Raw genomic sequence first — 47,218 nt, forward strand, 5'->3', positions numbered from 1 at the left:
GGCCGATGGGACAGCAGGATTCCGGTAGGTGATGATGTCATCGACGGGTGCGTCCTTCTCGGGATCGTGTTGCTTCGCAACTTCATGATCACCGACGGGCCGCACCCGTCCTACATGGACCCCTCGCCCGCCCAGAATCCCAGCTCAAGCACCCCTCAGGCGACTACGCAATGGCCCTGAGCTGCGGGCCGATCAGGCCGCCGAGCTGCTCACCCAGCGGTGATTTCGCGGTTTGGTGTCCCGAGCGCATGCGCTGCAGCGGGTTCGGCCAGCGCCGCGGCCACGGCTTGCGAGACCCTGCCACTGAACCCCGACGACGTGAACAGCTCCTGCAAGGCGGGGCGGAAAGTATCCTCGACGGAGTCGGTCACCTTGCGGCCCCTCATCGCCGCAGCGGCGTAGCCATCGAACGGACAATGCGGATTCTGCCGGGTCGGTACCCGCTCGGGTAGGGGCACCACGGAACTCAGGCGACGCCAGAAGGCAGACCCCTGGGCATCGCTGATCGACGGTGACAGCCCCACCCGCCAGTCGAACCGGCGCCGGACCCACCGCCGACGGCGATGGGTCGCCGCGAACTGAGGGCTGTGGGCGAGCGCGTACACACGACGCAACACGGCGACGATCTCGTCCAAGGACAGCTCAAAGCCGGGTTGACCGTCCGGGAGCGGCGTGGCCCGCAGCACCCACTGGAGCATGACCAAACCGCTGGGAAAGATCCGCAACGTATGCGCGTCGCCCCACGAACTGTTCTCGGTGGGAGCACCTTGCACCAGGCGCACCTCGACGTTGCCGGAGTAATCGGCATGGAAGGGCGCGTCCTCGAAGAAGACCGCGGCCAGCTCGTTGGCCGCGTCGACGAACGCGGGCGAATCGAGGGTCTCGGGCAAGTGGTTGGGGGCGACGGCGACGTTCAACCAGAACCGAGTACCGCCGTGACCGTACAGGTTTCCGGTTCCCGTGATGGGTTGGTGGTCGGCAACCAGCGCCGCTTCGGCCCGCTGCGTCAGCTGCGGCAGGAAGCGGGCAGCGCCGACGAGGGCCTTGCGCAGAGCGGCGTCCAGCACAGTAATCGTCCGGCGTCTTCGGTCTCGGAATGCGGCGTGCGGGATAAACCTGCCCCGTGCGCCCGGAGCTTGACCGTACACCTGACGTACACGAATCCCACCTCCGCCACGGGCGACTGATCACCCAACGTGTCGACACCCCGAGGAGCTGGCGTCGGAAGGAGGACCAATGAAAGTCGGGGCAGCTTGGAAACCACCTTACGGCGACTGTCGCCGCATTGCCGGGGCCGCACGGAGCCATCATTTTGTCACTGTGTGCGCTACGCGCGCCAGGTAGGTCACGCGCGTTGTCCGCGGCAGAAGAGTGCGCCGGAACGTCGTGAAACGAACCTTCGCACTGCTGCACCAGGTCCGCCGCCTCGCCGTGCGATGGGGACGTCGCCCCCGACCACCCTGCCTGCGCCGGACCATATGGCTCAAAGCGATCAACTAGGCCAACCCAAGATCGCGTTAAAGGCAGTCAGCCCGACATTCCTTGCACACAGTGAAGTTTATTCGCAATAGCGATCAGAGTCGCTACTTTACCAGTCACCCAGTGTGTGAAATAGTGAACTCCTGGCGGTCTTGCGACTAAACAAAATAGGAAACGCAATATGGTGCAAAGCGGTAAATCTGGTGAGATAGATCGAGACGAGATGCCGGACGAGGAAAGAGGGGTGCCGGAGAGGGTGTCCACCTCTCCTACTGCCACCCCCCTCAAGCCGCGCCCTCAGTGGGTGGGCTATGTGGTGGGCTGTCTGGTTGCCCTTGATGTAGTAGCTGCTGTGGTGCAGATCTACGCCTCCGGCCCGCGAGCTATTTGGTGGGTCGTTGCAGTTTTAGGTGCTGTCATTGTCACCCTAGCTGGCCGTTGGCTCGTGGAAAGACGTGGATCGAGACGCCTAGGAGCCTGGGCCGCGCTCGCTGTAGGCGTGCTCGCGTTTCTGCTGGGTTCGTTGGCTGGTTTTGAGGTTATTCTCCGATCACCTAAACCGTCCGTGACCATCACATCCCCTCAATCGGGGAGCACTGTTGGCGCATGTGAGCAATTCATTGGCACCTCTACCGGTATCCCTAAAGACCATACTCTTGTGCTCGCCGTGCGGGACCGCACGAGCGGAAAACCCGAAACTTATCTTTGGAACATTGCCGGCTGGGACACCGGAGACTCGCCGGACAATTGGTCGGGAACAGTCTGGTTCAACACGCCAGATGATGAATACGAGATTCGCGCTTTTATGGTCCGGATCAACGAGGTAAAAAATGAACGCGCCGATGAGCGGAACGGTGTGACCTGGAGCAAGCCCGCGATCCCTGATCACTGGGGAAGTAATTTGGCAGGGATTTCGGTAGTGGGTCGCCCTGGTCCTGGAACAGCCAACTGCAAGATCCAATAAAGCTTCTCGTGCACTCAGCTACAGGCCACCTTTGAGTAGTCATGTAATACACTCCCGTTCCGGAATTCCTGCCTTCGATGGTCGAAATACTTCACGCACTCTTCTCGGCAGATCCGTAAGCGTCGTCGCGCGATATCGGTGGGCTGATTGCAGAACATTTCACGCGGTTGACGCGGTCCGCCACCAGCCTTCGGGTACTGGCTCAGTGGCGGGGTGCTTAGCGGGATCGTGCTTGGCGGCGCGGCGATCGTCGGGCTGGCGGCAGGAGCGGAAAGGGCCGTCGGGGCTGAGCAGGATGGGTAGGTGGTAGTCGAGGTCGAGCCACCAGCCGGGTTTGGCGGCGGGGTCCCAGCGGGCGGTTTCCCAGGTGTTCCAGAGGAGTGTGAGGCGGGCGATGGCTTCGGCGTGGTCCCACCATCGTGGGCACCAGCGGGTTCGGGTGCTGTCGGTGGTGCGGTGCAGGAACATGGGGGCGAAGTAGCCGTCGACCCAGCCTTCGACGTCGGTGTAGAGCGGGGTACCTGGTTCCGTCTCCGCTGCCGGCAGGCTGGTGGTTGGCTCGGTTTCGCTCATCGCGTCGGCCTGACGTTTCCGCCGAGGCCGTTGGTCAGCCCGCTTACGTTCGCCGGCCGGAGCCGTGCGACGTGTCCGGGTAGGACGCCGGTGTTCTGGGTTCCTTGCGGGTACCACTGCTGGCTCATCTGCGGCGGCGTAGGCGCGGTCGTCGTGCCTTCTCCCTGTCCGGCGGAGTTCGGTTTACGAGTGGCCTGCGCGGTGGCCTGATGCGCGTCGAGCATCTGGCGGAGGTGGTCGGCTGCGGCGCGGCCTGCCGCGCCGAGGCGGTGGAGGTCGCGGTAGACCTCGTCGGTCAGCCCTGCGGCGAGTCGTGCCCGTTCGTTTCTGATCGCCGCGTCGAGTTCGTCGGGGGTGACGGTGACACCGCTTCCGGGGCTGATGGCGGCAGAGCGGCGTCCGCCGTGCGCGCGCATGACAGGCGTGCGGGCCATCTCCTCCACAGCAGCGCGCATCGCCTGGGGCCTGGGCATTCCGTCGGCCACCGCTTCGTCATACCCGCGCATCGGTCGAGGGTAGAACTCCCGGAGCCGGTCCTCAACCAGCGAGGCGACACCTCGGGCTTCTTCGAACTGGGGTTCGCGGAGTCGGGCGGTGCGCCACGTGATGGCGAGGTCGTACAGGTCGGCGGCGGCCAGCCACTGCGCGTCGAGCGCGCGGGCGATCAGCCGCCGGTCGCGGCGTGCGGCATTCCGCGCTTCCGTCTCCGGCGAGGTGGGGCTCGGCCGCGGGGTGCCTTCGCCAGCCGGCTGCTGACCGTGTCGTTCGCGGCGCCGGTCGTCCTGGGCCTCGCGCCACTGCCGGCGGCGGATTTCGACTGCGGCGAGGCGGGCGGCGGCTTCGCCGAGGGTGGCGAGGACCGCGAGGCTCTGGCCGAGGCGTTGGCCGGTGTCGGCGAGGTAGTCCGGGTGTTGGTCGGTGCCGATCCGGTCCACGGTTGCCTCCTGTTGCTGGCCTCTGGTCAGGTGCCGCGTGCGCGCGGGTCTGCGGCCGGCGGCTGGTCGCGACGGTCCCGGCGAGGGGTTAGCGGCCGCGTTCCCGGATGCGGACTCCGTGCGGCGGCGCGCAGCAGTCGGGCTGCTTCCCGGGCATCACGGGCGTCGTGCAGCTGGCGGTGGGCATCGTGGAGGTCGGCGAGCGCGCTGGCGAGTCGGGCGATCGCGGCCAGCAGTTGCAGGACCGCGACGGTGTTGCGGTCGTCGGCGAGCTGCCCGGTCAGATACAGCATCCGGACCAAACCCTGAAGATCTGCATGGGTACGGGCGGGCTGTGTGCGCCGTGGCCGGGCGGCCCGGTCGAGTGCGTCAGCGGCGCGCAGCAGGATCCGGCGGCGTCCTGGGCCGGGCACCTGGCGGGCCGCGACGAACAGCAGGTCGCACATCCCGATCTCCGTGGTCCCTGCGGCCGTGACCATGCGGGTGACCTGCGCGATGAGGTCGCGTCCGTCGTCCGGGAGCGGTGGTGGTGCCAGCTGCCAGCGGGCCCGGAGGCTGGGCAGGGTGAGGTCGCTGGCGAGCCGGCCGCCGCCGTACCAAATCGGATCTGGTCTGTTGATCGCGATGCTGTACCCGGTGACCTCTCCGGGCCGGGTGCTGCTCATCCGTGGTCGCACGAGAAGTCCCGTGTCGCGCAGGAGCGCGAAGAATTCCTCGGCCGGGCCCGCGGCCGCGGCGGCAAACCGGGCTTCACGGCGCAGCACGTCACGATCGCTCTCCGGCCGGGAGAGCCGGCGGGCCTTGTTGACCTCTGCGGCCGTGGGTCGGCGGCGGGCGGTCGCGGCGGCGCCGACCTGGTGGAGGCCGTAGCGTTCTTCGAGGTCGCGGCAGGCGGCCTGGGCGCGCCAGCGGTCGTTGCGGGCCCAGGCGGTGCGGCGGTCCTGCCGGACCAGTGTGGCCACGATGTGGATGTGGTCGGCGCCGTGCCGGACCGCGACCCACCGCACCGCCCCGGCGTCTCCGTGCGGGGCGAGCCCGACCTGCGCCATCACCTCGCCGACGATCCGTGCCCATTGGGCGTCGCTGAGCGGCCGGTCGGACGGGTCCGTGCGCAGCGAGCAGTGCCAGACCGGCTTCGCGGGCGGGTTCCGTCCGCTGCGGACCGGCTGCTCCAGCACCTCGGTGAGGGCGCGGAAGTCCCGCCGGCCTTCGCGACCGGCAGGCGGTTCGAGGGCGCCGAGCGGGCCGGCGCCGTCCCAGGCGGCGACCAGGCGCGGGTTGACGTGCTCTTCCCTGCGGCCGGGTCCGTAGAGGTAGCGGAGCAGGCCGCCGACACGCCGGCCACGGACGATGTTCGGGATCACCGCAGCCGGCGGTCGATCAACGCGATCACCGCGTCGATGCGCTCCATCCGCCGCTCGCACAACACCACGGCAGTCACCAACCACTCCGGCGCTTGGCCGGTCGCATTGAGCGCTGCGGCCGCCTGGTTGAGGTTCGTGCCGATCCGGCCCACCGCGGTCCGCGTCGCATACAACTCGGCCTGGAAGTCGGCCAGGATCTCCCGCACCGGATCCAGAGACATCGCCTCCACCCGCCCGGCCTGCACGAGCGCCGCGTCGGCGCAGAAGCCGGTGGCCGTCATCCCGACCCGCGCGGCTGCTTGCTGGATCGCTGCCAGTTCCTCGGTGCTGAATCGGGGCGTCAGCCGATGTGCGCGGCCCGGCCGCTGGTGCCGGCGATCCCGGCCGCGGTCGTCGTCAGCAGGATGCGGGATGGCGTTCGGCATGCGCGCAGCCTCGATGCCACCCGTTGCGGAAGGCGTTAGCGCGACCGTCCGGGCCTCGCCCGCGAAGTTCGCGGAAGCACCGGATCCCGACCGCGCTCGGTCGGGATCCGGCAGCCGGATGCATAGCTTGCTCCCGCACCTGGGCCGTCCGGTTTGGTTGCGATCTTGATCAATGCGATGGAGGGCGCGTCACCCGTCGGTACGCGACCTCCAAGGTGCTTCTGGCGTCCTCGTCGGATCGTTGCTCGACCGGCTTGAACGTCGACCAGATGCCTCCGCTTGGCGAACGAGGCCACGGGGCTTCTGGTGCGCCCCGTTCAGCGACCTGACACCCGTGCGAGCGAAGAGTTCAGCTCTTCCTTGATCGCCTGTGGTCCCCAGCGGAGGACGGGCCACATGCTGGTGATTCGGTCGGCGTGCTCCCAGATGGGGCCGTCCGGGCGCCTGAACGGCAGCACGGTGATGGAGGCTTCCTGGAATGGTGTGGGATCGAGGTATCGCATGCCGCCGGTGCCGCACAGGTAGGTTGTCGCGCCGACCTCCGCGGTGAGGTCGGCGAGTCGCTGGGATCGGCCGCTGCGGGCGTGAAGCCGGCTGCTGCGGATCACGGTGCCGTTCCATCCGAGCAGGCGCAGCATGGCGAGGGTGGAGGCCTCGGTGATCTCGGAGAGCATGTCGGTGCTGTCGAACAGCGGGTCGAGGACGTTGATGAAGTGCCGCATGACGTCCCACGCTGGGCTCGTCCGGTAGTAGTCGTGCGTCATCTGCCGGAGCCTGCGCCGGCAGTGTCCGGGGTCGGCCAGCCGTGCGTGGCGGATGAGGGTGGCGCGGCCGGTCGGCAGGGTGGTGGCGAGTGTCAGCCACTGCTGGCGGCCGGGGTCGTGGAGTCGGGCGAGTCGGGTGCGGTGCTGGTAGTCGCGGCGGTTGAATTGCACGTCGTCGAGCACGATCCAGCAGTCAGCGGTGTAGATCTTGGCGAGTGTGGTCAGGCGCGGCAGCAGGTTGGGCTGGTGGATCGCGCAGATCCCGGGCGGCTCGGCTGGTTCAGGGGGTGAGGAGGCGGGTGGTGAAGCCGGCGTGGACGAGGCGTTGGTAGGCGGCGTGGGCATCGTCGGGGACCTCCTGCGGTGCGGCGTAGCCGTGCCCGGGGTAGACGATGATGCGTTGCAAATCGCCGACGAGCATGTCGGTGACCATGCGCTCGTCGCCGATCTCGGTGACGTAGTCGGCGAACGCGAGCGGCTGGGAGGCGCAAATGATGTCGACCTCGGGCCAGAGCTTGCGGCAGGTGGCGTAGGCGCGTCGCTGCATGTAGGGCATCGCGACGAGCATCACCGACCGCACGCTGACGCCGTGTTCCTGGAGCAGCTGACGGGCGAAGGTGATGTTCTGGCCGGTGTTCGTGGCGTGCGGCTCGACCAGGATCACTCGTTCGGGGACGCCGAGGGAGATCGCGTGTTCTTGGAAGTGGACGGCTTCGCCGCGGGGGAACTGGTCGGCGCGGATCGGGTTGACGGCGCCGGTGAACAGCATGCGGGGGAACCAGCCCTCGTGCCAGAGTTTGGCGGTGTAGGCGGGAACGCCGAGGTCGTGGCTGCCCAGGCCGATCGCGATGTCGCAGTGGCGCAGCGGGTGTCCGAGTTGGTGGTAGTGCCAGATGGTGAGGGCGTCGGCGCGCTGGGCGTCGGTGAGTCGGGTTGCCCTGTCCGTCACTGTGGATCTCCCGGGTCGGTCGCCTGCTGAAGGCGGGCGATGCTGCGCAGCTGGTGGCTCATACCGTACGCAGCGGCGACCTTCTCGGCGCGGGCGAGCAGCCGGTGTCCCTCGTCGGCGGTGGCGGGGTCGGTGAGCAGGATGTGGCTGTGCGCGGTGTCGAGCCGGACGCGCTGTAGCGGCGCGGCCAGGTTCGCGGTGTCCCGGGCGATGCTGAGGTGGCGCAGCGCGGCGGTCAGATCCCCGGCTCCTCGTGCGGCGAGAGCGAGTTTCTGCTGTGTCACGGACCAGTCGTCGGCCTCACCGAGCCGGTCGAACTCGCGCGCCGCGGCGCCCATGATCTGCATGGCGTTAGCATGATCGCCGTTCTTGCTCAGCGACGTGCCGACCCACAGCAGCGCGCGGGCACGGTCGCGATTGGTGAGCCGTTCATCGCCGGAGAGGTGCTCGTAGCGGCGGGCGGCGGTGTCGAGCAGCCCGCTCATCTCCGTGGTCACGGTGAGCGCGAGATCGAGTTGGGCGACCCGGCGGGCAAGACCGAGCTGCGCGTAGACGGATCTGGCGATCGTGTAGGTATGTGCCGCTGACAACGGGCCGCTGACCAGGCCCTGATCACGGCGGAGGTCACCGAGCAACGTCGTGCTGCGCGCGTACAGGTAGAGGCCACGCTCGTCGAGGTGGTGAGGATCCGGCCCGGCCGTCCAGCGTTGGAGCAGCGCGGCGGCGAACGCGAAGTTTTGTCCACCGAGCGCCGTGGCCGCACGCTCGATGTCGTCAACCCAATCCTCATGATCCAGATCCCCGGAGGGTACGGGTATCAGCGGTGCACCCGTGCGCGCGGCGACAGCGACGGCGAACCTCGCGCGCGTGTCGTCATCACAGCGGGCGAGCGCCACATCGAGGACCTCCTGCGAGACGCCCCGCGGATGGGTGCTCGCACCGAACCGCTCCCACTTCGAGACGGTCCGCACGGCGACGCCGAGATAGGCGGCATAGGCGCGCACGCTCATCCGCAGTGCGAATCGCAGCGCCTGCGCGTGGGCGCCGGTCCAGCGGTCCACCGCGACCATCGTTGCCCCCTTCGCCGGACCACCCCTATCGGATCACGCATCGACGGGCGTGGCATCGAAGGTGCCACGAAGGTGCTACATCGGTCCGTTCCCGCCCGGGGCCGGCCGCCGGATGCTGAGAGCAACCGAATCGGAAACCGGAGGACACCGTGACACCGACGACCGCACCCAACGACCACCGCACCAACCCGTCCGCCACCGTGGGCGCCGACTGCTGGCCGGAGGAGACACCCAACCCGGCCGCGCGCACCGGCAGCAGTCTGATCGACCTGGCCCTGTTCACCACGCTCACGACGCGTATCGCCGCGGACCATCCCGACCTCAGCGACGACATGCCGGCCCGGATCCTCGACCAGGCCCTCGCGTTCCTCGGCGCCTGCGCCGTGACGACCACGCCGATCGGCCCGTCCGACCTCGTCGACATCGGCTGGCACACCCTGATCCTCCACACCGAGATCTACACCGACCTCTGCCACCGCATCGCCGGCCGCTTCATCCATCACATCCCCGACGACCCGGCCGACACCGGCACCAGCGCGCCGCTCACCACGACGACCGCCGCGATCACCGCCGCCGGGTACCGCATCGACCTGCCGCTGTGGACCAGCAGCGGCACCGCCAAGTGCACCCAATGCCACGCTGGATGCACCGACAGCCCCACCCGCTGACCGAGCGCCGGAAAGGCAAGCCCGTAGCAGGCCTCACCGACGTCTACGCTCGGCGAGACCCGTCACGCCGGAAGCAGGAGAACGAAGGATGCCCCGCCGCCAGTGGTCCGACCTCACCCCTCACACCCGCGCGGCCGTGGCGCGCGAGACCGGGGACATCATCGAGGCGGAAGATCTTGCGGCGGGCTCCGTCACCGACATCGCCACGGTCCTGACCACCGCCCGCGGACAGATCTTCGTCAAAGGCGTCGACACACGAACCGCTTCGCCACGCGCTGTCCGTGGCCATCACCGGGAAGCCACGCTCAACGCGGTGCTCCCCGCCGACAGAGTCCCGCGGCTGTACTGGACGATCGAATCAGACGGCTGGCTGCTGCACGGATACGAATGCGTACCCGGCCGGCACGCCGACCTCGGCCCTGGCTCACCCGGCATCACCTCGGTCCTCGTGGCCCTCGACGAACTCACCCACGCCCTGACGCCCGCTCCCACCGAGGCGCTGGCATTCTCACGTCGATGGGCCGACCGCATCGCACCAGAAGCGGTCGCCGGCGACACACTGATCCACACCGACCTCACCCCACGCAACCTCCTCGTCCACCACCAGCACACCTGGGTCGTCGACTGGACCGAACCCTGCACCGGCGCCGCCTGGATCCCCTACGCGTTCCTCACCATCAGACTCATCCGCGCAGGCCACACCCCACAAGCGGCAGAGCACGCCGTCAACCGAGCCGAAGCCTGGCAACGCGCTTCACCGCCAGCGCTAACCCTCTTCGCGGCGGCTGCAGCCGACCTCTGGCATGGCTGGCACCGCACCATCGGAGCCAGCCATCACCTCCCGCTCGCCCAGGCCGCCGACTCGTGGTCGAAGTACCGAACCGACTCCGGCTGACGGCTCCGCCACGCTCTACAGGTCGATCCAGGATTCATCGTCATTGCAGGCGAGCAGCACCGCTGCCGAACTGGAAACGCACCGAGCGCTTCGGCGTCCTTTGCGCCGGCCACCGACCCGACCCGGCTCCTCCCCACCGAAGCGACCGTGCCAGGAGCAGACCTCAGACCCGCGGGGCCCTCACCGACGACTGACCCTCTCGTTACGGGCCGACCGGAGCCGACCTGCTAACCCGGCTGCGCGAGCGTGACCGCACCACAGGGTTCGGTGCCTCACGGAGTCGGAGATCGGTCGATGGCTGCACGCACGCGGATCAATGGCCCAGCGGACGGAAGCGCTCCCCCGCCCGATACCCGGACTCTGCGGCAGGTGTCGCGGGCCGAGCAACAGCGGATCACCGCCGACGCGAACGTGGACCGGCGGGCCCGGGAGTCCCGACTGGCGCTCGAACTCCGGCAGGAGCGGCGGGCCGCCGCACGACGCGAGCGCCTGGAGCGCGTGACGGAGCGCCGGGCGGGGGCCGAGCAGCGGCGGATGCGCCGGCGGGCGGTGTTGCGGCGGATGCCGCGGCTGGCGGAACGTGCCTTGTTCGTGCTGCCGATCTTGTTTCCGATGGCGGTGGCCTGGGTGGGGCAGATCCAGTTTGCGATGCAGGTGATGGGCTGGCCGCTCGCCGGTGCGGTGGTGTTCGCGGCCGGGTTCGAGCTGTCGACGGCCTACGTCGCCCGGCTGGACTGGCGGTCACGCGCCGCCGGCGACAGCGGGATGCTGTTCCGGGCGGCGACGTGGGCATTCGCCGCGGGCGCGGCGATGATGAACTACTGGCACGCAGCCGGACCGAACCTCGCACCGACCGGCGAGGCCGTGTCGTACGGGCTGATGTCGGTGACCGGGGTGACGCTGTGGGAATTGTGGTCGATATACCGTCACCGCACGGCGATGCGCGCGGAGGGCCGGCTCCCGGCGACCCGGCCACGGTTCGGGGCGGCACGGTGGATGTGGTTCGGTGGTATGACGTACCTGTCGTGGCTGATCGCGTTGCGGGACGGGCATACGACGACCGAAGCCGCGTGGCGTGCCGCATTCGGGGCCGTGCAGCGCTTCGGGTCGGTGCGCGCGGCGCGGAAGGCCGTGCGCAAGGGCGCCGACGTCACCGGCCAGCCGGACGGGCTTCGGATCGCGCCTGCACCATCCGCGTCGCAGCCTGCAGCAGCCTCGTCTCCCGACAAGGCCATTGCGGCGCCGGCTTCCCCGGCACCGGTGGAGCAGTTAGCGCTGGATTGGAGCCCACCTCCGCCAGTCGCGCAGGTCCCTCCCGCCGTCGGGCGGCCGGTGGCGCCGTCCAGCCCGGCGAGCACGGTGGCACTCGCAACCCAGATGGAGACTTTCGCCCGCAGGCAGCTCGCCGCGGGCGAAAAGGTCACCGGCGCGGCGTTGGACCGACACTTCGGCACCAACGACTACGGCAGGAAAGTGCTGAGGCGCATCACTGCGGAAGCACCTGCAGCTCCGGGGCGGGCGGCTTCGCGGCGACGTCGTTGAGGAACGGCCCGCACCAGGAGGAGGGCTGTGCGACAGGCACGGGCCGTTCAGCGTTCCTGCACGGCGATCTGCGCCAGTGACCCGACCGTGCCGCTCAATCCGACGATCGCGAAACTCGCTGCATTTCACCGGCCGTGCGGCCCGCGCCGATCAACCTAGTCGATTAAGAGTGCTGTTGTAGCCCTCATCGCCCGAACGGATGACATGTCCCGGGCCACAATTCGGCCGAAAGTCGACGGCATCAGCGGACTTCGACTCGAAAGTTGATCTTGCCTTCGAGTTCGTGGAAGCCGAGCGACCGGTAGAAGGTGCGGGCTTCGCTGTCGTGTTCGGTCTGCCACTCGATCCTGCTGCAGCCGGGGCGTTCCTCGGCGATCTTCTGGAGGTGGGTCATGAGTGCGGTTCCGGCGCCGAGGCGTCGTGCGCTGGCCCGGACGAAGAGTTCTTTGAGGAACAGGGAGTGGGTGGAGCCGGCGGCCGGCCACAGGAACGAATATGCGGCGAACCCGACGAGGTCGTCACCGTCTTCGGCGAGCAGGCCGTACGCGAGCGGTGGTGTGCCGAAAAGGGCGAGCTCGACTTGCTGTGAGCGTTCGTCGAAGGGTTGGATCGTCGTCGCGGCGTAGTGTCGTTCGACTTCTTCGATGAGCGTGGCGACGGTGGTGAGGTCGCGGGGTTCGGCGTGGCGGACGACGAGTGCGGACAACGCGTTCTCCGTTCAGGCGGGCAGGGTGGTGTGGATGTGCCGGATCAGGTGGGTGAGGTCGTGGCAGTAGACGGACGGGTTGTCGTATCCGCGGGCGATGCTCTGCCGGTGGGGCAGGTGGCCGCCGCCGCAGATGGACACCAGTGGACACCGCCGGCACGCGGCGGCGAGGGATGCCGCGCCGTGCCGGCGGGTGCGGATCACCGGATGGTGTGCCGCGTCGTCGAGCGTGTGGTCGAAAACGTTCAGGCCGAGCTGGGATGCGGTCGGGCTGCTGGCCTTGAGGGTGTCGGTGTCCTCGATGGCGCCGTCGGATTCGATCACGGCGATTCCTGAGGGTACGAGTCCGAGTGATTCGACGGCGCTGGTGCCGCCGAGGCTCAGCGCGATGATGTCTTCGAGGATCCGGACCGAGGTGCCGGCCTCCGAGGTGTTGGTGATCCATCGGTCGTAGACGCGGCTGAGCCACTGCCCGTATTCGGGCTGGCCGGTGTCGGTGCGATACGGCGGCTGGTCGTGGGTGGCGTGCGGCAGGTTGAAGTCGATGACCGGCGGGCCGAGCCCGGTCAGGTAGTCGAAGACGGCGATCGGGTCGTTGCGGAGGTCGACGACGGCCAGGATCCCGGCGAAGCGCGTGGGCCGGGTGCGCAGGAGCCGGATGCCGCGGGTGGCGGCGTCGGCGCTGCTGTGCCCGCGGTGGGTGAGCCGGTGCCGGTCGTTGGCGGCGGGCGGGCCGTCGAGGCTGACGCCGACGCGGACCTCGTACCGGTCGAAGAGGTCGAGCCATCGGTCGTTGATCAGGGTGCCGTTGGTCTGCAGGCTGATCTGCGCCACAGGGCCGAGGTGCTCGTCGATCGCATGGAGAAGCTCTTCGAGGTGGCGTGGGCCGGCAAGGAGCGGTTCGCCGCCGTGGAGTGCGATGTCGACGCGGTCGAGCTGGTGGGCGTTGGCGTGCTCGGCGATGCGTCGTGCGGTGGCGCGGGCGACGTCGATGCTCATGCGGGCCGGGAGGTGCCGCCAGTCCTGGTCGGCGCCGTGGAAGACGTAGCAGTAGTCGCAGTCGATGTTGCACCGGTTGACCACCTTCAGCACGAGGGTGGTCAACGGCGTGCATTCTGCCCGCATGGGCGTGACCGGTCGGTCAGGTTCGTGCGGCGAGGGACGCGGTGTGGGCCGGGTGCGATGTCTGCTCTCGGCGTTCGTTGGCGACGCGTGCCTGCACGCGGCGGAGGATGGCGGCGAGCGCCGGCGTGGCGGCGGACCGGCGAGGTGTATCCATCGATGTTCCTCCCCTTGGTTGTCTTGCAGGATATCGCCGGGCGGCATGGTCATGTGGCCCGTTGTCAGGCGCCGGGTCGTGGGCCGATGATCCTCTGCCGGATGGCGCGGGCCTGCGCGGCCAGGTCGGAGGCCTCTTCGTTCATGCCGGTCGACCGGTGGTAGTCGGCGAGCCCTTCCAACGCGCGGGCTTCCTCCAGCGGCAGGCCGATGCGGCGAGCTGCGGCGAGTGCCGCCTCGTGGTGACCGTAAGCGGTCTGTGGGTCGGTGGCGGCCGCGATGACGCCGAGGTGGTTCTGGACCTCGGCCGTGCCGGCCTGGTCGCCGAGCTGGGCGTACCAGGATGCGGCCTGTTCGAGGGCGGCGATTGCGGCTCGATGATCGCCTTTCTGCCAGTGTAGGAGGGCCTGTTCGGCGGTGGCGGCCGCGAGTCCGCCGCGGCTGTCCAGCTCGCGGTAGAGGGCTGCTGCTTCGGCTTGCGCGGCGGCGGCCGCGGGCAGGTTCTGGTGCAGTCGGTGGAGGATGCCGAGGTGGTGGTGCGTGTTTGCCTGTCCGAAGCGGTCGCCGTGTTCGGTGTAGAGGTTCAGCGCTTCGGTGTGGGCGGTGGCGGCGGCGTCGAGGTCGCCGTGCAGGCGGTGGGCGACGCCGAGTTCGTCGAGGGCGTACGCGCGGTGCACCTGGTCGCCGAGGTCGGTGTAGAGCGTGAGCGCCTGCCGGGCGTGTTGCTGGGCCGCTGGGTAGTCGCCGGTGAGGGCGCGGACCCGGCCGAGGTCCCGGAGGGCGTTCGCTTCGCCGTACCGGTCGCCGATCTGGCGGTAGATGTCCAGCGCTTCCTCCGAGGCGGTGGCGGAGGCGGTCAGGTCGCCGGTCATACGGCGGACCATGCCGAGGTCGGCGAGCGCGTTCGCCTGTCCGAGCGAGTCGTCGAGCGCGCGGCAGAGAGACAGAGATTCGGTCTGCGCCTGGGCGGAGCTCTCGTACGCGGCGGTCAGGTAGTGCACGATGCCGAGCTGGTTGAGGACGAACGCCCGCCCGCGGGAGGGTGCGTCACCGAAGCGGTGCAGGGAGTCCGCGAACGCGTCCTGGGCGTCGCGGTAGCGGGCCATCAGCCGGGAGGCCATGCCGGCGTTCACCAGTGCGAGCGCTTCCGCTTCCCGGTCGCCGTCGTGCCGGGCTGCGGTGGTGGCGGCGCGGTGGAGGTGCACGGCCTGATCCCACGGGCCGGCGTGCCGCAGGTACGGGGCGAGTGCCGCGGCGAACTTGACGACCAGCGCATGCCGGTTCTGGCGGATGCATTCGTCGACGCAGGCGACGATGTTGCCGCGCTCGGCGTCCAGCCACGCGGTCGCTACGGCTCGGGAGCCGAACTCCGGGGCCTCGATGACCGAGCCGCGGTCGATGTAGGTGTTAGCGGCATCGATGAGGTGCAGGTAGTGGTGCGCAAGGCGTTCGATCGACATTGTTCCGTCCTGACCGGCGTCCTCTCCCAGGCTGCGTCCATAGTCTCTGACCAGGTCGTGAAAGCGGTAGCGGCCACGCGCGCTCTCGTCCAGTAGATGTTCTTGGAAGAGTTCGTCGAGCAGCGTACCGGCGCGGGTGGTGGGTATGTCTCCCACTGCTGCGGCGGTGGGCTCGTCGATGTCGAGGCCGGGGAACCAGGACAGCCGGCGGAAGAACTGCTGCTGTTCCGGCGAGAGGTCCTGGTATGACAGGTCGAATGCTGCGCTGAGGTTTTGGCCGCCGGCGCGTAGTTCCGTCGAGACGTGGGTCGCGTTCAGCAAGCGCTGCCGGAGATCGTCCGCAGTCCAGGCCGGATGCTGGCGGAGGCGGGCGGCCAGCAGCGAGACCGCCAACGGCAGCGATCCGCACAACGCGACGAGTTCCGCGGCGGCGTCGCCGTCGATATCGGCGCGGCCGGCGAGCTGGGTCAGCAGCGTAACCGCGTGCGCCTTCGGGAGTGCCCTGATCGGCACCTCCTGCGCGTCGGGAGCGGCAAGCCTACGGCGGCTCGTAACGAGGACGAGACTGCCGGGAGAGCCCGGCAGCAGCGGCTCGACCTGCGCGAACCCGGACGCGTCATCCAGAATCAGCAGGATTCGCCGGTTCGCGACCTGGCTGCGCCACATCGCGGCGCGCGCCTCGGTGACCAGACCCAGGTCATCGCCGTTCGGTATGCGCTGGGGCGCGATTCCGTCCGCGAGCAGCAGCGTGGCCAGCGCATCCGCGGGACCTGCCGGTGCCCGTCCGGCGGTATGGGCGCCGAGGCTGACGAACAGCTGGCCGTCCGGGAACCGGGACGCCAGCCGATGCCCGACATGGATCGCGAAAGCGGTCTTGCCGACGCCGGCCATCCCATCGACGGTACGCACCATCGCCACTGCACGCCCGGCCGTGGCTTCGGCCACGATCCGGGCGACCTCCTCGCGCCGGTCGGTGAACCGGGCGGTGTCCCGCGGCAGGCTTCGCAGGATGGTCGCCGCAGCCACTGGCTCGCCGGCAGAGGCGTTAGCGGGCGGGGCCTCGACGGACACCGCCGATAGCAGCGCGGCGAGCACGATCGCGGCGACGGCGAACAGTGCGAGCGCCTGCCATGGATAGCGCTGGACGACGGAGAGCCAGCCGGGCCAGCTTTGCTGCTCCGAGGCTGCGTTGGTGATCAAGCCGAGGATGAGGGTTACCGCCGCCACACCCGCAGCCGTCAGTGCCACCAAAGTCACCCGCCGTAACCGCACGATCGACACAGTACGGGACATCGACAACGACCACCACGGCTATGGATCTCCGGAACCGGTGCCGCGCGGACTCAGCAGCGGCGCCGCTAACACATAAGCGACAAGGTCGTTTGCGTTATCCACAGGCGGTTCTCGTCATCCACAGGCCGCGTGGAGGTAGGGGCGGAGGGACGTATGACTACGGCTACGGCAGGTGCAGATGGTGCGGCGCGGGCTCGCGACAGGGTGTGGACGATCGATGCGGTACGGGGTCTGGGTGCGACCACGGATGTGGAGACGGCCGGGCGATTCTCGGGGTCGGGCGGTCGAAGTCCTACCAGCTGGCGAAGTCGGGTGAGTTCCCGGTGCCGCTGCTGAGGATCGGGCGCCGGTACCGGGTGCCGATCCCGTCGATTCTTGAGCTGCTCGGCGCGGAGTGATCCGGGCCGGAGCTCACCGGACTGTAGGAGGTTGTCATGTCGGACATGGACCAGGTCGTCTTCGACGAGTTCCCGGACGCGATCGGCCGGGTGCGGGCGGCGCTGCTGGAGCGGGAGTTGATGGCCGAGGCGGCGCCGCTGGCGCTGCAGCTGCTGGAGCACGGTTGGAAGAGCGGCCCGCTGGAGACGCCGATCGGGCTGGCCTGGGACCGGCTCGGCCTCGAAGCCGGCATGAGCGTCGAGCTGCTGTTCCCGGAGGCCTGCGATTTCGTTCTGCTGGTCACCCCGCGCGTGGACGACGAGGCGCTGCTCAAGGAAGGCCGCGACCTGGCCCTGGCCGCGGCCGATGCGCTGGACATCATGGGCATGGACGCCGGCCAGCCGGACACGCGGCGGCGCGCCCTGGCAGACGCGGCCGCGGCGCTGCGGGTCGCCGCGCGGTGGCCGGGATGAGCTACGGGCAGTGGCTCGATCGGGCCGCCGAGACGCTGGATGCGGCAGCTGCGACAGCGCGCGGCGACAGCGCGGCCGACCATGCCGGTGCGGTGGCGGCATTGACCGCGCGCCGGCGGGTGTGGGCAAGCCTGGATAGAGTTCGAGCCCTGGTCGCGACGACGGCCGGCCAGGGCCCGATCGCACACCCCGCCGAAGATGATCTCCGGTCGTTGATGCAGGCCGGCGTGACCTTGCCGACGGAGATCGATCGATTTCTACGGGCGGTGGCGGCGTTCGCGGGCGGGGATCGGTCGTCGCCCTGGCCGCCACCCCGGCTGGAAGGCAAGGTCGCCAGGCAGCTCGGCGCAGCCGCCGTAGCGCTGGGCGCGGCCGGCGACATCCTGGCCAGCCATATCAATCCGACCGGTAAGACTCGCAGCCAGCAGGGAGCGCATCTGTCCTCGGCCGGCGGCCGGGCGGGTGTGATCGGTGACCTGGCCGCGTTAGCCAGGACGGCATACGCCACGGACGAGCAGCTGCGATCGTGGCTGGACCGCGGCATGCGGCGCAGCCCAGGTCTGCGGGAGATGCACGAACAAGAGATCACTGCGATCGGTGCCCCGTTGGGTGAGGAGATCCGGGTGCAGTTGGACGGTCTGCGGTACAGGTCGTCGGTAGCGACACGGCAGCTGCAGGTTGCGCCCGCGGTGGCTCCGGCGCTGTGGCGGATCACGCGGAACGCCGATGTGATCGCTGTGGTGCAGGCCGTCGCCGCCGACATGTACCGCAACCCGGAGGCCGCCACCATGCTCAGCATCTCCGACGCGTCCCGGCTCGGCATCCGCACGGCAGAACGCGCAGCCCACCTCAGCGGCTGGCGACGGGGCAAGACCAGGGTGAAAAGCCACCCCGTCGTCGCCTTGTGGCGCACGGCAGGGTGCCTCATCGGAGAGTACGGGCCACAGCCGAAGGTCGAGTACCCGATGCGGGCCACGGTCGCCGAAGCCGTCCGTTACCTGACGCAGCCACCACCACTCGACAGCCGGAACCTGCCCGGCAAGACATACGGCTTCAACGAGGCGCTCGCCGAACTTGCCGGAGGAACCCTGCGAGCCCTCGAACACGCGCTCGCGCAAGGACGGCTCATCACGGAAACGTATGTGCTGGGCGCGTCGAGCAACGCCCTGATCCGCCGCGCCGAGAAACGTTGGGAGGCGATGACCTCCGCCGACGAACGCATCACCAACCTGACCGACATCCTCGCCGATCTCGCCACCCGCCGGCCCACCCCATCACACAGCGCCGCCGACGTCGCCGGGCAACTCGACTCCGCGGCACCCGGAGCTGCCTCCTCCCGCACGGAGGGCCTGCACAGGCCGCCACCGTTGACCGGTTGGCCGGTTCCCGATCGCACCCGCTGAGCGGACGTGCCGGCTGATGCCGGCGAGGCCTCCGCCGACGGCACATCAACTGGCGACATGGGGGCGCTCGATCGAGTGGCCCGAATACCAGAACAGCACCTTAGTCGATTAGGTTGTGATTCGCGCGGGCCGCACGGCTTGCGAAGAGACGCAGGCGGGCGCGCTCGCTGATCCGAGCGCAGCTGGAGCGCCGTACCCGGGAATCCTGTGTCTTTGCCGTGCTGGAACGCCGGCCGGTCCGCACCTGATCCGCCACCAGGTACGGACCGGCCCACGCGCGCAGCTTCAGCCCGGGGTTCCCGGTGCTTCAGGCCGGGGTCGGACGGTCCGCCTTCGAAGCCAAGCCGGATCATCCCGAGGCGGGCCCGGCACGCATGCGCGCCTGCCTGGCCGCTGCGACGCCGGCTCGCTCCGCCTGCCGTGCCCGGCCGATCGCCGCCGTCCTGATCAGGGTGTTCGGTCGAGGCCGGACCGGTGAGCCGTCAGCTGCGAGGACCACGCCCACGACCTCAATCCACACTCCGTCGTCCAGGTGGTGTTCCTGGCCCACGATCCCGATCTGCAACCGCAGCGGGTCGATCGTGCCGAACTTGTAGTCCTGACAGGCGAGCTGGAGGATCTCCCCACGCTCCAGCGGGCGTTCGATTGCGCTCATTCCTGTCTCACCGCCTTCTCCTCGTCGTTACGGCCGGATCGCAGACGCCCTCGGGGTAGGAGTCGCGAGGCGGGGTCGGATGGCGGGGCTGTTCCGCTCCTCTGGGTTTGACCTGTCAAGTCCGGGAAGTCCGGCCGTTCAGGTCCATTCTTTGGCGTGCTCGCCATGCAGGCTGCCGAGGTCGCGGCGGGGATCCTCGGCCGTGGCCTCCAGCGCTGACCAGATGTTCAGGTAGGGCTCGACCGCTTCGTCGGTGTCGAGGAGGACGGGCTTGTCCACGTCCGGCCGGTACACGACTGTGGGTGCCGGGACGCCGGGCGCGATGTCGGGGAGGTCGAAGATGGTGAAACCGCCCGTGGCGGACGCGGGGTGCAGCCCGGCCGCGGTCGGCAGAGTCCTCACCGAACACCCGGTGCCGTGCAACCCGGACAGCAACTGGTCCAGTGGCTGGGTGTGCGCGAGACCGGGGACCGTCAGCCGGTGCAGGACCGTCTCGTCGACCACCACCTCGAATCGGGCCGGCCTGGCGCGGCCCAGGGTCCGCCGGTCGCGATGCAACCTGACAAGGCGTGTCACCTGATCGACGGTCACCCCCGGACGCCAGGCGTAGAGGTCGGCGGCGTACACGTCGGTCTGCAACACCGCGGGCAGGACGACTGGGTCGTAGTAGCGGATGCGAATGGCTTCGGACTCCATGCTCAGGTAAAGATGCTCTCCCGGCGACAGCACCGACCGGTTCGCGAACCACCACGGCGGAGCCATCCCACCCTTGGCCACGAGACCCGCGACAGCAGCCCGCAACGACGCGGCTCCCTTGTACACCTCCAGCAGGCCCTCGGCCGTGTCGAGCCTCGGCAACAACGTGCCGGCCTCGATCTTGTACACCTCGGATGCCGTAAGCCCCACCCGCCGGCCCGCCACAGCAGCCGTGACGGCCCCATCCCAGCGCGCCTGTTTCAGCACCCTGGACAGCTTCCACAGCACCAGGTCCCGCGGATACGACATCGCCTACGCCCTTCCCCTTCAACTCCAGCCTGCCCCGGACAGCTCACCCATCGGCGGACGCAACTATCACGCCACCGGCCCGGCCTTCTCTCCATCACCACCGCACCGCGCGGTGCTAAAACAGCGGCCCCATGGACCACCCGCACCCGTATTACCGTCTCGGGCCGATCAGCCCGGCGACGAGCGGTTCCACCCCGGGCTCGGCCTGCCGGAACCCGCGAAGCCGCAGTGCCGCGGTGGCGGCCATGAGGATCTGCGGGTCGTCCGGGACCGTCTCCCCAAGGCGGGTTCTGACCCATGCCGCGATGTCGTCCCAGAGGAAGATCACCCCGGACCCGTCGCTGCGCATCTCGCACGGCGACGGCAGGTCGGGCTCAGACAGCTCGCCTTCCCACCAGGCGGTGATTTCCTGCACCGGCCGGCCGAGGCGGGCCGCCGCTTCCCCGACGGTGACGAGCTCACGCGGTTCCACCCGCACGGGCCGCAACCCGACCCGCTCCAGTTCAAGCGTGGCCGCCACGATCGCATCAGCCAACGACGGCGCCGTCCGGGCGAACCAGACGTACCCGATGTTCTCCTCCGGGGCGAACTCGACTACCGACTCGTCGTCAAGGTCGAGGATCGCCTGCACCATCCCGTCGTCGGGCATCGGATCGGTCACCATCCGGAACTGAAACAGCCCAACCATCACGCACCCCGCTTCCGGCGAGGGCGGTGCTCGTGGTGACCGTCCAGGAACACCCGCAGCGCGGCGCAGTGCCGCCCCACGTCCGACGGATACGACCGCACCGTCAGGCTCCGCGCCCCCGTGGGACAGCGCACCCAGCCCCACAGCCGGCCCTGCGGCGCCGCGTCCACGCGCAGTCCCGCAGCCCGGCACTCGGCCAACGCCCTCTCGATCTCGGTGACCGGGTGGGCCTCGGCTGTGTCGGAAAGCGAAGCACGATCCGCGCCGACGTCCGCCCTCCTGCTCCTTGGACGGGCACGTACGGTGTCGTTCTCTCTGGTCCGATGTGGATTCCTCGTCATGCCAGGCATCAGAAACCTCGATCTCGGGATGGACGAAACAGCAGAAATGAGGGGTGTGCCGCCGCCTCCTTTGTCGGGAAGGCTGTGGCGGCGGCACACCGTGAGCACGCCGGCCTCGGACGCTTCCTTGGTTGCGAGCCAGGAAGCGGCGCGGCGCGCCCGTCCCGCTCGCGGCGCTGGCGAGCGGAAGCACAAGGGCTTCAGCCGTAGACGGCGACGGCGTGTTCGGCGACAGCGTCCTCGACACACCCGGCGATAAACGGGATCGCACGGGCCGGCGCGCCAGGTCGGGAACGGACGGTGATCGCGCGGGTGTTGAGGTTGAGCAGGCTACGGATCTGCGCGTCACCCAGGCCGAGATACAGCGGCGGATACAGGTGCACGGCGTTGACGAGTGCGGCGAGCGCGTCGGTGCCTGCCCTTGGGGTGAGAGGCTTGCGTTCCGCGGTGGCCAGGACGATGTTGCGGACGACCGCCCTCGGGATGCCGGTAGCGCGCGGGTCGTTGAGCCGGTGAGCCGGGCGGCGGAAGCGGCGCCGGTACTGGCGGATGGTCCCGCCGGCGATGAGGGCGGCCTGGGTGCGGAGGTACATGGTCGGGCTGATCTCGTACAGCACGTCCCGGACCGCCCGCGGGGTCGTACGCGTGATCAGGTGCAGCAGGGTCCGTTCGCCGATGATGTCGCCGGGCAGACCGGTCCTGCTGGTGAGCCGGATCGTGCCGTCATCCACCTGGATCCAGCCATTGAGGAGCAGGTCGATAAGGGTCGCGCCGGCGAGCGCGAAGTCGAGCAGGCCGGGGCGGATGAGTGGAGCGAGGTCATGGTCTTCGTCGTGGGCGAGCAGAAACAGCCGGTCTCGTACCGCCGCAGAGGTCATGGTGTGCTCCTGAGAGTCTCGGCGAGATCGCGCAGCCGCTGGTGTGCGCCCCCCATAGGCCAGCGGAAACGCCTTCACCATCTGCGCGTACGACACTGCGGTGAACCCCATCGCCACCGCACCGACCACGTTCGCCAGCACGACCATGCCGTGCGAAGCGGCGAACACGGTCCCGAAGATCGCCATCGGAGCGATCGGCACCAGAAACAACAGGCCGCAAGCCAGAAGATCAACAAAAGTCAGATGTCGCCGCAGCCCAACCGTGGTTGCGGAAATGTCGTCCATGAATCCTCCTCCTCAGAATCGAGGACCTTGGTCGACGCCTGACCCAGGCCTGGTAACGGCTCCGAACTCATGCAATCGGCCGCATCTAGGAGCCTTGCGCTCACCTGCCCATCCTGCAATGGTTCATTTTGAAACTTCCAATGTGAATTGATGTCGCGGCGCAGTCGTTCGTGGAGGATGGTTTCACCGTGAACCAGAAACTGATCTTGGGATCTAGAGCGAACGGTTTCGCCGTGAAATACTCCGGAGGTGGACATGCCAGCCATGGGCTCGACGGTCAGTAGGCGTCAGCTGGGAAGACGCCTGCGCCGCCTTCGCGAACAGGCAGGTAAGAGCGACCGAGATGTCGAAGCGGCCGGACTCGTCTCCAAGACAACCCTCTGGCGCATCGAGAACGGGAAGACCCGCATCAAGGTCGCAGACGCTCGCGCGCTGTGCTGGCTCTATGGTGCTGACCAAGCGCTAACTGACGCGATCGCCGCGCTGGCCTTGAAGACCGCCGAGCAAGGCCTCCTCGAAGACTTCGGCGGCGACCTGCCGGAATGGTTCGGCATGTACGTCGAACTGGAGTCCACCGCGACCGAACTTCGCATCTACGATCCTGAAGTCGTTCACGGGTTGTTCCAGACGCCGGACTACGTCCAAGCGCTCTACGACGGCAGCGGTCGTCCACACGAACAGTCGGAGATCAACCGGCAGATTGCACTCCGGCAAAACCGCCAGGCGCTCATTACGCACCGCACGCCGCCCCTTCGCGCTTCGGTGATCTTCGGCGAGGGCGTTCTCGCCCGGCAGGTCGGCGGCACCGCGGTCATGGCCCAGCAGAAGCAGCGACTGGCCGAACTCGCCGCGTTGCCGCACATCGACATCTGGGTCCTCACCTGGCGGGTCGGCGCTCACGCCGCGATGCACACGGGAGCCTTCACAGTCCTCGACTTCGCGAGCACGGACGATCCGGCTGTGGCCTACATCGAGTCACACACCGGAGCCCGATACCTGGAGAAACCTGCCGAGGTCGACGCGTACCGTCGAATACACGAGCTCTGCAAGGAACAGGCAGTACCACTGGAGGAGTACCTATGAAGGCAGGCACGACCACCCCATGGATCACGTCGTCCCGCTCCGGCAGCAACGGCGGCCAGTGCGTGGAGGCACGCTGCCACGACGGAGCCGTGGAAATCCGGGACAGTAAGGCTGGCGCAACCGGGCCGATCCTGCGGTTCACCGCGAGCAGCTGGACTGCCTTCCTCGGTGCCACTGCCGAGGAAGCTCCCTCGACGGCTGCAGATAGATAGATCTGGTTCAGCAGGCGCGTCCCCACGCGGTCGATCCTGAACCGGCTACGACGTTTCAGCCGGGTGCGGCAGGATGGCGACTCGCGCCCGGCGGAGATGTTTCGACGGCCGGCTGCTATGCCGCGACCGAGCGACTCCCCGGCGGGGCGACGCTTATCGCGAAATCCATGCCGGCCTCTAACCTTGCCGCTGGAGACGCTTCGGAGCGCCGTAAAGGTCCTGCGCAGCGGAGGCCTGGTAGTCGCACGCCAAGGCGTCGGCACGTTCCTGGCTAGACAGCGGCGCCTCCAGCGCGGGGCCTCTGATCCTTCCGATCCATCTGCCACGCGTCTACCTCAGAAGTTGCCGTATCCGCGTGTCGATCGTGGGTGAGGCGGCGCGGATCGTGTGGACAAGGGCGGTGAGGACCCACCACATGATCACAGTGGTGAAGGCCCAGAGGTAGTAGTCCCTGGTATGGAAGGTGTACAGGACCGCGAAGGCGACGGCCAGGCCTGCTGTGGCGATGAACCGAGCGGTGCGGCCGCGGGTAATCAGGATGCCGATCCCGATGCCGAGGATGGCGATCCCGAGGCGTTCGACGGTGGCCAGGGACAGGACGGGTTGGAGGATGTCCGGGACGGTGCCGGACGTGCCGGCGCTGTTGATGAGGATGCCGAGGGCCGCGACGAGTGTGGCCACGGTGGGAGTGTGGCAGTCGCGTACCCAGGACGGGATGTCCGCGGGCGGGATGCGGGCGATGAGCAGCCCGGCGATGGCGGTGAGGACGACGACGGGCAGGGCGAACAGGACCGGCCAGCGGGGGAAGGTGTCCTGGTAGAGGTCGAAATGGGCGCTGGCCGAGACGCCGAACGCGGCAGCGAGGGCGAGAGTCGCTGCGGCAGCCGTGAGCAGGGTGCGGCGGGCGATGCGGGTGCTGGCGGCGAGTTCGCCTGGTGTGGTTGCTGCGGCATGGAGCAGGTAGGCGACGCTGGTGCCGTTGGCCCAGCCGGCGAGTGCGATAAGCAGGCCGCTGATGCCGAGTTGCGGGAGTTCGACGAACGCGGCGTACGGTACGCCGCCGTTGTCGCGGGTCCAGGCGGTCTCCAGGGTGTGGAAGAGCATGGTCAGCGCGGTGAACGCGAGCAGCAGCGGTGCGAGAAGGCTGCGCAACCGGTACTTGACCTGCGGCGCGGGTTCGTCCGCTGCGACCGGCCCAGGCATTCGGGCGACATGTGGCGCCGCAATGCGCATCGCACCGTCGGCTGTCGCGTCCGTGCGGGCGATCGGGATGAGCGGGAGTCCGGTCGCCGCGATTGCCGCGTCAGCGACGCCGGGCAGGGCGGCTTGCCCACCGGTCAGCAGGAGGACGTTGAGGTCTTCGCGCCGGGTGTCGGCCGCCGCGAGCACCTGTGTCACCGCTTCCGGCAGCCGCTGCCGCAGCGCGGTGGTCGCGACGCCCAAAACCTCATGATCCAGCACCACCGGCGGGTACGGGTCGGGCAGCACGACGGCCGCGCGCGGCACCTGCGGCCCGAGGCTATCTTTCGCCGCGCGGACCGCGTCGAGCAGCTGATGCCGTGCGACCGTCTGTTCCGGCGCGGCCAGCCACTCCCATACCTGAGGGCCGGCGCCCGGGGCGCGTAAGACGACGAGTTCGGCAAGCGTGGCGTCGATGTGTGCGGCGTCGGAGTCCAGGATGGTGTGGTGGGCGAGGAGGTGGACGCCGTCGTCGGTGTGCTGGGCGACGGCGAGGGTGAACCCGCTCGCCTCAGCGTTGATCACGAGGGTGCAGCTACCGGTTTTGACGGGTGTGGCCGACCAGGCGGCCCAGTGCGTGGCGACAGCTGTGGCGTCGGCGATCAGCAGCGGTTCCGGCAGTCCAGCTTTGCCAGCGGCGAGCCGGAGTTGATGCCGGCGGTGCGGGCCCCACCAGCACGGCACGACCAGCGTCAGCCCACCGACCGACGCCCCGGCGGACGCGGTCGCGTGCGCGGCGACGGTGCGGAGAACCGCCGCGACCGCCTCCACCGGATCCAGCGCGACACCTGCCAGCGGGACGGCCTCGCCGCCGATGTGCCGGAGCGGCTCGGCGAGCCAGGCGTCGGGCCGTACCCGCGCGGCATTGTCAGCGGCGGCTCCGGTGAGCAGGGTGCTGGTCGAGGTGTCGAGCCAGACACCGCTCGGGATCGTGACACTTCCGTCGATGACGACCGGCAACCAGCGTCCATCCGGAGTGGACACCAGGGCGCTCGTGGTGGCGGTTCCGTAGTCGATGCAGAGGTGCGCGGTGAGGGCCGGCATAGGCCGAAGTCTGCCCCACCAGGGTGGACGGAGCCCCACCATTCAACATGTAGTGATCTCGCATATGCACATGGTGCAAGTTCCGCGGTTATCGGGTGGCCGCGCACCCGGACGGGGCGGTATGACGGTCGTTCGGCGGTCACCACCCGCCGATCCGACCGGGGAGGGGTCGCTGTGTCCGATCAGGAGAGCGACCGCGACGCCGACCGCCGCATCACCCGGCTCGACTCGGTCTGGGAACCAGCACCGGCCGCCACACCACGGCCGTCGCTGCGCACGCGGGCGGGGCGTACCGTCCGATTCTTCTGGTCCTTGCTCGGGGTGATCGCGTTCGTCGGCGGGCCGCCCGCAGCAGCAACACTCACGTACCGGTGGTGGGGTGCGTATCTGCCGACCGCCGCCGACCTGGAAACCCTGCTCACCGACTCGGGCCGCGCACCGGTCTCGCTCATCGTAACCGGCGCGGCCGGTGTCCTGGCCGTGCTGTGGCTAGTCCTGGCCGCGACGCTGCTCTACGTCACGGCCGCCGACGTCCTCGCCGTCACCGCCGGCATTCGACTGCCACGGCCACGACTGCCCGGCCCGCTACGCACCCTCGCCGCCGGACTGGCCGGCACCGCGGCCGCGGGTGTCGGCGGCAGCGTCGCGTTCGCCTCCCCGCCCGCGGCGGTCCACCACATCGACACCGTGCCGGCCACGCAGCCCGCCGCCCGTCTCGGCACCGCAGCGGCGCTCCCACCTGAGGCAGCGGCTGCCGCCTCTCGTTACCGGGTGGCAGAGGGCGACTGGATGTGGCACATCTCCGCCCGCACGCTCGGCACGGCCGACCGCTACCTGGAGATCGCCGACCTCAACCCGCAGTACGCCACCGACCCCGACTTCCCCGACGTCATCACACCCGGCTGGACCCTCAACCTGCCCACCGAGGCACACGACCGCGGGCCCCGCACCCACGCCCGCGGCACCTACCTGGCAGCGGCTCCCCCACCGAAGCCCGCTCCATCACCGGCCCCGCGCCCGGAACACCCCGAGGCTGACGCCGCACCGGCACTGCCCGCACCCAGCATCCCAGCGGCGCCCGCCCAGCCGGCCCCGGACGGCGAGGAGTCCGATCCGCTCGACCTGGCGCTTCCCGTCACCGCCGCGCTCGCCACGTCCGGGCTGCTCGCCGCGCTTCTCGCCAGCCGCCTATACCAGCAGCGCACCCGCGCGCGTCAGCACCGGCGGCTGCACCACCGCCTGCCGGCGGCACCGGAACCTCACACCGAGACGGCAGTACGAGCAGCAGCCCGGCCCACCGACGTCGCACGCCTCGACCACGCCCTGCGCGCCCTCCCCCTCCTGCTCCGCGACACCCCGGCCGACCAGCTCCCGGACATCATCGCGGTCTGGATCAGCCCGGACTCCCTGCACCTCATCCTCACCGCCCCGGCCACCGACGCGCCCCTCCCGTTCCTCGCAGACCCGACCGGACCGCGATGGGTACTCGACGCCGACGCCACCCTGCCGACACTGACCGGTGGCGAGATCGCCCTGCTACCGACGCTGGTCACCGTCGCCTCACATCCGCAAGGCCACCACCTGCTCCTCGACCTGGAACGCATCGGCGCCCTGTCGATCACCGGCGACCCACGGCAGACCACGAACATGCTCCGCTACCTCGCCACCGAACTGGCCACCAGCACCTGGAGCGACGACACCGACATCGCCGTGACCGGCCTCCACCCCACCGACGCCGAGCACCTCACCACACTCGGCGCGCACCGCATCCGCATCACCACCCCGGACCAGGCCGAAGCCCTCGCGCAACGCTGGACCGCGCAGCCCTCGGGTCCGCCGCTCGCGGCCCGGATCGGGAACCCTCACGACGGGCCGCCGACACCGCTCGTGATCCTCACCGCCACACCCGACAATCCCACCACCAACAGCGGGTACGGGTCCCGCAGCGCGGAAGTCACGGCCGCCCGGACGGAGAACCGGTTCGAGTTGGGAATCGACGCGGACGGCGGTGTTGTCCTCGACTGGCTCGACACGACCGGGCTATACGCCACCGGGCTGCCCGCCGACCAGCTCGCCAACCTCGCACGGCTCTTCCACAGCGTCCAAACCCGCCCATCCGGCGCGCGGACCACACCCGTCGACGAGCCGGTACCGGCCGCCACGGAGGAATGGGCCAACGGTACCGACGTCCACGGCCACCTGCTTTCGCCCGCGAACACTGCTGCCGCATCAGGTCAGGAGCCGGCCGGTGATGTGGCGGCGGACCGCGTACCCGCCGAAGAAGTCCCGGCCCGGCGCGGCCGGACGCCACACGACGATGCCACGCTCGACGCGGATCTCGCGGACTGGCATGACCCGGCCACCAGCCGGCTGCGGATCGCGATCCTCGGCCCGGTCGACGTGCAGGCCGTCGGCCCGCCACCCGACGAACGACTCCGCTTCCACCGCGAGATCGTCGTCTACCTCGCCTCCCGCGGACGACACGGCGCCACCGGCGAACAACTCGACGCCGCACTGTGGCCCGAAACGATCGTCAGCCCGCGCAGCCGCCGGGTCGCGATGAGCCGCACCCGCCGCTGGCTGTCCGAAACCCCCGACAGCGCACCGTGGCTCCCACCGAACAACAGCGTCGAACGCACCTACCGCCTCAACGACGGCTACCTGCTCGACTGGCACCTGTTCCGCCGCCTGCGAACCCGCGCCGAAACCGCCGGCCCGGACGGTGCCACCGATCTCCGCCGCGCGCTCGAACTCGTCCGCGGCCGGCCGCTCGCCGGCGCCGAACTCGCCTACTCGACCCGCTACCGCACCCCGTACACATGGCTGCCCGACAGCGACATCCAGCCGCACCACCTCATCTCCGCGATCATCGACACCACCCACCAGTACGTCCGGCTCTGCCTCGACACCGACGACCTCACGGGCGCCCGATGGGCGGTCGACATCGCCTGGCAAGCCGACCAGGAACGCGCCGACGACCACCCCTGGCTCGACGCCATCCGGATCGCACACCGCGCCGGCCACCGGGCAGAGGTACGCACGCTGCTCGACGACCTCGTCCAAGCACGCGAGGCCGAGGTCCCGGAAGATCTGACGGCAGCGACCTACCGCGAAATCATCACCTTGATGCCGGAAATTCTGCAGATCGGCTAGCGCAGGCGGTCGCTCAGCGACCTTCCTATGCCACCCCCACCACCCGGCTGTTCGACCCGACATCCGGCTGCGGCATCCTCGGCTAGGACCGAAAGGAAGTGCGCTGTCGATGCAACTCGCCGCGCGGCGTGGTCCTGCCGACATCCGGAAGTCAGGTAGCGTCTGGCGCGTGTCAGGTCGGATGCGTGTTGCTCTCGCGACTTTTGGCCCCGATGAGTTCGAGACCCTTCACGCCGCCTGCGAGGCGGCGGGTCACGATCCGGTCGCCTACGTGCACTGCCGGTCGATGAAGCCGGGGAGCCGGACGGACGCGCGTGCGGCTGAGGTTGTCGGCCGGCTGACGGAGGCGTTACCGGCGGGCATGGATCTGCTTTTGCCTGGTACCGCCGAGAGCCTGGCCGATGCCTTGGCCGGGTATCGACTTGATCTGCTGGTCGTCTACGGCTTCAACTGGAGGCTGCCCGCTGCGGTGCTGAACACGCCTCGGGCGGGTGTCATCAACATCCACTCCTCGCTGTTGCCGAAGTACCGCGGTCCGGCGCCGGTGCTGTGGGCGATCCGCAACGGTGACTCTGAGATCGGATTGACGGTCCACCGGATGGATGAACGCTTCGACACCGGTCCGATTCTGGCGCAGCAGGGCGGCATCCTGCTGGATGAGGACGTCACCCAGCAGGGGCTGTGGCAGCGGATTCGCCCGGTTCTCGGCGAGGTGCTCGGTACCGCGCTGGACCTGGTGGCGCAGGGCTCCCCCGGTGTCGCGCAGGACGACGCGGAAGCGTCTCACGCCGGTTTCATGGAGCCCGGGTTCTCGGTGGTGGACCGGTCGCGGACCGCGGCGCAAGTGCACAACCAGGTGCGCATGTTCCGGTTCATGGGCCCGCGACACGCTCCCGTCGTCGAGGTCGGCGACGGGTGGTTGAAGGTGCTGCGGACCCGTCTGGAGCCGGCCGAGGGAATCCGGCTGGAGTGCGCGGACGGGCCCGTCTGGATCGTCGAGTCGACGCCGGCGGATCCTCCGCCTATTCGTCGCTGAGCTCCCGGCCGATTCGCCGGGCCAGTGTCCTTGCTTCCGGATCATCGAAGTCGGCGAGCAGCGGCAACGCCTGCTCCCGGCTGGTCCTGGCCTCGGTGGGGCGATCCTGCTGTGCGAGGACGTTCGCGAGGTGGTGCAGGTTCCGTGCCTGGCTCCAGCGGTCGCCGAGTTTCTGATGGGTGTCGGCGGCGACCTGGTAGTAGTCTGCGGCCTCGGCGATACGGCCCAGCTGTGCGTACGCCTGGCCGGTGCCCTCGATCGCGAACGCCTCACGGCTGCGGTCGCCGAGCCGCCGTTGGATCGATGCCGCGCGCTGGTAGGAGATCAACGCGTCGGCGGGTTGCGCGGCTGCGCGCTGGACGTGGCCGAGTTCGACGAGCCAGTGCGCCTGCCACACCTGGTTCTCGTCCTCCTCAGCGATGACGAGCGCTCGGTCGATGGCGGCGCGAGCACCCTCGATGTCGCCGAGCCCTCGGTGCGCCCAGCTGTCCAGGAAGAGCGCGTTGCCCTCACCGAAACGGTCCCCGATATCGCGGAACACCGCCAGCGTCTCCCGGAGGATGTCCGCGGCGGCTCGTGGTTGTTGCAGCTCGCAGAGGGTCTCGGCGAGGTTGCTGCGCATCAGGGCTTCCCAGCGGCGCTCACCGAGATCATGGAAGATCGCCCGGCTGCGGTCGAAGAACGTTCGTGCGTCCGCGAGTCGGCGCCGGCGCAGGCAGATCAGGCCCAGTGCGTTGGTGGACTTGGCCTCTCCGAACCGGTCGCCGATCTCCCGGCGGATCTCAAGAGCTGTGTGGTGGCTGGTCTCCGCCTCGTCGAGCCGGCGGGCCTGGAAATAGGCCTTGCCGACGCTCTCCCACGCCTCGGCCTGCCCGACACGGTCACCGGACCGGGTGGCGGAGTCTGCGCCGATGCGACTGGTGGTCAGCCAGTCGTCGAAGGCGTTCTGATGGATGTAGAGGGCGCGGAGCACGGCCGCGAGCTGCCAGGCGAGCGTGTGCAGCCCCGCTTCAGCGGCGGCCCGGGTCGCACCGACGAGGTTCGCGGCCTCCGTCTCGTACCACCGCAGAGCGCTCGGGTAGGCGTCGAATGTGAGCAGGTGGACATCCGCGGGGACGGGCCTCGCCAGGTGGTATCGGTCGAAGGGGACGATGTGCGACTGGGCGGCATCGGCCGTGTGCAGGTACCAGCTGATGATCCGCTGCGAGGCCTCGGCGCGGGCGTCGGCGGATTCGAGGGCACGCACCTGGTCGTACGCGTAAGCACGCAGTAGGTCGTGGAACTGGTACCGGCCGGACGCGGGCTGCTCCAGCAGGTGCGCGCCGACCAGCACGTCCAGGTCCCGGCGCACCGTCCTGATATCGGTGCCGGCCACGGCCGCCGCGGCGCGGAGGCTGAAGTCGGTGCCGGGGTGCAGGCCGAGGAGGCGGAACAGGCGTGCCGCGGGCTCCGGCAGCGCCCGGTAGGACCAGGCGAACACCGTACGGACGGCGTCGGTGTCGTCGTCCTCGGCGGTCAGCGCGTCCCACAGCCCCGACTCGTCGCGCAGGTCGGCGATGAGTTCGCTGAGGCGCATCATGGGCCGGCTGGCGGCGCGTTCGGCGGCGATACGCAACGCCAGCGGCAGCCGCGCGCAGAGCCGGGCCAGCTCCACCAGTTCATGGCGTTGGTCGCCGGCTCGGTACCGTGCCGTCACGCTCGTCAGTAAAGCAACGGCGTCGTCCTCGTGCAGGGTGTCCACGCCGACACGTGCGGCGCCGTGCCGGGTGACCAGGCCGGAGAGGCGGCTACGGCTGGTCACCAGAACGAGTGAACCGGCTGTTCCGGGAAGGAGTGGCCGGACTTGTCCGATGGTCGCGGCGTTGTCGAGGATCACCAGCACCCGCCGGTCGGCGAGCAGCGATCGGTACAGCGAAGCGCGATCGTCCACCTGAACCGGGATGACCGAGACGGGTACGCCGAGGTCGCGAAGAAACCGGTCGAGTACCTCTTCAGGCGCGGCCGGTACGCCCGGATCGTAACCGCGCAAATTCACGTACAACTGCCCGTCCGGGAACCGGTCACGGACACGGTGCGCCCAGTGCAGCGCCAGGGAGGTCTTGCCGACCCCGGCCGTACCGGTGATCACCGTAACGACCGCCGCCAGAGCGTCCTCGGCGTCCTCGGCCAGGGCTTCGGTGAGTCTGGCCAGCTCGGTGTGCCGGTTGACGAAACCGCGGATATCACCGGGAAGCTGCGACGGCATGATCGCGAACGGGACGTCCGCTCCAACGACCGCACGAGACTGTCCGCTGCGGCCGGTATCGCCGGACGCCGCCGGACGCGTCTGGTCCGGGTCGGCCGGCATGGCTGCGCTCTCCGATCAGGCAGATGAGGTCGGCGGCTACAGCTGGCGCGGCGGGGGAAGCGGCGCGACGTGCTCGGCGAAGAACTGCTCCAAGGGCTGACCGACGTCGTACAAGTCTTGAATGAGGCGCTGGCAGCGGATCACGAGATCACGGTCGGTGAAGCGCCGGGCGTGGTCCAAGACGCCGTCGTCGCCGTACACGGCCTGGTACATCGTCGATGTCCCGTGGGTGTAGATCTCCGGCAGCGGCGCATCGGGCTCGAAGGCGGCGACCTGCTCGCCGGTCACGACCCGCACCTTCCCGCCGTACTGGTCACGCATCCGCAGCACGTGCAGTTCCCACTGCAGGTAGGGGATGATGGGCCGTTCGACCACACGTACCCGCCGGTTGACGAAACCGTGATCCTCGATCTTGCGGTAGTAGTCGATCATCTCCGACCGGCCGGCTTCGATAAGACGCATCGACTCCTTCCAGTCCCCCTTCGCGAACGCTTCCCAGCTCGGGTTCCCGGGCTCCTTAAAGAACTGCTGCCGCTCCAGCTTCCAGAAACCAGGGGCGGACGTCGACCAGAGCTTCTCGTTGAAGTCGGCGTAGTAGGCGTCGAGTTCCAGGCGCTCGCCCGGAACATCGCCGAGGAGGTCAGGCATCCGGGATGTCCGCCTTGGCGGCGAGAATCGTCGCGCGCGGGATCACGACCAGGCGCTCCCCGGGATCGACACTGACACCATCCGGCAGCCTTGCGCCATACGCCTCGGTCAGGTCCGTCCCGATGACGACGACATCGCCGTTGTCGAGCTCCCACATGTCCGGGCAACTGGCGTCACCGGAGGTCTGCCCCAACTCGTGCGACGACTTTCCCAGCCGTCGCCGGAACGCCGCCGAAGGGTCGGCTTCCCACTGTGGAGTCATTTCCCCTCACAACCAAGCGGCACGTCACTCTGCGTGAACATATCATGACCGACGAATGGGGGCAACGCACCGGCGATGCCGCGCTTCAGGGAGGAAAGTTACGGCCGACAGAGCGAGGGCCTCGACCGAAAAGGTGCGAGCGACCACTGCGTGATCGATTGGCCTGACGAGAACGCCGACGTTGGACCTTAACAACCGACACTCCACATAGCTTCTTACGCGTACCGCTCCGGAATATCGTGCCGCCGCGACGTACCACAGACCATCACCCTGACGCCGGCCCGGCTGTGCGTGAGTTGAGTCGCCGCTCGGCGCCGCTTACGCCCAAAGGCACGTTCAGCAACCTAGCCGCTACCGCAGCGACATCAGCCTTGGGCGCAAGGCGGATTCAACAGGGTGTCGTCTGTGGTTCCCCGCCGGTCACGTCCTGCGAGGGAGCGGTCATGTCCACTCATACTCGGCATCCAATCGAAACGCTGCGCCGATCGCGCCCGCACAGCCCAACGGCGCGCCCCTCACTCACTCGGTGGCGTCATGGCTGACGTACATGACCAAGGCGCGAGCAGGCAGGACCGGCCGAGCCCGCACGAGGACAGCCAGCCGGCGCCCGACTCCTCAGTCTCCAGAGCTACCGATATGCCGGCGGCACCTTCAACTCCAGGGCCAACTGAAAGCGGCGTGCCGCGCTATGCTTCGCACCTCGGCCAGCAGGAGGAACCGCAGCCGATCCGCAACAAGGTACGGGTTAATGGCAGTCCGGAAGGACACGAGCCTCAAGCACCCGCCCAAGCGGAAAACGACGCACCCGCCAGGCAGAGCCTTCGCGTCATCACACCGGACGAAGCGCCCGACCTCACGCCAGGCGCAGCCCGCGCGCTGCTACGCGTCCTGCTCCACGCGGCCGGCAAGCAAGGACTCGCACCACCCGACTCCGCCAATCGGAACGAAGAGTAGCGAGGTAGGCATGAATTTCGGTTTCTACGGCCGGGTCTCGACCGAGGACCAACAAGACCCCGCCGCCTCTCGCGGGTGGCAACTGTCGCGGGCGAAGACGCTCATCGCACCGGCCGACGGCCAGATCGTGCGGGAGTTCTTCGACATCGGGCTGTCCAGGTCGATTCCATGGAAACGGCGCCCCGAAGCGACAGCACTGCTGACCGCGTTGAAGGACCCGCACCGTGGCTTCGACGCGATCGTCATCGGCGAACCCCAACGCGCCTTCTACGGCAACCAGTACGGCCTGACGTTCCCACTGTTCGTCCACTACGGAGTCCAGCTCTGGGTGCCCGAGGTCGGCGGCGCCATCGACCCGGACAGCGAAGCCCATGACCTTGTGATGTCCGTCTTCGGCGGGATGAGCAAAGGCGAGCGCACCCGCATCCGGATCCGGGTCCGCGCCGCGATGGCCACCCAGGCCGTCATGGAGGGACGCTTCCTCGGCGGCCGACCGCCGTACGGCTACCACATCGTCGAGCTCGGACCGCACCCCAACCCGGGCAAGGCCGCCATCGGGCAACGCCTTCACGGACTCGACATTGACGAGCAGGCAGCCCCGGTCGTCGCCCGAATCTTCGCCGAGTACATCGCCGGTGCCGGCATCTATGCCATCGCCCAGGGCCTGACCCACGACGAGATTCCCTCCCCGTCGGCCCACGACCGCGAACGCAACCGGCACCGCAGCGGCATCGCCTGGTCCAAAGGCGCCGTCCGCGCGATCCTGCTCAACCCGCGATACACCGGCTACCAAGTCTGGAACCGGCAGCGCAAGCAGGAGGTCCTGATCGACGTCGACGACGTCGCCCTCGGCCACGAGACCAAGATGCGCTGGAACGACGAGGAGGCATGGCTACGCTCCTCCACCCCCAGCCACCCGGCCATCGTCACCGCGGAGACCTTCCAACTCGCCCAAGACGTCCTCGGCGCCTCGAAGCGCGGCAAGCAACGCCTGCCCCGAGCCACCACCCGCCCGTACCAGCTGCGAGGCCTGCTCTACTGCGGCCTCTGCGACCGCCGCATGCAGGGCATGTTCAACCACAGCCTGCCGCATTACCGCTGCCGGTACCCGAACGAGTACGCCCTGGCCAACCATGTCGAGCACCCCCTCACCGTGTACCTACGCGAGAACAGGGTCATCCCGGCCCTCGACCGATGGCTCGCCAAGATCTTCCAGCCCGGCCGGATCGAGGACACGATCACTACGCTCGCCGACGCCCAGCCCGAGAACCACACGGAGAGCACAGCCGAGCTCCGCGCCATCGCCGACTGTGACCGCAAAATCGCCTCATACCGCGCCACCCTCGACGCGGGCGGCGACCCGACGATCATCAGCGAATGGATCGCCCAGACCCAGACCGAGAAGAAGGTCGCCGAATCAAAATTGCGACAACGCGACGGCAAGAACAAGCGCCTCACCCGCGAGCAAATTCACCACATCGTGACGACACTGACCGACATCACCCAGGTCATCCACGACGCCAACCCCGCAGACAAGGCCGAGATCTACAGCAAGCTCGGCCTGCGCCTGACCTATCACCCTGGAAAAGCAGCAGTCCTGGTCGAAGCTCGACCAGGACTCGTGTGCACAAAGTATGTGTCCGAGGGGGGACACCAGACCTCACCCAGGGCAAACATGCCTTGGATGAGTGGCCGCACACCCTCATGCACGATCTGGAGGCATCGACTCCAAGAGTCGATCAGCATGCCCCAGAGGGTAGCAGGCGCTCCACCTCCAGCCAACCCGATCCTATACCGCAGACTAACGCCAGGAGGCAGCCTTCTCCGCCGGCAGAACCCTTCTAAAAAAATCCACACTAAGGCCGAAGTCCACATTCGCATCAGTATCATCTAACTACGGAGCAAGAGCTCCCAAATTCGGTTACTCAATCAATTTAGAACCACCCGCAGCTCCTACCGCTTGCCACCCTATCGATAGCGTCGAGCGTTAGGCCAGAGGCGCCAAATTGCGCATAACCACCGAGACAGCTCCCGAATCGCACAACAACGCATGGGTCACACTAGGATCACCAACCCCTTTCTTAACAGGCAGCCCCAAGGCGGGGATTAGCAGCTATTATGGGCGAAATCAGCGACCCGCGTAGCATGCCGCGCTACTTCAATTAGGGGGTTCCAATGTGCCAGAAGAGGAGCCTAAAAGATCGCGAGCCGTCGTTCTTCTTCTGGCTAAGCATGACCTATGTTTTAACCCTGGCCACACTTGCACTATTTCGCATTTTTGAGTGGCCCTGGATCGTGGCTCACATTCCAGATGTCATTGGCGACGTACTACCCATAGGCGTACCATGGTTTGGTGCACTTGGTGCGGTCACTATTAGCCTATACGGCGTCTTTAGCCATAATGAAAAATGGGAGAAGAACTGGAACTATTGGCACGTCGCACGCCCACTAGTCGGAATGATACTGGGAACGATTGCCTACTTCATTCTTTTTGGCGTAATTCAGGCAACAACTAGCGCCGAAATATCGGGCCAACAAAGCAGTTCGAGCACCCAGCAGCCGGGATCGTCTCACGATCGCGAGAATGAGTTTGTTGTATTTTACGTACTAGCATTCATTGTTGGCTTTCGAGAGGCCACCTTTAGACGCCTCGTGACTCGCGCTACCGACCTCATGCTCGGGTCTGAATTCAAGTCGGAATCTTACGGGGACGGCGCCCGCCCTTCAGGACTTCTGAATTTCGGAAAAGTCGCAGTCGGCAACAGAGAGGTACAGATTGTCAACGTCGACACACATAGCGTCGCGGACTCTCACATTACGGTTAACGATCCAGACATACCGGCCCCCTCAATCTCCCCTCCGGGAGGGCCATTTTCGATAGTGGGGCCCATCGTTGCCGCACGAATAGGCCCAGGTGATGCACTTCCATTTGCCGTACAGTTCGAACCGAAATCAGCGGGCATCTTTCAAGCCGTACTAACGGTCTTTATTGGCGATCAGGCCGTCGTAACAAAACTGTCAGGGACCGCATAAGATTGAACCCATACACGCTCCTCAAATCTACCCACGCCGTCGATTGGCAAATTTTTCGGTCCTTAGAGAGTACCGTTAATCACTTAGCACTCCAGCAGGAAATCACCTCGAGTTGCTGTGACAGTGTGGCTTTGTCCGCGAACAGCAAGCAGCCACCGCTGAGTCTCGATGGTTGTGTGGACCTCGAAAACGGTGGTGGCTGCCACCTACATCATAAATCGCGATCCGCTACATGTAGAAGGCATAGCGCCCCTGGGGCCGGTCTTGAGGTCCGAGGTATCGCAGGATTTCTCCGACACGGTCGGCAGTCCGCAGGGTGATGGGCTCGCGGGCGTCGAGCTGGGTCTGGTTCCAGTTCATCTTCGTCAGCGCCAGAAGCTCCGATCCAAGAACTTCCGGGCTGGATTCGGTGTCGACCATGCGGAACGGCATTGGTGACGGGATGTACATGCCGGGATAGGTGCCGTAGTACGGGACGCTGCCGCGGGTGTAAAGGATGTGCCGGTTGGCGTCGAGGGTGAGCATGGTGCCACGCAGTGGTGGGTGATGCGCGGAACGGAACAGCCGCGCGGGGTCACTGCCGGGCAGCCACAGCAGCTCCAGCGTGTCGATGTCGGCACTGTCGGCCGCAGCCCGGAAGCCGACGAGCTCGTCTTCGGTGTAGCTCGAGGTCTTGTGAAGCACGACGCGAGCCGGCAGATGGCGGTGCTCGCTGCGGTAGCGGCTGAGGGCATCGGTGAGTAGCTTCTGGGCGTCGGTACGGGCGAGGTGAGGTTGGCGGTCGTTTCGGGAGACCTTGGCCGGTGCGCCGCGGACGATCACGCCGTCGCCGCGCTGGTTGAAGACCTGGGCGACGCTGGTGTGCAACACGGTGTTGTCAGGGCTGCGGTAGAAGGTGACCCCGACGTAGCAGCTACTCAGATCGCTGGGCTCGCGGGGAAGGCGCCAGGGGACGCCGCCAGCTTTGTAGTAGAGCGCGGTGTGCAGATTCCAGGCTCGGGTGGCCTCGTCCTGAAGACGGGGCTTGTCGGCGCCGGCCGGCTTGAAAGCAGGGTCCCAGGTGGTCCGCCGGATAATCTGGATGGGCCGGCTGAACCGCATGGCGGTCGCCTTGAGCAGGGCTCGGAAGTCGTCGATGGGATCCTGAGATGCGGCTTTGCGCCAAGGCGCCTCGGGATCGGGTTCCGGCTTGCTGCGTTCGGGCAGGTCGTCGGGGCGGGCAATGATGACGACGTCGCAGCCGGGTTCCTCGTCGAGGGCTTCCAGCTCAGCCGCGTAGAGTTCAACGGCGGTGTGCACGGCCTTCTGCGGGGGCAGCCCGGCGAGTTGTTTGAGGTCGCGCTCCCGGATAGGACGTTCCAGCCGGGAGTCCCAGATGAGGGTGGAGCGGAATCCGGCGGCGGTGTCGAAGCCGGGGAACGGCACGAACAGGTTACCCAGGCGGCTGTCCTTGGCGGGGATCGGCTGACGGCAACGGTCAAGCCACCGGCGTAGTCCTTGGATGGCGGCGGGAGTACCGACGATGCCGGCCCGGATGGTGCGCACGGCAGTGTTAGTGGCATCGGCGGGGCCGTAGTCAGCGATGCCGTGGCGCGGATCGATATGGCGGGCGCCTCCACTGAACTCCAGCGGGGGTTCGTCAAGCACCGTGAGTTTCATGCTTCCACCTCAAAGAGTGCGGGTTCGTCGAATCCAGGCCCGGCGGCGTCGTCGCCCTCCTCGACGTTGTCGGTGCCAAGGTCTTGGACTCTGGGATCGGCGAGCCAGGCGGTGTCGTCGATGCCGCGGTCAGCGTCGAAGGTGGCGAGCTCGCCGTAGTCCAAGACGGTCTCGCGGGGGTCGAGTACGTCGTGGTCGCCGTGCAGGTAGGTCGCCCACATCCGGGTCTGGTGGTAGACCGCCGGGTTCCGGTCGAGGCGTTTGATCCCGGCCAGCAGGTCCGACAGGAACAACGAGTCGCGCTGCCCGTCGCGGGTGTAGTGGTAGGTCGGGGTCAGGCCGCAGTACCACTGATCGTCGAGGTAGAGGAACTGCCAATGCAGGGCGGCGTGCTGGCAGTAACTAATCTGGTCCGGGGCGCTCTTCTTCGGCTTGGGGTTGAAGACAAGCCTGGCGCGGCCGGAGGCGCTACGGATCTTTCGAGGCTGTAGGTCCTCGGTGGCGCGGAAGTAGACGATCTTGCGGCCGGGGTGCCAGTCGCAGTCGCTGGCGATGTCGTGGCGCAGGGCCTGATTGAGCAGGTGGACCAGCAGGCGGCGCTGATCATGGTCGGCTGCGAGATCCTGGGAGCTAAGTGCGTCGGTGGCGCCGTCAACGGCGTCACACAAGGCTGTCGCCTGCGGCGAGAGCCAGGTGTAGAGATGTCCGTCGCGCAGGATGAAGTCGTAGCGGATGTTGCCGCCGGTGACGCGTTGGCGCTGGTAGACGTCGCGGACATCGCGGAGGTGGGTCGGCGTGCGGTAAATCAGGGCGGGGACGCCGATGGTGAGCAGGTTGCTGGTAAGGGTCTCGGTCTTGAAGGTCGCGACGGTGGTGTGTGCCTGGCCGTGTGGGTCGGCGAGGTTGAGCAGGCGCTGGGCAGCGGTGGAGTCGAAGCGCTGGGTGGTCTTGTCGAAGTCGATGCGGCCGGAGGCGCGTTGGGCAGGGTCGGAGAACCATGCCTGGACGTGCATCCACCATGCCTCGCCGGTATTCGGGTGTGAGCAGACCAGCAGGACCGGCACCTCGGCGGACATCCAGTAGTTGACATCAGCGTCCTTACACAGGTAATGAAACCCTCGGTCGTTCTCTCCGGGGAACGGCCTCTCGCTAGCTTTGCTTTGCACCATGATCAGCCGGTTGGCGACCTCACCCGTAACCGTGTTGCGCAGCTCGATCTCGCCGTCGATACCGGCGTCCAGCTTGCGCTCGTGCCAGGCAAAACCCATCTTGTTGACTTGCTGGTGGATCAAGGCGATGCCGCTGTCGCCGATGTGCGCACTGTTGTCGATCTTCTTCACTGGCTCCCCGATAGGCGATGGGCCGTATTTGGTACGGCGACGACATCTAGACCCACAACAGGGTGTTGCGGGTCACCTTCTCCGCCGGAGCGGTGAAAGGCAGGGATTCACGCTACGACAGGGGTCTGACAATTTCGCCGCGCGCCCTCCCGGTGCCCTTCTGCGGGTGGCGGGGGCATGCGGAGGCCAATACAGGGAGCAACGCCTGACCAGCGTGGTTCGACCCCTGATAAGGCACCCGACGCCTTACCCGGAACTCGGCTGGCCGGTCGATGCCGACGATCCACCGCATCGGATACTGAGCCCCAGTTCCCGGTGGGAGGCGCTGCGCGCACGGTTCCGTCTTTGACTGGACTTAGCCGCAATCGATAGTCGACGTGAAGGATGTTCAGGTTTTAGGTTCAACGATGACTTATCTTATGCCACCGGAAGTTTAGGTGGGTACCGAGTTTCCTGTATAGCCCTGACCGCCGGCCTAGTGCGCGAGATCGGGCTTTGCCGGGATGCCAAGATTCCCAGGTTCCACGAATTGCGGCGGATTCCGTGATGGGACCGGAGATTCAGGTCAGCGCGCCGACCGCCCTCCCGGTCGTGTCCCCGTCCAGCGATAGCCCGGCAGATCCCCACTCGTAACCACCGACCCAGAAAACAGCGACAGACTTTACAAATGACGCAAGGGCTAGGCACTACGCGCAAATAGTGCCAGAAGGACACAAAAGCCCCACACCCTCCTCATCCTTTCGTACAGTTTCGGAGTCCGTTCCAACACTCGATCGTCGTTTGTTGGCGAGGTGACGCCTGGATTAGAAATTCTATGTAGGCAGCCGGAAGGGGTGACCATCAATGAAAACAAATCAGTTCGTCCTCGGCGTAGACCTCGATGGAGTCTGCGCAGACTTCTATAGAAAAATGCGAGAAGTATATTCAGATTGGAAGGGCGTCCCCATCGAGGAGTTGACAGAGGAGGTCAGTTACGGACTGCCTGAATGGGGGACGTTACCCGACGAGTATTCAAGGGTGCACAGGTTTGCCGTAACACAGCGTCAACTTTTCCGCTCGATGGAACCAATCAAGGGTGCCGCACAGTCAATACGACGGCTTGGCACCGAGGGGGTCCGAATCAGAGTTATCACCCACCGCCTCTTCATTCGACATTTCCATGAAGCGGCCGTCAGCCAAACGGTCGGATGGCTGGATTACCATGCGATCCCCTACTGGGACCTATGCTTCATGCGCGACAAGGATCTCGTTGACGCCGATATTTATATCGAAGACACGCCGACCAACATTCAATGCCTTCAGGACGCCGGGAAGGAAGTCATTGCGTTCACCAACTCCACCAACAGGAATATGACTCCAGCGCCACACCTTAGGGCGGATGACTGGAGTACGGCAGAGAGCATGATTCGCGAGAGGTACTACGAATTCCTTGACCTGCACAGCCTTCCAAAACCCGCAGCCCCTGGATGCACCCCGGCCACCACTAGCTCCACGTAGGTATTGCCCACCGAGTTCGTGGTCAAGACGCGCGCTTGTCAGGAAAGTGGCCCCTACGTCCATGGCGGCGGGATGCCGCCCAGCCGATTTGTCCGTTGTCAACGAAGTCTGTTCGTGTGCCGTCGAAGCCTGTCGGCCGAGAAGCCAGAACGAGTGGGTGTCTACTCTTGGGCCGTCGAGCAGCTACGAAAACAGCGCTGGAGGATGCAAGCGCCCCCGCCGCCAGCCATCTGAGGATTCGCAGTTCGGGGCGCTTAAAACCGTGTCAGACCCCGGATCCTCCGTTGACCAGGTCTTCTTCACGGCACTGGTCAGCGGAGATTCGTCGTCCCGTAGTCCCACCTTATATTGCAGGTCATTGCGTTGTCGTGTAGCTGCTGGTCACGGCGGCGATGAGATCGTGTGAGCGCCGTTTTGCGTGGCGGGTGGCGCTGGCGATGTTGGTCGCACCGGTGGTGCGGTACAGCCGATTGCGGTGTTACGCAGTATTGCGATGACGGCGGGTCCGTTGCCGGTTCGGGCCTCACTGAAGGAGGCGCTGCGCGCGTTCGTTGAGGGCAGGTGAGAGGCTGCGGATCGCGTGAAGCATTGCGACCAGGGTCCACCAGGCAATGGCTGTGACGAAGATCCAGTGGTAGTGGTTGAGGGTTCGCCAGGTGAAGAGGATGGCGAAGCTGAAGCCGAATGTGGTAGCGGCGATGAGTCGGCTGACCGGGGTGTAAACGATGGTAAGGCCGATACCGGCGCCGAGGATCAGCATTCCGAGGCGCGCGGAGGTGCTTTCGAGTGGGCTGAGTGTGTATTGGTCTGGTATGCCGCGGGTGGCTTCTCCGGTGATGAGGATGCCGGTGGTGGCGATGAGCGTGGGGATGGTGGGTGTGCGGTAGTCGCGGAGCCACAGGGGGATGTTGCCGGCGGGGATGCGGGTGATGGAAAGGCCGGCTGTGGTGGTGAGGATGACGATGGGGAGGGCGAAGAGGATCGGCCACCAGGCGAACGTGTCGGTGTAGAAGTTCATGTGGGAGCTGCTGTAAATGCCGAAGCCGGTCGACAGGGCCAGTCCTGAGGCTGCGGCGGTGAACAGCGCCCGGCGGGAGCTTCGTGCGAGGGTCGCTTGCTCGCTGGTGGCGCGCGCTGCGGTGTGCTGGAGGCCGGTGATGGCTGTGCCGGTGTTCCAGCAGGCGAGTGCGATGAGGAAGCCGCTGATGCCCAGCTGCGGCAGTCGCAGGAAGTAGGCGACCCCGCCGCCGGGGAACTCGCTCACCGCACTGTTGTCGAGGGTCTGCGCGAGCACGATCATCGCGGCGACGGCCAGCAACGCGGGCGGGATCAGAGTGGGCCAGCCGGAACTGATCTGTAGTGGTAGCACGTGCGGGCCTGCGGTAGCCGACGGTGGGTCGGCGGACGTGCCGGTGATGCGGAGAGCGCCTTCTGTTGCGGCATCCGGGCGGGAGATCATAGTCGGTATGTGACCGGCGGTGCTCCCGGCGGTGTCGGCGATTCCCGGGAGGAATGCGTGGCCGCCGGTGAGGAGCACTGCTGTCAGGTCTTCTCGGTGCATGTCCGCGGCGGCGAGGACGTGGGTCACGGCTTCCGGCAGTCGCTGGCGTACACCGGCGAGGGCGGTGTCCAGGATGTCGCGGTCGAGGATCGCCGGTGGGTGTGGGGCGGGTAGCGCGATCGCGGCCTGTGCGGTCTGCCGGCTGAGGGTTTCCTTGCCGATGCGGACCGCTTCGAGTAGCTGGTGCCGGGCGGCGGCGTGTTCCGGTGTGGTCAGTTGTTCCCACAGGTCGTGGCCGGCGCCTCGGGTTGTGGTGATGAGGTGTTCGGCGAGGGCCGTGTCAAGGTCGGTGGCGGTCGAGCCGGGAACGGTGTGGTGAGCGAGGAGCTGTGCGCCGTCGTCGAGCACGCCGATGGCGGAGACGGTGATTCCGCCCGCGCCCGCGTTGATGACCAGTGCGCAGGCTCCGGTGCTGATCGGGGCGGTCGACCATGCCACCCAGTGGGTGGCGACCGCGATAGCGTCGGCAACGAGGTGCGGTTCGGGAAGGCCGGTCTTGGTGGCGGCAAGTCGTAGTTGCTGGCGGCGGCGGGGTCCCCACCAACAGGGCACGATCAGCGTCACCCTGCCGATCGGCATTCCGGCGAGCGCGGCGGCGTGGGTCGCGATCCCGCCGAGCACGGCCGCGACCGCCTCGATCGGGTCCAGGCCTACGCCCGCTACCTCGATCGCCTCGTCCCCGATATGCCGTAGCGGCTCGGCCAGCCACCCTTCCGGGCGTTTCCGCGCGGCCTCCAGCGCAGGGCCACCGGTTAGCAGGCGGCCGGTGGCGGTGTCGAGCCACACGCCGCTGGGCAAGACAGTGGCGCCGTTGACGACGATGGGGAACGACCGTCCGTCCGGGGTGTACATCAACGCGGTGGTCGTGGCGGTGCCGTAGTCGATGCACAGGTGCGCGTCCGCGGCCAGCATGCCGGGAAGTCTGCCGTACCAGACCGGACCGGATGGTGCCCATTCATACGCAGCCGCCGGTCCCGTGCACATGATGAAAATCTGCGCAGACCATTCCGCCGCCTGCACCGCGCTGATTCCTGAGGCCCAGCGGTCGCGCTCGGCGTCAACCCATGACCGTCCTACGCCGCTGCCCGTCGACCCGTCTGGGCGTCCTACGGCTGTCGCTGACAGATAACTCGCCCGGCCGACCTGGTCCGGTTGGCGCCGCTCGCGAGTTTGGGCGCCAAGGGTTCCGCTGTCCAATCGGGCTCTGAGCCACCTCGCCGATCGTATCCGCGCCTACCCGCGCCCACGAGGCTTCCGATGGCGGCGTCTCAACCCTGGCGAACAGGCGTTACTCGCCCTGGCGCACCTGCGCAACGGTGACACCTACACGCGTCTCGCCGCCGGGCTCGGCATCGGCGCGGCCACCGCCTGGCGATATGTCCGCGAAGTCGTCGACCTGCTCTCGGCCGCCGCAGACGACCTGGCCACCGCCATGGACCGCATCCGCAGGCTCGCCTTCGCCATCCTCGACGCGCCCTGATCCCGATCGACTGGGCCGCCGACCAACGGCCCCTACTACTCGGGCAAACACCAACGGCACGGCGTAAACGTGCAGGTCATCGCCGACGCAGCCAGCAGACTGATCTGGGCATCGGACGCGCTGCCCGGCCGCACCCACGACCTGAACACCGCCCGCCAACTCGACGTCCTGACCAGCGCAGACGTGACCACGTTCGCGGACAAGGGCAACCAAAGAGCCGGCGACACCATCCGAGTTCCATTCAAACGCCATCGCTCCCGACCCAAGCTCCGGTGCTGGAAGGAGCGCTACAACCGTCAACACGCCCGGATCCGGGCCGCGGTGGACGGGCCATCGCGACCTTGAAGACCTGGAAGTTAATGATCAAACTGCGCTGCTGCCTACGCCGCGCCACCGTTATCGTGCAGGCAATCCTCGTTCTGCACCCCGTCGAAGCCGACCGCCACGCAGGATGAAAAAGGCTCAGTCAAGGACGCGTGCGCGGATTTGCCGATGAGACCATTTCGTTCAAGTGACAGATAATTGCCTGGATCGGGCTCCAGGGAAGTTCGTGATCCCAAAGTATTAGTTGGCAGAAGGAAGTGCTCCTGCGTTGTGGTTGTTCCGGCGCACGATCGCGCGACCAGCTTCCTCAGCTTCGTCGAAGCCCTGGATCACTGACATCTGATCATCCACTGGGAGCCTCTTGAAACGCTTCCGAGCGGAGGCGATGGCGCGCTGGCGGCCCTCGGCGCGGCGGGTAGCCAAATCCGCGCTTCCATCAAGCTTCATGTCGTATCCTTCATCGTTCGCGACTCGCACCGGACGATTCTGCATTAAGGTCCTCGCCATGTCCACGAATGTCGCATGCATCTCATAAATCGCTGCACGCCATCACGCTGAGTCAGTGTGGATATTACTCAGGGCGCCTAGTTCGCGGTGCGCAATACCATCCTGCGTCAGGTGCATGTTAACGCGAGGTTGTGCTGCCTTTCGCTTCTGATCATCCCACACGATCCGAATGCCCGAATCGTCCTTTCGGTCGCCAGCCCCGTTGAACAAGGACTCAAATCTTCGTGGAGCGATCCCCGTGAAAGGTGAGAATGCGGCAGTTCCAGCAACTCCATACATTGCGGTCGCCCGACTCTTCGCGTAGGGCTCGAGATAGCAGACATCAATTCCGAGCGCCAAGAGGTGCTTAGCGCATCCGTGACACGGATAAGCAGTTACATATAGTTTCGCCCCTTCGATGACGCCGCCGGTCCGCAAGGCATCCAACAGTGCAGACATCTCCGCGTGCACCGGGAGTTGGAATTCTGTGATCTCCCTAATCTGCGAGGAGGCCAGCGTTCCATCGAGGAGATCATTTACTAGACGATCTGGATCAGTTTCCAGTCGTTGCATGATCTTTTTCTTGAGGACCCCGGAGCCAAGGTCGCGCAGCGCGGCCAAGACCAGCTTCTTGATTGCTACGAGGCTTGCATCATAGGCTGGCGTGGCTGCCGCGACTGGATGGGCGTTGACACCAAGACTGATAATCGTCCGCTGTCGGCTAAGCAATGCGGCCCCTACTCGGAGTCCAAGTTCCGGCGAACGGAGGCTGGCGCTTGCTGCGAGATGCATGCCGAACTCGTCGGCTTCAGGCCCAGGGGGATCTGGACGACCAAACAGCAGATCTAGGAAGCGCTTGGTTTGATAATGGACATCTTTGTCGATATCTATAATGATATCCGACATGGGAAACGTCTTCAAAATGTTCTGCCCGTAGTCATCAGACTCGTTCAGATCGCGCCGAAGCAGCTTTTCGGCAATTCCTCTAACCTCTACAGCGTCGAGGGATGGCGACTCCGGTGCAATTTTCTCAAACAGCTTTGCGATCCGAGTTTCTTGAGAAGCCTGCAAGCCGATGAGAATGAACCGATCGCCGTATATCCTTCGGAATTGTTTTACCTCCACGGGACGTTTGAGGGAGTCTAAAACAAAGGCATTCCGGGGCATTTCGGAGATCTCTGCGTCCTCAGTACCTCCGTGATATTGTCGGCGAAGCTTATGCACCTCGGTGATCCCATAGAGGCCCACGGCGGCGGCGGTGCGACTTCGTGCGCAAAGTTCATTCCCCGCATTCATTGAGGCTTATTCAGCGGCCATCCGGTGAAAGTGGAGCCCAATTACGCAATCGATGGTTTCTTTGAACGTGCTCAGCGGCCTTCGATAGTCGGT

At 67.1% G+C, this 47,218-nt stretch carries 40 protein-coding genes and 2 pseudogenes; 15 read left to right on the forward strand and 27 right to left on the reverse strand.

Features of this window, described 5'->3' with window-relative positions:
- Positions 1–180 (forward strand): hypothetical protein (locus tag ACIA8K_RS39535; protein ID WP_396068637.1); only part of this gene is annotated, 180 nt, incomplete at its 5' end.
- Positions 181–209: 29 nt separating this feature from the next.
- Here the strand turns inward: ACIA8K_RS39535 and ACIA8K_RS39540 are convergent.
- Entirely contained in the window at positions 210–1,067 is an 858-nt protein-coding gene (locus tag ACIA8K_RS39540) for a hypothetical protein (RefSeq protein WP_396068638.1), read from the reverse strand.
- Positions 1,068–1,783: 716 nt separating this feature from the next.
- Here ACIA8K_RS39540 and ACIA8K_RS39545 point away from each other — a divergent pair.
- Positions 1,784–2,443, forward strand: coding sequence for a hypothetical protein (locus ACIA8K_RS39545; protein ID WP_396068639.1), 660 nt, complete (start codon positions 1,784–1,786; stop codon positions 2,441–2,443).
- A 159-nt stretch (positions 2,444–2,602) separates the two neighbouring features.
- On the opposite strand, the gene ACIA8K_RS39550 is transcribed toward ACIA8K_RS39545, so the two are convergent.
- The 7 genes from ACIA8K_RS39550 to ACIA8K_RS39580 form a co-directional block, all read right to left on the reverse strand.
- Entirely contained in the window at positions 2,603–3,016 is a 414-nt protein-coding gene (locus ACIA8K_RS39550; RefSeq protein WP_396068640.1) for a DUF4913 domain-containing protein, read from the reverse strand.
- Positions 3,013–3,951 carry a hypothetical protein gene (locus ACIA8K_RS39555; RefSeq protein WP_396068641.1) on the reverse strand — a complete coding sequence of 313 codons (939 nt, stop codon included), beginning with the start codon at positions 3,949–3,951 and terminating at the stop codon, positions 3,013–3,015. Before ACIA8K_RS39555 ends, ACIA8K_RS39550 begins: the two co-directional genes overlap by 4 nt.
- Before the next feature lie 26 nt (positions 3,952–3,977).
- A complete protein-coding gene (locus ACIA8K_RS39560; RefSeq protein WP_396068642.1) occupies positions 3,978–5,315 on the reverse strand; it encodes a relaxase/mobilization nuclease domain-containing protein in 1,338 nt (445 codons plus the stop codon).
- Entirely contained in the window at positions 5,312–5,740 is a 429-nt protein-coding gene (locus ACIA8K_RS39565; protein ID WP_396068643.1) for a plasmid mobilization protein, read from the reverse strand. The genes ACIA8K_RS39560 and ACIA8K_RS39565 overlap by 4 nt, the downstream gene beginning before the upstream one ends.
- Before the next feature lie 317 nt (positions 5,741–6,057).
- Positions 6,058–6,849, reverse strand: a complete 792-nt coding sequence (locus ACIA8K_RS39570) for a WbqC family protein (protein ID WP_396068644.1) — start codon at positions 6,847–6,849, stop codon at positions 6,058–6,060.
- Positions 6,785–7,453 carry a YdcF family protein gene (locus ACIA8K_RS39575; RefSeq protein WP_396068645.1) on the reverse strand — a complete coding sequence of 223 codons (669 nt, stop codon included), beginning with the start codon at positions 7,451–7,453 and terminating at the stop codon, positions 6,785–6,787. Before ACIA8K_RS39575 ends, ACIA8K_RS39570 begins: the two co-directional genes overlap by 65 nt.
- Positions 7,450–8,523, reverse strand: a complete 1,074-nt coding sequence (locus ACIA8K_RS39580; protein ID WP_396068646.1) for a helix-turn-helix domain-containing protein — start codon at positions 8,521–8,523, stop codon at positions 7,450–7,452. The genes ACIA8K_RS39575 and ACIA8K_RS39580 overlap by 4 nt, the downstream gene beginning before the upstream one ends.
- A 149-nt stretch (positions 8,524–8,672) precedes the next feature.
- On the opposite strand from ACIA8K_RS39580, the gene ACIA8K_RS39585 reads away from it, so the two are divergent.
- The 3 genes from ACIA8K_RS39585 (at position 8,673) to ACIA8K_RS39595 (ending at position 11,628) form a co-directional block, all read left to right on the forward strand.
- On the forward strand, positions 8,673–9,191 hold the full coding sequence (locus tag ACIA8K_RS39585) for a glycine-rich domain-containing protein (RefSeq protein ID WP_396068647.1): 519 nt from the start codon (positions 8,673–8,675) through the stop codon (positions 9,189–9,191).
- 88 nt (positions 9,192–9,279) lie between these two features.
- The gene (locus tag ACIA8K_RS39590; protein ID WP_396068648.1) at positions 9,280–10,086 is read left to right on the forward strand and encodes a hypothetical protein; all 807 of its coding nucleotides are present in this window, start codon (positions 9,280–9,282) and stop codon (positions 10,084–10,086) included.
- Positions 10,087–10,455: 369 nt separating this feature from the next.
- On the forward strand, positions 10,456–11,628 hold the full coding sequence (locus ACIA8K_RS39595) for a hypothetical protein (RefSeq protein WP_396068649.1): 1,173 nt from the start codon (positions 10,456–10,458) through the stop codon (positions 11,626–11,628).
- A gap of 241 nt (positions 11,629–11,869) precedes the next feature.
- On the opposite strand, the gene ACIA8K_RS39600 is transcribed toward ACIA8K_RS39595, so the two are convergent.
- The 5 genes from ACIA8K_RS39600 to ACIA8K_RS39620 form a co-directional block, all read right to left on the reverse strand.
- A complete protein-coding gene (locus ACIA8K_RS39600; RefSeq protein ID WP_396068650.1) occupies positions 11,870–12,334 on the reverse strand; it encodes a GNAT family N-acetyltransferase in 465 nt (154 codons plus the stop codon).
- Between the two features lie 12 nt (positions 12,335–12,346).
- Positions 12,347–13,438, reverse strand: a complete 1,092-nt coding sequence (locus ACIA8K_RS39605) for an FxsB family cyclophane-forming radical SAM/SPASM peptide maturase (protein WP_396068651.1) — start codon at positions 13,436–13,438, stop codon at positions 12,347–12,349.
- A gap of 37 nt (positions 13,439–13,475) precedes the next feature.
- The gene (locus ACIA8K_RS39610; protein ID WP_396068652.1) at positions 13,476–13,613 is read right to left on the reverse strand and encodes a hypothetical protein; all 138 of its coding nucleotides are present in this window, start codon (positions 13,611–13,613) and stop codon (positions 13,476–13,478) included.
- A 64-nt stretch (positions 13,614–13,677) separates the two neighbouring features.
- Entirely contained in the window at positions 13,678–16,353 is a 2,676-nt protein-coding gene (locus ACIA8K_RS39615) for an ATP-binding protein (protein ID WP_396068653.1), read from the reverse strand.
- Between the two features lie 304 nt (positions 16,354–16,657).
- Complete coding sequence (locus ACIA8K_RS39620) at positions 16,658–16,801, reverse strand: hypothetical protein (protein ID WP_396068654.1); 144 nt, start codon at positions 16,799–16,801, stop codon at positions 16,658–16,660.
- Here ACIA8K_RS39620 and ACIA8K_RS39625 point away from each other — a divergent pair.
- Both ACIA8K_RS39625 and ACIA8K_RS39630 read left to right on the forward strand, forming a co-directional pair.
- On the forward strand, positions 16,800–17,216 hold the full coding sequence (locus tag ACIA8K_RS39625) for a hypothetical protein (RefSeq protein WP_396068655.1): 417 nt from the start codon (positions 16,800–16,802) through the stop codon (positions 17,214–17,216). The two genes, ACIA8K_RS39620 and ACIA8K_RS39625, sit on opposite strands and share 2 nt — an antisense overlap.
- A complete protein-coding gene (locus tag ACIA8K_RS39630; RefSeq protein ID WP_396068656.1) occupies positions 17,213–18,619 on the forward strand; it encodes a hypothetical protein in 1,407 nt (468 codons plus the stop codon). Before ACIA8K_RS39625 ends, ACIA8K_RS39630 begins: the two co-directional genes overlap by 4 nt.
- 349 nt (positions 18,620–18,968) lie before the next feature.
- On the opposite strand, the gene ACIA8K_RS39635 is transcribed toward ACIA8K_RS39630, so the two are convergent.
- The 5 genes and pseudogenes from ACIA8K_RS39635 to ACIA8K_RS39655 form a co-directional block, all read right to left on the reverse strand.
- Entirely contained in the window at positions 18,969–19,274 is a 306-nt protein-coding gene (locus ACIA8K_RS39635) for a hypothetical protein (RefSeq protein WP_396068657.1), read from the reverse strand.
- A 138-nt stretch (positions 19,275–19,412) separates the two neighbouring features.
- Entirely contained in the window at positions 19,413–20,279 is an 867-nt protein-coding gene (locus tag ACIA8K_RS39640; protein WP_396068658.1) for a helix-turn-helix domain-containing protein, read from the reverse strand.
- Positions 20,280–20,430: 151 nt separating this feature from the next.
- Positions 20,431–20,967 carry a hypothetical protein gene (locus ACIA8K_RS39645; RefSeq protein ID WP_396068659.1) on the reverse strand — a complete coding sequence of 179 codons (537 nt, stop codon included), beginning with the start codon at positions 20,965–20,967 and terminating at the stop codon, positions 20,431–20,433.
- A 541-nt stretch (positions 20,968–21,508) separates the two neighbouring features.
- Positions 21,509–22,186 carry a GPP34 family phosphoprotein gene (locus tag ACIA8K_RS39650; RefSeq protein ID WP_396068675.1) on the reverse strand — a complete coding sequence of 226 codons (678 nt, stop codon included), beginning with the start codon at positions 22,184–22,186 and terminating at the stop codon, positions 21,509–21,511.
- A 45-nt stretch (positions 22,187–22,231) separates the two neighbouring features.
- A pseudogene (locus ACIA8K_RS39655) lies at positions 22,232–22,471 on the reverse strand (amino acid permease); the annotation flags it as partial.
- A 255-nt stretch (positions 22,472–22,726) separates the two neighbouring features.
- Here ACIA8K_RS39655 and ACIA8K_RS39660 point away from each other — a divergent pair.
- Complete coding sequence (locus tag ACIA8K_RS39660) at positions 22,727–23,554, forward strand: helix-turn-helix domain-containing protein (RefSeq protein ID WP_396068676.1); 828 nt, start codon at positions 22,727–22,729, stop codon at positions 23,552–23,554.
- Positions 23,551–23,766: a DUF397 domain-containing protein gene (locus ACIA8K_RS39665; protein WP_396068660.1), complete on the forward strand. Its 216-nt coding sequence runs from the start codon at positions 23,551–23,553 to the stop codon at positions 23,764–23,766. Before ACIA8K_RS39660 ends, ACIA8K_RS39665 begins: the two co-directional genes overlap by 4 nt.
- A gap of 330 nt (positions 23,767–24,096) precedes the next feature.
- Here ACIA8K_RS39665 and ACIA8K_RS39670 read toward each other — a convergent pair whose 3' ends face one another.
- Positions 24,097–26,049 (reverse strand): hypothetical protein, encoded by a 1,953-nt coding sequence (locus ACIA8K_RS39670; RefSeq protein WP_396068661.1) that lies wholly within the window; start codon positions 26,047–26,049, stop codon positions 24,097–24,099.
- Between the two features lie 174 nt (positions 26,050–26,223).
- Here ACIA8K_RS39670 and ACIA8K_RS39675 point away from each other — a divergent pair, with 174 nt between their 5' ends.
- Positions 26,224–29,202: a peptidoglycan-binding protein gene (locus ACIA8K_RS39675; protein WP_396068662.1), complete on the forward strand. Its 2,979-nt coding sequence runs from the start codon at positions 26,224–26,226 to the stop codon at positions 29,200–29,202.
- Positions 29,203–29,371: 169 nt separating this feature from the next.
- A complete protein-coding gene (locus tag ACIA8K_RS39680) occupies positions 29,372–30,238 on the forward strand; it encodes a methionyl-tRNA formyltransferase (RefSeq protein WP_396068663.1) in 867 nt (288 codons plus the stop codon).
- On the opposite strand, the gene ACIA8K_RS39685 is transcribed toward ACIA8K_RS39680, so the two are convergent.
- The 3 genes from ACIA8K_RS39685 to ACIA8K_RS39695 all read right to left on the reverse strand — a co-directional run bounded on the left by ACIA8K_RS39685 (position 30,225) and on the right by ACIA8K_RS39695 (position 33,495).
- Positions 30,225–32,483, reverse strand: a complete 2,259-nt coding sequence (locus ACIA8K_RS39685; RefSeq protein ID WP_396068664.1) for an ATP-binding protein — start codon at positions 32,481–32,483, stop codon at positions 30,225–30,227. The genes ACIA8K_RS39680 and ACIA8K_RS39685 overlap by 14 nt on opposite strands.
- A gap of 138 nt (positions 32,484–32,621) precedes the next feature.
- Entirely contained in the window at positions 32,622–33,233 is a 612-nt protein-coding gene (locus ACIA8K_RS39690; RefSeq protein WP_396068665.1) for a DUF6879 family protein, read from the reverse strand.
- Positions 33,226–33,495, reverse strand: a complete 270-nt coding sequence (locus tag ACIA8K_RS39695; protein WP_396068666.1) for a hypothetical protein — start codon at positions 33,493–33,495, stop codon at positions 33,226–33,228. The genes ACIA8K_RS39690 and ACIA8K_RS39695 overlap by 8 nt, the downstream gene beginning before the upstream one ends.
- Positions 33,496–34,459: 964 nt before the next feature.
- On the opposite strand from ACIA8K_RS39695, the gene ACIA8K_RS39700 reads away from it, so the two are divergent.
- Together ACIA8K_RS39700 and ACIA8K_RS39705 are read left to right on the forward strand one after the other, a co-directional pair.
- The gene (locus tag ACIA8K_RS39700) at positions 34,460–36,343 is read left to right on the forward strand and encodes a recombinase family protein (protein WP_396068667.1); all 1,884 of its coding nucleotides are present in this window, start codon (positions 34,460–34,462) and stop codon (positions 36,341–36,343) included.
- A 338-nt stretch (positions 36,344–36,681) separates the two neighbouring features.
- Positions 36,682–37,482 carry a hypothetical protein gene (locus tag ACIA8K_RS39705; protein ID WP_396068668.1) on the forward strand — a complete coding sequence of 267 codons (801 nt, stop codon included), beginning with the start codon at positions 36,682–36,684 and terminating at the stop codon, positions 37,480–37,482.
- Positions 37,483–37,710: 228 nt separating this feature from the next.
- Here the strand turns inward: ACIA8K_RS39705 and ACIA8K_RS39710 are convergent, their stop codons facing one another.
- Together ACIA8K_RS39710 and ACIA8K_RS39715 are read right to left on the reverse strand one after the other, a co-directional pair.
- On the reverse strand, positions 37,711–39,141 hold the full coding sequence (locus ACIA8K_RS39710) for a hypothetical protein (protein WP_396068669.1): 1,431 nt from the start codon (positions 39,139–39,141) through the stop codon (positions 37,711–37,713).
- Complete coding sequence (locus ACIA8K_RS39715) at positions 39,138–40,481, reverse strand: DUF4365 domain-containing protein (protein WP_396068670.1); 1,344 nt, start codon at positions 40,479–40,481, stop codon at positions 39,138–39,140. The genes ACIA8K_RS39710 and ACIA8K_RS39715 overlap by 4 nt, the downstream gene beginning before the upstream one ends.
- 843 nt (positions 40,482–41,324) lie before the next feature.
- Here ACIA8K_RS39715 and ACIA8K_RS39720 point away from each other — a divergent pair.
- Entirely contained in the window at positions 41,325–41,978 is a 654-nt protein-coding gene (locus tag ACIA8K_RS39720) for a hypothetical protein (protein WP_396068671.1), read from the forward strand.
- Between the two features lie 523 nt (positions 41,979–42,501).
- On the opposite strand, the gene ACIA8K_RS39725 is transcribed toward ACIA8K_RS39720, so the two are convergent.
- Complete coding sequence (locus tag ACIA8K_RS39725; RefSeq protein WP_396068672.1) at positions 42,502–44,451, reverse strand: Hsp70 family protein; 1,950 nt, start codon at positions 44,449–44,451, stop codon at positions 42,502–42,504.
- Between the two features lie 277 nt (positions 44,452–44,728).
- Between ACIA8K_RS39725 and ACIA8K_RS39730 the strand changes: the two are divergent.
- A pseudogene (locus tag ACIA8K_RS39730) lies at positions 44,729–45,474 on the forward strand (transposase family protein).
- A 109-nt stretch (positions 45,475–45,583) separates the two neighbouring features.
- Here ACIA8K_RS39730 and ACIA8K_RS39735 read toward each other — a convergent pair.
- Both ACIA8K_RS39735 and ACIA8K_RS39740 read right to left on the reverse strand, forming a co-directional pair.
- A complete protein-coding gene (locus ACIA8K_RS39735; protein WP_396068673.1) occupies positions 45,584–45,790 on the reverse strand; it encodes a hypothetical protein in 207 nt (68 codons plus the stop codon).
- 102 nt (positions 45,791–45,892) lie between these two features.
- Entirely contained in the window at positions 45,893–47,053 is a 1,161-nt protein-coding gene (locus ACIA8K_RS39740; RefSeq protein ID WP_396068674.1) for a hypothetical protein, read from the reverse strand.
- Between the last annotated feature and the right edge of the window lie 165 nt (positions 47,054–47,218).

The sequence above is a fragment of the Catenuloplanes sp. NPDC051500 genome, from assembly GCF_044454585.1.
GTDB lineage: Bacteria > Actinomycetota > Actinomycetes > Mycobacteriales > Micromonosporaceae > Catenuloplanes.

Excerpts from the sequence above, each read along its gene's own strand:
- ACIA8K_RS39550 (WP_396068640.1), bottom strand. The coding sequence starts at position 3,016 with ATGAGCGAAACCGAGCCAACCACCAGCCTGCCGGCAGCGGAGACGGAA.
- ACIA8K_RS39565 (WP_396068643.1), bottom strand. The coding sequence starts at position 5,740 with ATGCCGAACGCCATCCCGCATCCTGCTGACGACGACCGCGGCCGGGAT.
- ACIA8K_RS39570 (WP_396068644.1), bottom strand. The coding sequence starts at position 6,849 with ATGCCCACGCCGCCTACCAACGCCTCGTCCACGCCGGCTTCACCACCC.
- ACIA8K_RS39580 (WP_396068646.1), bottom strand. The coding sequence starts at position 8,523 with ATGGTCGCGGTGGACCGCTGGACCGGCGCCCACGCGCAGGCGCTGCGA.
- ACIA8K_RS39590 (WP_396068648.1), top strand. The coding sequence starts at position 9,280 with ATGCCCCGCCGCCAGTGGTCCGACCTCACCCCTCACACCCGCGCGGCC.
- ACIA8K_RS39610 (WP_396068652.1), bottom strand. The coding sequence starts at position 13,613 with ATGGATACACCTCGCCGGTCCGCCGCCACGCCGGCGCTCGCCGCCATC.
- ACIA8K_RS39625 (WP_396068655.1), top strand. The coding sequence starts at position 16,800 with ATGTCGGACATGGACCAGGTCGTCTTCGACGAGTTCCCGGACGCGATC.
- ACIA8K_RS39620 (WP_396068654.1), bottom strand. The coding sequence starts at position 16,801 with ATGACAACCTCCTACAGTCCGGTGAGCTCCGGCCCGGATCACTCCGCG.
- ACIA8K_RS39630 (WP_396068656.1), top strand. The coding sequence starts at position 17,213 with ATGAGCTACGGGCAGTGGCTCGATCGGGCCGCCGAGACGCTGGATGCG.
- ACIA8K_RS39635 (WP_396068657.1), bottom strand. The coding sequence starts at position 19,274 with ATGAGCGCAATCGAACGCCCGCTGGAGCGTGGGGAGATCCTCCAGCTC.
- ACIA8K_RS39640 (WP_396068658.1), bottom strand. The coding sequence starts at position 20,279 with ATGTCGTATCCGCGGGACCTGGTGCTGTGGAAGCTGTCCAGGGTGCTG.
- ACIA8K_RS39645 (WP_396068659.1), bottom strand. The coding sequence starts at position 20,967 with ATGGTTGGGCTGTTTCAGTTCCGGATGGTGACCGATCCGATGCCCGAC.
- ACIA8K_RS39650 (WP_396068675.1), bottom strand. The coding sequence starts at position 22,186 with ATGACCTCTGCGGCGGTACGAGACCGGCTGTTTCTGCTCGCCCACGAC.
- ACIA8K_RS39660 (WP_396068676.1), top strand. The coding sequence starts at position 22,727 with ATGCCAGCCATGGGCTCGACGGTCAGTAGGCGTCAGCTGGGAAGACGC.
- ACIA8K_RS39665 (WP_396068660.1), top strand. The coding sequence starts at position 23,551 with ATGAAGGCAGGCACGACCACCCCATGGATCACGTCGTCCCGCTCCGGC.
- ACIA8K_RS39670 (WP_396068661.1), bottom strand. The coding sequence starts at position 26,049 with ATGCCGGCCCTCACCGCGCACCTCTGCATCGACTACGGAACCGCCACC.
- ACIA8K_RS39685 (WP_396068664.1), bottom strand. The coding sequence starts at position 32,483 with ATGCCGTCGCAGCTTCCCGGTGATATCCGCGGTTTCGTCAACCGGCAC.
- ACIA8K_RS39690 (WP_396068665.1), bottom strand. The coding sequence starts at position 33,233 with ATGCCTGACCTCCTCGGCGATGTTCCGGGCGAGCGCCTGGAACTCGAC.
- ACIA8K_RS39695 (WP_396068666.1), bottom strand. The coding sequence starts at position 33,495 with ATGACTCCACAGTGGGAAGCCGACCCTTCGGCGGCGTTCCGGCGACGG.
- ACIA8K_RS39700 (WP_396068667.1), top strand. The coding sequence starts at position 34,460 with ATGAATTTCGGTTTCTACGGCCGGGTCTCGACCGAGGACCAACAAGAC.
- ACIA8K_RS39705 (WP_396068668.1), top strand. The coding sequence starts at position 36,682 with ATGACCTATGTTTTAACCCTGGCCACACTTGCACTATTTCGCATTTTT.
- ACIA8K_RS39710 (WP_396068669.1), bottom strand. The coding sequence starts at position 39,141 with ATGAAACTCACGGTGCTTGACGAACCCCCGCTGGAGTTCAGTGGAGGC.
- ACIA8K_RS39720 (WP_396068671.1), top strand. The coding sequence starts at position 41,325 with ATGAAAACAAATCAGTTCGTCCTCGGCGTAGACCTCGATGGAGTCTGC.
- ACIA8K_RS39725 (WP_396068672.1), bottom strand. The coding sequence starts at position 44,451 with ATGCTGGCCGCGGACGCGCACCTGTGCATCGACTACGGCACCGCCACG.
- ACIA8K_RS39735 (WP_396068673.1), bottom strand. The coding sequence starts at position 45,790 with ATGAAGCTTGATGGAAGCGCGGATTTGGCTACCCGCCGCGCCGAGGGC.